The 57,671-nt window shown below is 37.9% G+C and carries 50 protein-coding genes (1 of these 50 running past the window's edge); 24 read left to right on the top strand and 26 right to left on the bottom strand.

Annotated elements, in window-relative coordinates; all coding sequences use genetic code 11:
* Together DO88_RS16875 and DO88_RS16880 are read right to left on the bottom strand one after the other, a co-directional pair.
* A protein-coding gene (locus DO88_RS16875) for a DEAD/DEAH box helicase (protein ID WP_007378970.1) crosses the window boundary here: on the bottom strand, positions 1 to 973 show its 5' portion. The gene continues 872 nt to the left of window position 1, outside the view; the window shows 973 of its 1,845 coding nt (coding positions 1–973); it begins with the start codon at positions 971 to 973; the stop codon falls past the left edge of the window.
* Positions 974 to 1,133: 160 nt separating this feature from the next.
* Positions 1,134 to 1,397, bottom strand: coding sequence for a GrxA family glutaredoxin (locus tag DO88_RS16880; protein ID WP_007585470.1), 264 nt, complete (start codon positions 1,395 to 1,397; stop codon positions 1,134 to 1,136).
* A 339-nt stretch (positions 1,398 to 1,736) separates the two neighbouring features.
* On the opposite strand from DO88_RS16880, the gene DO88_RS16885 reads away from it, so the two are divergent.
* On the top strand, positions 1,737 to 2,696 hold the full coding sequence (locus DO88_RS16885; protein ID WP_232224765.1) for a response regulator: 960 nt from the start codon (positions 1,737 to 1,739) through the stop codon (positions 2,694 to 2,696).
* 96 nt (positions 2,697 to 2,792) lie between these two features.
* Here the strand turns inward: DO88_RS16885 and DO88_RS16890 are convergent, their stop codons facing one another.
* Positions 2,793 to 4,028: a helix-turn-helix domain-containing protein gene (locus tag DO88_RS16890; RefSeq protein ID WP_033037855.1), complete on the bottom strand. Its 1,236-nt coding sequence runs from the start codon at positions 4,026 to 4,028 to the stop codon at positions 2,793 to 2,795.
* A gap of 199 nt (positions 4,029 to 4,227) precedes the next feature.
* Between DO88_RS16890 and DO88_RS16895 the strand changes: the two genes are divergently transcribed.
* Positions 4,228 to 4,788 (top strand): outer membrane beta-barrel protein, encoded by a 561-nt coding sequence (locus DO88_RS16895; protein ID WP_232224764.1) that lies wholly within the window; start codon positions 4,228 to 4,230, stop codon positions 4,786 to 4,788.
* 54 nt (positions 4,789 to 4,842) lie between these two features.
* On the opposite strand, the gene DO88_RS16900 is transcribed toward DO88_RS16895, so the two are convergent.
* Positions 4,843 to 6,258, bottom strand: coding sequence for a sugar porter family MFS transporter (locus DO88_RS16900; protein ID WP_033037853.1), 1,416 nt, complete (start codon positions 6,256 to 6,258; stop codon positions 4,843 to 4,845).
* Positions 6,259 to 6,705: 447 nt separating this feature from the next.
* Here DO88_RS16900 and DO88_RS16905 point away from each other — a divergent pair, with 447 nt between their 5' ends.
* From DO88_RS16905 to DO88_RS16915, 3 genes are all read left to right on the top strand, one after another.
* Positions 6,706 to 6,948, top strand: a complete 243-nt coding sequence (locus tag DO88_RS16905; RefSeq protein WP_024599791.1) for a hypothetical protein — start codon at positions 6,706 to 6,708, stop codon at positions 6,946 to 6,948.
* A gap of 109 nt (positions 6,949 to 7,057) precedes the next feature.
* Positions 7,058 to 7,444, top strand: coding sequence for a hypothetical protein (locus tag DO88_RS16910; protein ID WP_226929071.1), 387 nt, complete (start codon positions 7,058 to 7,060; stop codon positions 7,442 to 7,444).
* An 87-nt stretch (positions 7,445 to 7,531) separates the two neighbouring features.
* Complete coding sequence (locus tag DO88_RS16915) at positions 7,532 to 7,921, top strand: hypothetical protein (protein ID WP_157600354.1); 390 nt, start codon at positions 7,532 to 7,534, stop codon at positions 7,919 to 7,921.
* Positions 7,922 to 7,979: 58 nt separating this feature from the next.
* On the opposite strand, the gene DO88_RS16920 is transcribed toward DO88_RS16915, so the two are convergent.
* Complete coding sequence (locus tag DO88_RS16920; RefSeq protein WP_033037851.1) at positions 7,980 to 8,474, bottom strand: phosphatase domain-containing protein; 495 nt, start codon at positions 8,472 to 8,474, stop codon at positions 7,980 to 7,982.
* A gap of 89 nt (positions 8,475 to 8,563) precedes the next feature.
* On the opposite strand from DO88_RS16920, the gene DO88_RS16925 reads away from it, so the two are divergent.
* Entirely contained in the window at positions 8,564 to 10,762 is a 2,199-nt protein-coding gene (locus tag DO88_RS16925; RefSeq protein ID WP_033037850.1) for an exonuclease domain-containing protein, read from the top strand.
* Between the two features lie 53 nt (positions 10,763 to 10,815).
* Here the strand turns inward: DO88_RS16925 and DO88_RS16930 are convergent, their stop codons facing one another.
* The 8 genes from DO88_RS16930 to DO88_RS16960 all read right to left on the bottom strand — a co-directional run bounded on the left by DO88_RS16930 (position 10,816) and on the right by DO88_RS16960 (position 18,507).
* Positions 10,816 to 11,691 carry a DMT family transporter gene (locus DO88_RS16930; RefSeq protein ID WP_008138520.1) on the bottom strand — a complete coding sequence of 292 codons (876 nt, stop codon included), beginning with the start codon at positions 11,689 to 11,691 and terminating at the stop codon, positions 10,816 to 10,818.
* A 174-nt stretch (positions 11,692 to 11,865) separates the two neighbouring features.
* Positions 11,866 to 12,018, bottom strand: coding sequence for a DUF2496 domain-containing protein (locus tag DO88_RS18640; RefSeq protein ID WP_007378179.1), 153 nt, complete (start codon positions 12,016 to 12,018; stop codon positions 11,866 to 11,868).
* A complete protein-coding gene (locus DO88_RS16935; protein ID WP_008138519.1) occupies positions 12,002 to 12,283 on the bottom strand; it encodes a late competence development ComFB family protein in 282 nt (93 codons plus the stop codon). Before DO88_RS16935 ends, DO88_RS18640 begins: the two co-directional genes overlap by 17 nt.
* A gap of 51 nt (positions 12,284 to 12,334) precedes the next feature.
* Positions 12,335 to 13,228 (bottom strand): histone deacetylase family protein, encoded by an 894-nt coding sequence (locus DO88_RS16940; protein ID WP_033037849.1) that lies wholly within the window; start codon positions 13,226 to 13,228, stop codon positions 12,335 to 12,337.
* Positions 13,228 to 13,836: a primosomal replication protein gene (locus tag DO88_RS16945; RefSeq protein ID WP_008138518.1), complete on the bottom strand. Its 609-nt coding sequence runs from the start codon at positions 13,834 to 13,836 to the stop codon at positions 13,228 to 13,230. Before DO88_RS16945 ends, DO88_RS16940 begins: the two co-directional genes overlap by 1 nt.
* 1 nt (position 13,837) lies before the next feature.
* Positions 13,838 to 14,614, bottom strand: coding sequence for a sulfite exporter TauE/SafE family protein (locus tag DO88_RS16950; protein WP_033037848.1), 777 nt, complete (start codon positions 14,612 to 14,614; stop codon positions 13,838 to 13,840).
* Entirely contained in the window at positions 14,614 to 16,689 is a 2,076-nt protein-coding gene (gene dinG, locus DO88_RS16955; protein ID WP_033037847.1) for an ATP-dependent DNA helicase DinG, read from the bottom strand. The genes DO88_RS16950 and dinG overlap by 1 nt, the downstream gene beginning before the upstream one ends.
* 84 nt (positions 16,690 to 16,773) lie before the next feature.
* Positions 16,774 to 18,507, bottom strand: coding sequence for a tetratricopeptide repeat-containing sulfotransferase family protein (locus DO88_RS16960; protein ID WP_033037846.1), 1,734 nt, complete (start codon positions 18,505 to 18,507; stop codon positions 16,774 to 16,776).
* A gap of 108 nt (positions 18,508 to 18,615) precedes the next feature.
* On the opposite strand from DO88_RS16960, the gene DO88_RS16965 reads away from it, so the two are divergent.
* From DO88_RS16965 to DO88_RS16975, 3 genes are all read left to right on the top strand, one after another.
* Positions 18,616 to 20,955 carry a DNA polymerase II gene (locus DO88_RS16965; RefSeq protein ID WP_033037845.1) on the top strand — a complete coding sequence of 780 codons (2,340 nt, stop codon included), beginning with the start codon at positions 18,616 to 18,618 and terminating at the stop codon, positions 20,953 to 20,955.
* A gap of 277 nt (positions 20,956 to 21,232) precedes the next feature.
* Complete coding sequence (locus DO88_RS16970; protein ID WP_033037844.1) at positions 21,233 to 24,097, top strand: TonB-dependent receptor domain-containing protein; 2,865 nt, start codon at positions 21,233 to 21,235, stop codon at positions 24,095 to 24,097.
* Between the two features lie 58 nt (positions 24,098 to 24,155).
* Complete coding sequence (locus DO88_RS16975; protein ID WP_033037843.1) at positions 24,156 to 25,808, top strand: tetratricopeptide repeat-containing sulfotransferase family protein; 1,653 nt, start codon at positions 24,156 to 24,158, stop codon at positions 25,806 to 25,808.
* Positions 25,809 to 25,854: 46 nt separating this feature from the next.
* On the opposite strand, the gene DO88_RS18525 is transcribed toward DO88_RS16975, so the two are convergent.
* The 3 genes from DO88_RS18525 to DO88_RS16985 all read right to left on the bottom strand — a co-directional run bounded on the left by DO88_RS18525 (position 25,855) and on the right by DO88_RS16985 (position 30,077).
* Positions 25,855 to 27,048 (bottom strand): DUF547 domain-containing protein, encoded by a 1,194-nt coding sequence (locus tag DO88_RS18525; protein WP_157600353.1) that lies wholly within the window; start codon positions 27,046 to 27,048, stop codon positions 25,855 to 25,857.
* A 5-nt stretch (positions 27,049 to 27,053) separates the two neighbouring features.
* A complete protein-coding gene (locus DO88_RS16980) occupies positions 27,054 to 28,850 on the bottom strand; it encodes a 2OG-Fe(II) oxygenase family protein (RefSeq protein ID WP_033037842.1) in 1,797 nt (598 codons plus the stop codon).
* 63 nt (positions 28,851 to 28,913) lie between these two features.
* Entirely contained in the window at positions 28,914 to 30,077 is a 1,164-nt protein-coding gene (locus DO88_RS16985) for a DUF547 domain-containing protein (protein ID WP_033037841.1), read from the bottom strand.
* Between the two features lie 315 nt (positions 30,078 to 30,392).
* Here DO88_RS16985 and DO88_RS16990 point away from each other — a divergent pair, with 315 nt between their 5' ends.
* From DO88_RS16990 to DO88_RS17005, 4 genes are all read left to right on the top strand, one after another.
* The gene (locus DO88_RS16990) at positions 30,393 to 33,068 is read left to right on the top strand and encodes a TonB-dependent receptor plug domain-containing protein (RefSeq protein ID WP_033037840.1); all 2,676 of its coding nucleotides are present in this window, start codon (positions 30,393 to 30,395) and stop codon (positions 33,066 to 33,068) included.
* Between the two features lie 330 nt (positions 33,069 to 33,398).
* Entirely contained in the window at positions 33,399 to 34,268 is an 870-nt protein-coding gene (locus tag DO88_RS16995; RefSeq protein WP_033037839.1) for an IS30 family transposase, read from the top strand.
* A 353-nt stretch (positions 34,269 to 34,621) separates the two neighbouring features.
* On the top strand, positions 34,622 to 34,924 hold the full coding sequence (locus tag DO88_RS17000; protein ID WP_033037838.1) for an H-NS histone family protein: 303 nt from the start codon (positions 34,622 to 34,624) through the stop codon (positions 34,922 to 34,924).
* Between the two features lie 124 nt (positions 34,925 to 35,048).
* Positions 35,049 to 36,800, top strand: a complete 1,752-nt coding sequence (locus DO88_RS17005) for a DEAD/DEAH box helicase (RefSeq protein ID WP_033037837.1) — start codon at positions 35,049 to 35,051, stop codon at positions 36,798 to 36,800.
* A gap of 44 nt (positions 36,801 to 36,844) precedes the next feature.
* Here DO88_RS17005 and DO88_RS17010 read toward each other — a convergent pair whose 3' ends face one another.
* Entirely contained in the window at positions 36,845 to 37,180 is a 336-nt protein-coding gene (locus tag DO88_RS17010) for a ribonuclease E inhibitor RraB (protein ID WP_007586038.1), read from the bottom strand.
* Between the two features lie 214 nt (positions 37,181 to 37,394).
* On the opposite strand from DO88_RS17010, the gene DO88_RS17015 reads away from it, so the two are divergent.
* The 3 genes from DO88_RS17015 to DO88_RS17025 are packed head-to-tail and all read left to right on the top strand — an operon-like array spanning position 37,395 to position 43,749.
* On the top strand, positions 37,395 to 39,122 hold the full coding sequence (locus DO88_RS17015; RefSeq protein ID WP_007378193.1) for an autotransporter assembly complex protein TamA: 1,728 nt from the start codon (positions 37,395 to 37,397) through the stop codon (positions 39,120 to 39,122).
* Positions 39,122 to 42,811: an autotransporter assembly complex protein TamB gene (gene tamB / locus DO88_RS17020; protein WP_033037836.1), complete on the top strand. Its 3,690-nt coding sequence runs from the start codon at positions 39,122 to 39,124 to the stop codon at positions 42,809 to 42,811. Before DO88_RS17015 ends, tamB begins: the two co-directional genes overlap by 1 nt.
* A gap of 32 nt (positions 42,812 to 42,843) precedes the next feature.
* Positions 42,844 to 43,749: a peptidylprolyl isomerase gene (locus DO88_RS17025; RefSeq protein WP_033028271.1), complete on the top strand. Its 906-nt coding sequence runs from the start codon at positions 42,844 to 42,846 to the stop codon at positions 43,747 to 43,749.
* Between the two features lie 204 nt (positions 43,750 to 43,953).
* Here the strand turns inward: DO88_RS17025 and queF are convergent, their stop codons facing one another.
* Positions 43,954 to 44,799 (bottom strand): NADPH-dependent 7-cyano-7-deazaguanine reductase QueF, encoded by an 846-nt coding sequence (gene queF, locus DO88_RS17030; protein WP_007378196.1) that lies wholly within the window; start codon positions 44,797 to 44,799, stop codon positions 43,954 to 43,956.
* 59 nt (positions 44,800 to 44,858) lie between these two features.
* Between queF and syd the strand changes: the two genes are divergently transcribed.
* Positions 44,859 to 45,398, top strand: coding sequence for a SecY-interacting protein (gene syd, locus DO88_RS17035; RefSeq protein ID WP_007378197.1), 540 nt, complete (start codon positions 44,859 to 44,861; stop codon positions 45,396 to 45,398).
* A gap of 63 nt (positions 45,399 to 45,461) precedes the next feature.
* Here the strand turns inward: syd and DO88_RS17040 are convergent, their stop codons facing one another.
* The 3 genes from DO88_RS17040 to DO88_RS17050 all read right to left on the bottom strand — a co-directional run bounded on the left by DO88_RS17040 (position 45,462) and on the right by DO88_RS17050 (position 46,848).
* Positions 45,462 to 46,235 (bottom strand): Zn-ribbon-containing protein, encoded by a 774-nt coding sequence (locus DO88_RS17040; RefSeq protein ID WP_008138509.1) that lies wholly within the window; start codon positions 46,233 to 46,235, stop codon positions 45,462 to 45,464.
* A gap of 13 nt (positions 46,236 to 46,248) precedes the next feature.
* Complete coding sequence (locus tag DO88_RS17045; RefSeq protein ID WP_007378199.1) at positions 46,249 to 46,515, bottom strand: hypothetical protein; 267 nt, start codon at positions 46,513 to 46,515, stop codon at positions 46,249 to 46,251.
* Between the two features lie 96 nt (positions 46,516 to 46,611).
* Entirely contained in the window at positions 46,612 to 46,848 is a 237-nt protein-coding gene (locus DO88_RS17050; RefSeq protein ID WP_008138507.1) for a DUF2789 domain-containing protein, read from the bottom strand.
* Positions 46,849 to 47,001: 153 nt separating this feature from the next.
* On the opposite strand from DO88_RS17050, the gene DO88_RS17055 reads away from it, so the two are divergent.
* On the top strand, positions 47,002 to 47,655 hold the full coding sequence (locus tag DO88_RS17055; RefSeq protein ID WP_008138505.1) for a GNAT family N-acetyltransferase: 654 nt from the start codon (positions 47,002 to 47,004) through the stop codon (positions 47,653 to 47,655).
* A gap of 727 nt (positions 47,656 to 48,382) precedes the next feature.
* Here the strand turns inward: DO88_RS17055 and DO88_RS17060 are convergent.
* Positions 48,383 to 48,682, bottom strand: a complete 300-nt coding sequence (locus DO88_RS17060; RefSeq protein ID WP_007378202.1) for a DUF3301 domain-containing protein — start codon at positions 48,680 to 48,682, stop codon at positions 48,383 to 48,385.
* Positions 48,683 to 49,711 carry a DUF3549 family protein gene (locus DO88_RS17065; protein ID WP_033037835.1) on the bottom strand — a complete coding sequence of 343 codons (1,029 nt, stop codon included), beginning with the start codon at positions 49,709 to 49,711 and terminating at the stop codon, positions 48,683 to 48,685.
* Positions 49,712 to 49,815: 104 nt separating this feature from the next.
* Here DO88_RS17065 and DO88_RS17070 point away from each other — a divergent pair, with 104 nt between their 5' ends.
* The 3 genes from DO88_RS17070 to DO88_RS17080 are packed head-to-tail and all read left to right on the top strand — an operon-like array spanning position 49,816 to position 51,342.
* Positions 49,816 to 50,136 carry a YqcC family protein gene (locus DO88_RS17070; protein WP_008138501.1) on the top strand — a complete coding sequence of 107 codons (321 nt, stop codon included), beginning with the start codon at positions 49,816 to 49,818 and terminating at the stop codon, positions 50,134 to 50,136.
* On the top strand, positions 50,129 to 50,893 hold the full coding sequence (gene truC, locus DO88_RS17075) for a tRNA pseudouridine(65) synthase TruC (protein WP_033037834.1): 765 nt from the start codon (positions 50,129 to 50,131) through the stop codon (positions 50,891 to 50,893). Before DO88_RS17070 ends, truC begins: the two co-directional genes overlap by 8 nt.
* Positions 50,893 to 51,342 (top strand): flavodoxin, encoded by a 450-nt coding sequence (locus tag DO88_RS17080; RefSeq protein ID WP_007378206.1) that lies wholly within the window; start codon positions 50,893 to 50,895, stop codon positions 51,340 to 51,342. The genes truC and DO88_RS17080 overlap by 1 nt, the downstream gene beginning before the upstream one ends.
* 76 nt (positions 51,343 to 51,418) lie before the next feature.
* Here the strand turns inward: DO88_RS17080 and DO88_RS17085 are convergent, their stop codons facing one another.
* The gene (locus DO88_RS17085) at positions 51,419 to 52,999 is read right to left on the bottom strand and encodes a LysM peptidoglycan-binding domain-containing protein (RefSeq protein WP_033037833.1); all 1,581 of its coding nucleotides are present in this window, start codon (positions 52,997 to 52,999) and stop codon (positions 51,419 to 51,421) included.
* A 155-nt stretch (positions 53,000 to 53,154) separates the two neighbouring features.
* Positions 53,155 to 53,928 carry a hydroxyacylglutathione hydrolase gene (gene gloB / locus DO88_RS17090; protein WP_033037832.1) on the bottom strand — a complete coding sequence of 258 codons (774 nt, stop codon included), beginning with the start codon at positions 53,926 to 53,928 and terminating at the stop codon, positions 53,155 to 53,157.
* Positions 53,929 to 53,981: 53 nt separating this feature from the next.
* Here gloB and DO88_RS17095 point away from each other — a divergent pair, with 53 nt between their 5' ends.
* Entirely contained in the window at positions 53,982 to 54,767 is a 786-nt protein-coding gene (locus DO88_RS17095; protein ID WP_008138494.1) for a class I SAM-dependent methyltransferase, read from the top strand.
* A gap of 162 nt (positions 54,768 to 54,929) precedes the next feature.
* Here DO88_RS17095 and rnhA read toward each other — a convergent pair whose 3' ends face one another.
* Positions 54,930 to 55,394, bottom strand: coding sequence for a ribonuclease HI (gene rnhA / locus DO88_RS17100; RefSeq protein ID WP_007378210.1), 465 nt, complete (start codon positions 55,392 to 55,394; stop codon positions 54,930 to 54,932).
* Between the two features lie 68 nt (positions 55,395 to 55,462).
* Between rnhA and dnaQ the strand changes: the two genes are divergently transcribed.
* Positions 55,463 to 56,176 (top strand): DNA polymerase III subunit epsilon, encoded by a 714-nt coding sequence (gene dnaQ, locus DO88_RS17105; RefSeq protein ID WP_033037831.1) that lies wholly within the window; start codon positions 55,463 to 55,465, stop codon positions 56,174 to 56,176.
* Between the two features lie 9 nt (positions 56,177 to 56,185).
* The gene (locus tag DO88_RS17110) at positions 56,186 to 57,556 is read left to right on the top strand and encodes a TIGR03503 family protein (protein WP_007378212.1); all 1,371 of its coding nucleotides are present in this window, start codon (positions 56,186 to 56,188) and stop codon (positions 57,554 to 57,556) included.
* Positions 57,557 to 57,671 lie beyond the last annotated feature (115 nt).

The following is a 57,671-nucleotide window of genomic DNA, read 5'->3' as shown; positions in this document are numbered from 1 at the left end:
CAGAATCTTGTGGGATATCGTAGTTGATAACCAAGCTTAAACGGTCAACATCTAGACCACGTGCCGCTACATCTGTTGCAATAACAATGTTTAGCATGCCACTTTTTAAGCGATCTACAGTGCGTTCACGTGCTTGCTGGTTCATGTCACCGTTAAGTGGAGCAGCAGAGAAACCTTCGCGCTCTAATAACTCAGCAAGTTGTACTGTATCGTTACGTGTACGAACGAAAACAATAGCACCTTCATATTGCTCAGCTTCTAAGAAGCGAACAATTGCTTTATTTTTATGTACGCTTGCATTCCAAAACACTTGCTCAACAGATGATACTGTAGAGTTACGCGCAGAAATATGAACCTGTTCAGGATTGTTCATATATTTGCTGCTGATGTTTTGAATTTGCTTAGGCATAGTCGCAGAGAAAAGACATGTTTGCTTTTCGCGCGGTGTTTTTTCCATGATGTTTTCTACATCATCGATAAAGCCCATACGTAACATTTCATCGGCTTCATCAAGTACAAGTGCTTGTAGAGCATCAAACTTGATAGTGCCACGGTTAATGTGATCGATTAAACGACCTGGAGTTGCAACAATAACCTGAGCGCCACGACGAAGTGCGCTTAATTGGATACTGTAGCTTTGGCCACCATAGAGTGCCAATACTTCAATACCACGAACATGTTTAGCATATTGTTCGAATGCCTCAGCAACTTGGATCGCAAGCTCACGTGTTGGTGTGAGTACAAGGATCTGTGGCTGTTTCACAGACGGGTCAATATTATTTAGTAATGGCAGTGCAAATGCTGCGGTTTTACCTGTACCCGTTTGAGCTAGTCCCAGTACGTCCTTTCTTTCTAGCAATAACGGTATACATTGAGCTTGGATTTCAGATGGTGTCTTGTAACCCAACTCTTCAACTGCCTTCAAAATTGCAGGAGAAAGATTTAGAGATTCAAACGTGACTGGTTCTGACATTAATACGCCTCAACGAATTTAAAGAGGCGCGCATTATATAGGATTCGCGAGGCAAATGCTTGTATAAATTGAAACTAATTTCTATGTGTTTGATGTTGGTCGAAATTTAACCAGATCAATATTGGGTTTATTGATCTGGTTAACATATTTAATACAAAGCTTATTTATACAAGCCTAGGTTTTCTTTTGCGTAAGCTTCAAATTCTGTAAATCCACCAATGTGATTTTGATCCACAAAAATTTGCGGCACTGTTGGGCAAGGTTTGCCTGCTGACTTTTCAAGATCGGCCTTACTAATGCCTTCTTTAATTATATCGATGTAACGAAATTTAAAGTCATCACGTTCATTTGATAGTTGCTCCGCAACATCTTTTGCACGTACACAAAATGGGCAGCCTTCACGGCCAAAAATTACTGTTAGCATAATGCTCTCCTTTATTTGATTGATATCAGTTTAAATGATTAAAAAATATTTTAAAGCGCAAAAAATCGATTGGACTGTTCGAATAAAGCATAAATACAGGAAGTCACCCCAATATGCTTCGCATTATGATTTTTAAAATGCGAATACGGCTAAAGTGTTTTTAATATTAATTTTTAAGTTATTGAATATAGTCAATAAAGAATGTTTATAAATGTGGCATGTAACTTGATTTAAGCTAAGTATACAAAGTTACATAAGATATATATGAATACTCAAAGCCATATTTTAAAGATTATCCAAGGGGTAATAGGTAAATACTGCGAAACACAAGAGCGGTATATGTCAATTACTTTAATCAATGAGCTGCAATGCAGTTACGTATGTTTACATGCGCCTTATGAACACGTTTTAGCGCAATGCGAAAAATTTATTATTCCTGCTTTGAAGTCAGTAAATGATAATTTTGTGCTAAAAGTTAGAGCAAATACCTTAGGAGTTAATGTTTGCTATTGGATAGATGATGCTAACCAAGAAAATACATTTGATGTGCATGGTCTGTTAGTTACCAAACAACCTATTGATTTAGCACTTAAGCTTAATCAAAATGTTGGTGTTTTAACTGATTGCGAAACGTTATTTAAAAGCTGTTCAATAATGTCAGCGCACACTCATGAGCTGTATGCTTTTAATTTTAGATTATACGAAAATACTTGTAATGAATTTCTACAACTCGAGGACTTACGACACTTAAATAGTCATTCTTTAATGCGAAAGCTGGATACTAACTTTTTAAAAAACAGTATAAAACTTTATGCTATTGGTAAAGTTGATGAACTAAATAAAGACATAGAATTATCAGGCAATGTGCTTGGATGGCCCTTTTTTGATACAGACTTGGTCGCTATTCGAACTTCATTGTATGCCCAGAAACGCTTGTCTGTATTAGTTGCTGACGATAGCTTACCAAGTCAAGTAGCGACTAAAGTGATGCTTGAAATGCTCGGTTGTTCGGTAACATGTGCAGATAATGGTGCTAGTGCATTAACGCTAGCTTTAAATAATCAATTTGATTTACTGCTTTTAGATGAATGTATGCCAGAAATATTTGGCAGTGATGTAGCGCAGCAGTTAGTAAGCAAAAGTACTTTAAATACTGATACACCAAAAGCTATCTTGTCGGGTCTCACAGATGATGTTCAAATAGCAAAATTATTTAAAAAAGGCATTACGCATTATTTACAAAAACCAGTCACAAAAGCGGATCTGGAAAAATTTATTAAGCCTTGGCAGCTTAATTAAATTAGCTAGCTAATAAGTGAGTTTTTACAAATGAGTGCAATAAAACTACATAACCTGAACTCTGGTTAAAAGATTTACTAACATATTGAAAACATACTAGCTTAGCTTAGTTAACCATGGCTGCCAAAGCGGGAGTGAGAGCTGAGTTAGTGTGTTTTCAATATGTGTTAATTTTTCAGATGCCTTGTGCATCTCACCTTGCTCTATATTTATTAAATAAAGTTGATATATAGCAAAGGTGTTAGGGACTGTAGCGGTGTTACAAATTTTGTTTAGTGCGTTTAAAGAAACCGCGAATTTTGAACTGTTCCCAGTTTTTCGGTAAATAAATAATGAGATACACAACAAGCTCGGTAGTGCAATATCTTCGTCACTTACTAAGGCAATACTCTGGGCTATAAGTTGCTCTGCAAGTACATAGTTTGCGTTTGTGCAATGAATAGCGGCTAAGTATCCTTTTGATACCGCAACACAGCGATTATACCCAGATAGATTGGCTACGTTTAGTGATTCAGCGCAAAGTGTATACGCTAATTCAATATCGCCTTGTAACAAGTAACACGCGCCGAGCAGCTGTAAAGCGGTACTCTTAAATAGATTCTTTTCTATTGAATCGGTTGTTATATCACATTCGTTTAAGCATAAATTAGCTGATTGGATTGCAGCGTTTATATCACCAGAATATAAATAGAAAAGTGCATTTGTGCTGTAATAGTGAGCCTTTTCTTGGTTCGCGTGTTGTAATGTGGCATTACATATTACTAAATAATGGTGTGATCTTTTAAACTCACAAGAGAATAGTAAAGTAATTGCAGTGCCTAAATTAGCAGAAAACACTAACGGAAGATCATTCACTTTAATTGCTTTATTAAGGCCTTTATCAAAATATTGTAGTGCTTTTTCATATTGACGATGAATAAGCGCGGCATAACCAAGTTTAATATAGAAGTTGGCCACAATAGCGCTTGGTAATGCGGAGTGAAATGTTGATTTAATTAAAGAAATAGCGAGCTTAATTTTACTGCTCATCATTAGTTCATACAAAAGCCCATCGTTATGCAATTCATTTACTAAAATATCTCGGTTCTCTTCACTCGGGTAAATATCCACTTCTGAACGGGCGATCAAGCTTCCTTTTTCACAATTTAAAGCACTTGCAAGCTTATTTAAATTACTCAGACGTATTCTTGTAACTGAGCCATTAAGCCATCGAGTAAGGGTTTTTTCGCTTACACCTATTTGATTGGCAAGCCATAAATGTTTTATCGATTGCTCTATTATATATTGCTGTAATTGCCCTCGATTTAGAAAGGCAGTTTTTGAATTGTTCAATTTTCACTCTTGTAAGTCGGTATTAAATATTTTACGGCTTAGGAGGGATTTCAATTTTGACAAAAGGTTTCCTAACGCAATACTTAAAATGTCCGGTTATGTCCGTGGATTAATTAGGGTACGCTTAATATCATATATTGAACACACCCTTGGAGCAACAAAGTGTCGTTTTAAGGTCAACTCAATATTGGATAATAAAATGAAAAAAATAATCACACTTAGTGCATTCACATTGTTAATGAGTAGTTTTACTACACATGCCAATGAGGCTCAAATAAGAATGGGCGTTGAGCTTGGTACAGGAAAAATAAAAGTAGATAAAGATTTTGCAATTTTAAAAGAAGATTTTGACACCGACGGGTTTTCGCTTGGTTATATACTCGGTTATAAGTTTGAAAACAATGTAGTCACAGAGGCTAATTTAGCCTATACATCAAGTGATGTATTATTTGGTACTTTTGATAGTTACGAAACGTATGAATTTAAGGCAATGATAGGGTATTCATTTGATTTAGTAACACACTTTAGGGTTGTGCCAATGGTTGGGTTATCGCGCTGGGAATTAGACACTAAACAAGGGTTTTTTTTAAACCCAGGCCCTGAGGCAAAAGAGGAATTTTCAGGAACTGATTTTACTTATAAAGTAAGACTTGAAGTACCGCTGGGTGATCTGGTTTTACTTTCACTTTCGTATGCGAGTACTGAAGTTGAGTTCGGCCGCAATGAAACAACTCAATTGGGTGTATTATTTGAGTTTTAAAGCTCGTAGCTAAATGGCGAGTAGCCTCGCCATTACTGACTATGTAGATTGATATTACATAGATTCGAGCGTTTTACCGCGTGTTTCTTTTATGTATTTAACAACAAAAAATATACTTATAAATGCCGATAACGCATAAAAGCCATAAGCGCCAGCAAGGCCAATATTGGCCAGCATAATAGGGAATGTCATGGTAATTGCAAAGTTAGCAATCCACTGCGCACTAGCCGCAACAGCAAGCGCTGCCCCACGAATACGGTTATTAAACATTTCGCCTAATAATACCCACACAATTGGGCCCCAACTTAAGCCAAAAAATACCACAAATAAGTTAGCCATAATAAGCGCAAACGTACCCATGTTATCGCTAAGTGCAAGTTTGCCTGCTTCATCAAGGCCTGCACTGCCAAATATATAAGTAAGCGCGCTTAAGCTGATAAACATACCAATACTGCCTACTAATAGCAGTGGTTTACGGCCAATCTTGTCAACTAGGGCAATGGCAATAAAGGTTGATACAATATTAGTAGTGCCTGCGAGTATATTTATAAATAACGATTGCGACTCGTCAAACCCAGCGGCTTGCCAAAGCTCAGAGCCGTAATAAAATACCACGTTAATACCCACAAATTGCTGAAATACACTCAGCGCAACACCCACCCAAACAATTGGGTGTACTTTTTTACTGTTATCAATAAATAAATCACGAATACTTGGCTTTTTATCGCTATGCAAAGAGCCTTTAACATCGCTTATTTGCGCATCAAGGTTGTCGTTCGAAATTTTACTAAATACCGCTTTTGCATCATCCACTTTACCTTGCGCCACTAAATAACGAGGCGACTCCGGAATAAACAAAACACCCACTAAAAATAACACAGCAGGCACAAGCTCAGCCCAAAACATCCAGCGCCAAGCGGCTATATCAAGCATTAAAATATTTTGCGCACTACCTGCTGCATCAGCAATTAAGTAGTTACTTAAAAAAGCAGCAAATAAACCCAGTACAATAGCGAGTTGTTGTAGTGTAGCTAAACGACCACGAAGTGCTGGTGGCGCAACTTCTGCAATATAAGCTGGCGCTAATACTGATGCAGCCCCAATACCTAAACCACCAAATAAACGGTAAAAAATAAACTCCGCAGAGCTTTCGCTAATGCCCGAACCAAAAGCACTAATGGCAAAAATAATCGCAGTGATGATCATAATTGCACGGCGACCAAACTTATCAGCCAGCGGCCCCGCAGCAAGTGCACCTAGGGCGCACCCTAATAACACAGACGCTACATTAAAGCCCGTAGCCACACTGCTAGAATTAAATGCATTACCTAGCGCCGACACCGTGCCGTTAATAACGCCCGAGTCAAAACCAAACAAAAAGCCACCAATAGCAGCCACAGCCGATATAAATATTACGTAAAAAAGAGAGGTGTGTTCAGCTGTGTTGGAAGGCGGTGTGTGCGTTGTCATTATATGCCCTGAAAGTTAAATTAAATATAAAAGAGCATAATATCGTAAAGCGTTATGGTTGAATATGCTTGTGCGAGTATAAAGGGGTTGGTGAGTATAAATTGAGCCATTTTTAAAGGCTTTAATTTAAAGGTATTAGCTTAAAGGCGTTAGATTCAATACTTTGAAATTAAGTAGCGCCTTTTAAATAACACATGCTGAATTTTAATAAACAATGTGCTTTGTATGGGAAGTAGCTGTTTTGTCCAATATTACTGTTCTCACCCATTTGGGTGTGTTTTTGCAATTGCATAAACTGATATGAGGTTTAGTATTTGTTTACAGGTGGTTATTTGGTGGTTAAGGTAAATGCATTGAATATAGGAACATTGTCGGTCTATAAAACGACAAATATCGTCGATTAAGTTGTTATGTTTACTTCAAGCTCAGAGTGTTAATGGAATATTTATGCCAATAAAAAAATGGATTGTTCAATACGCTATAGCTCTACCAATTATTTTTTCTCTGTTGACAGGCGTTCAATACTTAAAAGGCAGAAGTCTAGAATACTCTATTGAATTCGGTATTTTGTGGGCCTTAGTATCGGTAACCATTTTTGCTATTAGGCGTTTCTACAATTATCGCAAAAATATTAATTGTGCTGTATGTAATGATATACCTAATAACAATCAAGATTCTGGTGGTAGGTAAACATAATAAGTAACAGTTGGCTACGTTTCGCTTCGCTACACAGTTTAGCCAACCATTACTTAGCCTGTTATCTAAGCGTTAGTTTTCAAATAAACTTATGGAGTCAATTTTGAGGTTATTTTGTCTTATTTTAATCATGTTCGTATCTGGATGTGCAAGTATTTATGGGATTACTGGTGCTGATGAAGGAAAAAGAGTCGGCAACTCCTTTAAGTACAATATTATCCATCCGGGCTTGGGTGTAACAATCATTGAACCATATAGTGAAAAATTAATTCCTATAGAAACTATTGGTAAAAGTTCTCCCTCTCCCTTAAACCATACGATAAAATTTGGGACTTCCGAAAATATGCATACGCTAAAGATCGTTGGGAAGTATGAGAAGGACTTGTATCTTGATGATGCATACTATGGTTCTATCTGGAATGGAGATGTACTTGTAAAAAATGGAGTACTATTTATTAATGGTAAAATTGCCGAAAAAATTGAAAACTAACAAGGCAAGTCATCGGAAAAACACTTGCTGGCTGCGCCAGAGCGCTCGCGTTTCCAGCTGCGTGGGACGTTATAAGCACGGATGGATATGAGAGCACTTTATCTACTTTTAATTTTAGTTTCTATAAATATAAGTGCTGATGCTTACTTTCCCAGCTGCTTTGAGTCCTCTACTTTTGAGAGATATGGGAAAAAGCTATTTATTACACCAGATGATTTGTTAAACCGTCCTAATTGGGACTTAGGTGATGGCGAACCACCAATATCAATTGGTAATGCAACAGAAAAAGTTATGTCATTTCTTCGTGATAAATACAGTGTTGAAGACGTGATATTTGCATTTGTTCACCTAAAGAGCCAAGTTTGTTTAATAGACCAGCAAATGCAAATAGTTTGGTTTTACGTTTTCGCTGCTGACACACCAATTAGTCTTGTTGGTATCTCAATGACTGGACGATTGATTGAGGCCGTAGAATGACATTTAAAAGAATATTTTTAGCACTATTTATAGTGCTAAACCCTCCCCAATTCCTTACTTACACCTCAAAGCTCTCAAAGTACTCTTTTTGCAATTCTATAGTAAGCGCTTTAGGGCGAATGCCTTGTACTAAGTTGTATACCTCTTCTTTTGTGTAACCTGCCGAATTTAAAATAAGCGCAGCGACCAAACCTGTACGTCCTGTACCGCCTTTGCAATGTATGGCAATGGTTTGTTTGTGTTGTATGGCCTGTAATATGTCGGTTTTGTGGGTGTTCCAGCTTGATGTAAAAGGCTGCTTGGGTGCTTCGTCGTCATTTATAGGTAAATGAAACCAGGTTATATCATGTTTTTTGCACTCGCTATTAATTGTTTCTACGTTGTTTTTTTCAAGTTCCTGTTGCGGCATAAATGAAAGCAGCATGTGAGTGCCAGCGGCTTTTAATGTATTGATTGAATCCGCTAGGTTTTGTGTTTTTGTGCCAGGGCAGGGCGTAAAAATAATATTTGCGCCGTTATTAAGTGATAAAACATCGTATGGGTGCGCGCTCATGGTAAGTCCTTTATTTTTAATGAATTTGCTTTAATAAGCTCACTATAGCGTGTTTTAGTTACAAGTTTAAGATTGAATAATAAGCATAAATGCTAGATACTGTTTTTATATACAGTTGTGGCGATATTATGAAAAAAGAATTACCAGCAAAATACTATTTAGCGCATTTTAGAGAGCTTATTGAGTTTGTAACTAGTAAATGTATGCATTTACTTGAGCCCAAACACAGCGAATTTATTAGTAAAATTAACCAGCTAGATGAGCAAAGCCAGTGCATGTTGGCGCGTGTGTATTCGCGAAAGCCTTATTTAGTGCAGGCGCAATCGCTTAATTATGAAGAAATAACCTCGCCGCATCAGGCTATTTATACGCTAAAAAAAGCGGGTATTTTATTTGAGCCAAACGAGCAGCATTATTCGCAGCTTTTAGCGCACTTAACCAAACCTTCTTTGGTTGAGTTGCTAAGTAATTACAGTGAGCAAATAAGCTTTAAAAAAAGCGCCGCTAAAGGCGCGCTGGTGGATATTGCGCATGAGTTTTTTAAAGCATGCCCACAAGAGCTTGCGCCACTTTATAGCCAGTACGTAATTAATAACCGCAGTGATTACTACGAGTATTTTGAGTTTTTATTTGCAGGTAAACTAAGCAGTGGTGATGTAAATCATCAAAACCGTTTTGTAATGCGAGACTTAGGCTTAACCGCTACGCGCGAAGGACACAGCGAGAGCTTGTCGCGCTTTGAAACACTAGACGAAGCACAATCAAACTATTTATTAAACCGTTACCGGTTAGCATTTAAAAATATTACAGATGAGAGCGACTATGTTGCTTTAGCGTCGCAGGTTTTAGTGCAAGCTGCACATGGTGCAATTGCCGTTGTATTAAAAAACAAACTATTAGTTAGGCTTTATAGACAGCTAAAAACAGTTGATAGCGAACTTGCTTTTAGTTTACTTGAAGGGTGCGTGGATGATAGCGAAGCACAAGAAATTCAAATAAGAGAGCAATACAGGCTTGGTAATAAAGAGTGGGTAAAAGCTCGATTAGAAGCCATTATCGAAAACCCGCTCACTGATGATTTACTTTATTTTGCTGACGATTTTTTAATGCGTAAGTTTAATAAAAAAACACGTTCGCGTTTAAGTGCCATGCTTGCCGACACTCAGTGCGTGCTAGAAATTGATGAACTGTACCGAGGTGAAGTAGAGCAGGGCGTAAACGATTATTATACTCGCCAAGGTATGCAGGTATTTAATACCGAAAACACGCTTTGGCAAAGTTTGTTTGGTTTAGTATTTTGGCACGAGTTATTTGTGGAGTCGCCTTATCCGCCATGCAATGAGTTTGATATTTATCCGCAAGTATTAAGGCTTGGTAATTTTTATGAAGCGCAGCAAACACAGATAAACGAGCGCTTAGCTCAGTGCAAAACGTCGCAAGCATTACTTAATTTAGTATGCAAAAATGCAGCGCAATACTTTGATCAGCCCAATGGCTTATTTAGATGGCGCAGCAATTTATTAGAGCCACTAGAAGCGCTTATTTTAAACAGCCCACTTGAGGCACTAATTGCGCACTTAACGGCTATGAGTAAACATTATTTACAGCTAAAAGACGGCTACCCCGACTTAATGGTTATTAATAATGGCCAAGTACATTTTGAAGAAGTAAAAGCCCCAGGCGATAAGCTTAGGCGCAACCAACTTACAACTATTGATAATTTAAAAAAAGTGGGCTTTACGGTACATATTGCTGCAGTTAAGTGGTTTGTAGATCCAAACCGTGTTTACAGCGTAGTTGATATAGAAACCACGGGCGGCTTAAAAGGCGGCAACCGAATTACCGAAATTGGCATTGTTAAAGTGCAGCACGGTAAAGTAATTGATACTTGGACAAGCTTAGTTAACCCCGAGCGCCATATACCTGGCTTTATTACGTCATTAACCGGTATTAGCGATAGCATGGTACGCAACGCGCCAGTATTTGCCGATATAGCCAAGCCGCTATTAGATAAACTCGCAGGCAGTATTTTTGTAGCCCATAACGTTAATTTTGACTATGGCTTTATTAAAAAAGAATGCGAGATGGCAGGGCACTTTTTTAAAATGCCAAAAATGTGCACCGTGGTTGAATCGCGCAAAGCGTTTAAAGGCTTAAAGTCGTATTCGCTTGGCAATCTCTCATCGCATTTTAATTTAAATTTAACGAGCCATCACCGCGCATTGGCCGATGCAACCGCTACTGCTGAGTTGTTATTGCTTATTCAGCAATCCCAAATTAGTGAATAAGCAGTAAATCTTGACGCAAGAAGTAGTATGCAATTTTAAGCACTTAGCTTACTTTAGCTAAGTGCTTTTTTTCGTGGTAAAAATCCAGTTACAAGCATCGTACCTATAATTACAAATAATGCGCCGAGTAACGTATTTGGCCCAATTTGCTCATCTAAAATTAAATGTCCCCAAAAAATGCCAAATAGTGGAATTAAAAACGTGACTGTTAACGCCGATGTAGGGCCTATATCGTCGATTAATTTAAAAAATAAAATATAAGCAAGTGCGGTACACACTACTCCTAATACGAGTACACCTAGCATAACGTTGGTGCTTGGTATTTCTCGTATTGGCATAAATAAGATAAGCGGTAATACCATAAAGCTTGAAGCCCACATTGAGCCATGGGCGTTATCAAATGGGGCCAGTTTAGGCGCATTTTTAGTGTAATGCGATGCAATGGCATAGCAAAGTGATGCGCTTAATGCTGCTACTATGGCTAAAATTGATTGGCTATTTAATACAAAATGATTTTGCCCAACAAGTATTGCAACACCAATCAAACCAAGCAGTAAACCAAGCACCATACTTTTTGTGGGCTTTGTTTTTGTCCATAAAATTCCAACTACAACACCCCATATTGGTGTTGTAGAATTTAAAATAGAGAGTGTGGATGCACTAATAGTTTGGGCTGCGTAAGCAAAAAATAAAAACGGCAGAGCAGAATTAAACGCGCCTATAATAAAAAAGTGTTTTTTATGCTGGATAAACGCTAAACGGCGTTTTAAATACAAAGCAACAATAAATAAAGTAATTGCAGCAAAGCCTACTCTAAACTCAATTAATACTGCAGGCCCCAAGCTGTTAGCTGCCATTCGCATAAATAAAAAAGAAGCGCCCCAAATAGCGGCCAAAAAAAACAATCGTAGTAAGCTTGCTAAAGTCATGATAGTACTTTAATTATACTGGTTAGCTTTTAGAGTAACAGGGTTTATAAATGGTGTAAGCCATATTCGGAACTGACACATAAAAATAATAAACCAAGGTTAATAAAGAAAAGTTAATTGTGAGAAATACGAAGAGACTGTAACTACCTATCCAATTGAGCATGCTAAATAAAGTTAACTTTCGGTTCGCTTCTTTTCAAAGTCGCTTTTAACTATTTCAAGTGCTTTTAGTACTTCTTCTGGAGCAACATCGTGTTGCTCTAATATCATAATTAAATCTACTGCAAGTTTAATATATGTTGGAGCTTGATCAAGTGGGTTGGTCATGGTGCTTTTTCTTTTTAGAAATTTGACTAATAGCCACATCAATCGCAGTTTGTACGCGTTCTTCCATATGTGTACGTTCGGCTTGTGGTAAGTAAAATGCCATGTCTACGTCATAGCGAATATATCTTGGTGGCAGTTGGTTTAGTACAGTACAGCAAAAGTCAGCCATTACATCTTCGTTGTATTGTCCATCAAGTTTTCTTTTAATTATTTCTTCTAGAACAATTTTTTCGTAAAAGTTGTGTATATCGTCATGTAATCGCATATTCCTATCACTCTTTGTTAATCCATTTAATTGAGTTTATACCAAGGCTTACTATAAATCGATAGCGGCTTTAAATAGTTGTTTATGTACATTAACTAATGAGGTTAAATTACGTTGATAACCACCGCCAAGGCTGCACATGAGTGGTATTTTCTGTTGTTTACAAAAATTGAGAACAAAAAAGTCACGTTTATATACGCCATTGAGCGATACATTTAATAACCCTAACTCATCTTTTTCGTAAATATCTGCGCCAGCATTATATAAAATAATATCGGGGTTATGAATACGCACGCAAAAATCGAGTGCTTGTTTTAATGTAGTGAGGTACTCAGCGTCGGTTGTTTTAGCGGGTAATGCAAAATCGTAAGTGGATTGCTGTTTATTACGAGGGAAATTTTGCTCACAATGAATTGAGCACGTAATAATTTGGTCATGATTTTGAGTGATTTGTGCTGTGCCATCGCCTTGGTGTACGTCGCAATCAAAAATTAAAACAGTGTCGGCTTGCTCTGTATTTATTAAATGTGCTGCTGCAATAGCTAGATCGTTAAAAATACAAAAACCGCTACCGTAATCACTGTATGCATGATGATAGCCACCACTTAAATTAGCCGAAAAACCATGTTTTAGCGCGTGTTCACTACTTTGGATGCTTGCCCCAACTGATAGTAATGTGCGCTTTACCAATTCATTTGAATAAGGAAAGCCCATTTTTTTTATGGCTTTATTGCTAAGCGTGCCGTTTAAAAAGTTATTTATATAAGTTTGATTATGGCACAGCGAAAGCTGAGCAGGCGTTGCTTTTATAGGTGAAGTAAAATTATTGGGAGTTAAGCCTAGTCCTTCAATTTCTGCTTTAAGCTTTTGGTATTTTTGTATTGGAAAACGATGGCGCTCAGGAAGCGTTAAAGCAGAATATAGCGGGTGGTAAAAAAGCTGCATTAGCGTAATTGTTGTTTTTCGACTTGTTGAATTTTATCTTCGGTGGCAGAAATTGCTTTTCTGCAGCGGCCTAATCGAGCGTGTGTGCTTAATATTTCAAGGTTAAGCTTTTGTGCTTTAGCAGGCGAGGCTTTATCCATTTGCATTTTTCGCTCTTCAATCATGAGCACTAAACGGCGTTCAAACTCATGGTTTTGTTTTAATTCGTCGTAAAGCTCATGCGACGATTGCATTATTTTTTGCACAGCTTGCTTGTAAACGGTTTGCTTAGGGCGAGGTTTATAATGGCTTTTATTTTCTTTAACCCAAATAGGCGTTGATTTAATAACGTTGAATACGGCTTGTACTTGAGCTGCAATACGTTCAAGTGCGTAGGTGTATGCATGACGATGTTCGCTTGGCGGTAACCTTGACACTTCGTCTTCTATTTCTATTACGTAATCGACTAGGTTCATGCTCTTTGTGCTAAAAACTGCGCGGTCAAACAAGCTAGGTTGTGCTTGCATGTAACGATTTTTAGAAAAAAGTTTAGCTTTATCAAATTGCTCAGCTTGTTGTTTTAGCGTTGCAACTTGTTGGCGTAGTTTATCTAAAGCTGTAGGGTGCATATTAAAAGTAAGCCTCGTAAATTAGTTTTAATGCTAAAAGTATAACCATAGTATTAAATACTGGGCGAATAAATTTGCTACCAAAACGGATTGCTGAATGCGCCCCAAGCCATGCGCCTAGCATAATAAAAAAGCCCATTGTTATGCCAAGTAAAAAGTTTACATGGCCGAGTGCAACAAAGGTGATGAGCGATATAAAGTTAGACACAAAGTTCATTGAACGCGCTAGGCCACAGTTGAGTAGCAGGTTCATTTTGTAAAGCATGCCATTGGAGGCTGTCCAAAAAGTACCCGTACCTGGGCCTGCTAAACCATCAAAAAAGCCTAATAATAAACCCTGTAACCACTGTTTTATTTTCATCGCTTTGTTTAGTTTAGGAAGTTTATTACCTTCGGTGGTACTTAAATTACCAAATAAACTATAAGCGGCAACCAAAATAATAATAATTGGAAGCAGTTTGTTTAAAAAGTCGATACTTAAATGATCAACAATAACAGTACCTATCAATGCACCTATTGCGGTAGCAATAATAGAGGCAGCCCAAAACTTAGGACTAAATAAGTTCTTTTTATAGTATGTATAGCTTGCCGTTAACGAGCCAAAACTTGCTGCTAGTTTATTGGTGCCTAATGTTAAATGTGGAGGCAAACCAGCAGTTAATAAAGCGGGTACAGTTAACATGCCACCGCCACCGGCGATAGCGTCTATAAAACCTGCGGCAAGTGCAACAGCACATAAAACAGCCCAGGTTGTTGGATCGAGTGCGAGTTCAAACATTAATAATCTATTTGTCTTTTAAAAGGTGGTAGGGTGTCGAGCATGGCTTTACCGTATCGCTTAGTAACTAAGCGCCTATCGAGAATAGTAATACAGCCTTCATCACTCTCTTTTCGCAGCAGTCTACCACAGCTTTGTACCAATTTCTTTGCGGCGTCTGGCACGGTAATCGTTAAAAACGGGTTACCACCTTTGCTTTGTACAAATTCTGCTTGCGCTTCTTCTATCGGCGAAGTAGGTACAGCAAACGGAATTTTAGTAATTATTAAGTTCTCTAAATATTTACCTGGTAAATCAAGACCTTCTGAAAGGCTTTGTGTTCCAAATAAAATACTGCCTTTGCCTTCGTCTACATTTTTGGTGTGTAATTTAAGTAACGCTTCTCGCGACATTTCACCTTGTACTAATAAGTTAAAACCTTTTGTTCTAAGAAACTTTGTTACGTGGTCCATTTGCCAGTAAGAAGCGAATAATACAAGGTTCGCTTTTTTATCATTTAGGTACTCTGGCAATGTTTTAGCTAAGTGGTCACTAAAGTCTTTATCGGTTGGCTCTACTTTAGATACAGGAATACGTAAAGTGGCTTGTTTTGGGTAATCAAAAGGAGAAGGTACTTTAATAAATTTAACGCCTTCTTCTTTAGCAAGCCCTGTTTCGTAAGCAAAGTGATCAAACGAGCCCAGTGCACTTAATGTAGCTGAGCACAAAACAGCGCCCGCGCATTCTCGCCACAATTTATCTTTTAAGTAGTAACCGACCTCGATAGGGCAGTCGCTTAATAAGTGGTCGTGATGGCTTTTATATTCAAGACGTTTTATCCACCGTGCATGGGGTGTACCTTCACCCTTTTTTGCGTAACTAAACCAAAGTTTGTTTAGTTGTTCTAACCGGTTTATGTATTGGCCACTTTCGCCTAGTATTGGGTCGGCAACGTAAGGTTTTATATCGCCGTCGCTTACATCTTGGGTAAGGGTGTCGTGCATTTTGTTTAAACAGCGCAGCGCATCTTGCGTGGCTTCGCTTATGTCTTTAGCTTTACTGTGCAGCGATTCTGGGATTTCACCGTGCTCAAAGCGGTAAGTATCGTCTTTTGAGTATTCAAAGTCGGCATTATCAAGAATATCGCGAACTACTTTTAAGTCTTTATTTGCATCGTTAATACTGTCGCAAAGTTTAAAGTTTTGCCCAATAGCTCTTTGCCCCACTAAGACCTTCGCCATTTTCCCGCTAAACTTAGTGAGCTTATCAAGCCATTCTATTGTACCTTTTATTGTGGCAGCAGCAGATGAAAAATCGCGTGTTATATGTGCTAAATGGTGCGCTTCATCAATAACGTAAATGGTGTTATCGGGTTCTGGTAAAATTTTACCGCCGCCTAAGTCTAAATCGGCAAGTAATAATGAGTGATTAATTACCAGTACGTCCATTTGCATTAATTGGTTACGAGCAAGCTGAAACGGACACGTTTGATGGGCCTTCATTTGGCGCTGACACGAATGTTTATCGCACGCTATTAAGTTCCACACTCTATCGGGTACAGTATCGGCCCAGCTGTCTCTATCGCCTTGCCACTTTTTATTCACATAGGCGTTATATAGCTCATTTAAACACTTGGTTTCCATTGCGCTCAATGGTGAAGTAAGCGATGGCATAAAATCCATTTGTGTTTGGCTATCGCCATTAACAGCATTGTGTAGTTTGTGAGCGCAAATATAACGATGACGACCTTTTACCAAATCAAATTTAAAGTCGAGGCCTGAATGCTTTTTAAAATACGGGAGCTCTTTTGCTATTAATTGTTCTTGCAGTGCAACGGTAGCAGTCGAAATAACCAGTTTCTTTTTTTGTGCCAAGGCCAGTGGTAATGCACCTAAACAATAGGCAAGAGACTTACCTGTACCGGTGCCTGCTTCAATAACACATATGCGTTGTTTTTTGTGATAGTCGCCTGCGAGTGTTTTTGCTATTTCGGCAACAAGGTAGTTTTGGCTACTTCGCGGGCGGTAATCAGTTAGGTTATTAGCCACATGCTGGTGTACTTGCCTAATTGTTTTTTTTAGTGAGTCAGAAAGCATGGGATGATTTACCTAAAGTATGTATATAATTACAGTGCTATGGATTTTAGAGTTATAAGAGTGTAACTACAAGCAGCTTGTTTACTAATTTAGCCTATTAAGCAGTGGAGTAAGATGATTTGCATATTTTTTCCAGTCAGTCAGCGCTTCTTTGTAAATGGGTTTACGTACTTGTTCTGAACTGGGAGTTAAAACAGGGCGTTGATTATTATAAAACTCATAACACGCTTGCTCTACTACTAAATCGCAATGTTCAAATAAATCATCAACCGTTTCAGTGAAGTTGTTTATTAAGCTTTCATAATTAACCGTATATATTTCGTCAGGATATACGGTATGCCAATGTGTCATTAGCTTATAATATTCATTCATGTAATGAGCTAAATCTTCCTGATCATAGCTATAACTATGGCCTTGTGAAAATGAGTGCTTATAAAGGCTCCATGCAGTTGCTTTTTTATCTCGTTGTACATCGATTATTTTTGCATTAGGAAATAAAGTTTTGATAAGAGCAATATGTTGAAAGTTGACTGGTTGTTTATCAATAAAGTAAGGCTTGTTATTGCGAAAAGGTTCAATGAATTTTAAATAGCGTTTGGCTAATTTTGCCAAGTGATCTTGTGTCAAACTATTTAGCTTATAAGGTACGTTGCTTTTTATCTGAAGGTTTTCTAATTCTACAGCAATAGAATTGATTTCTGATAATTCATAGCTAGCGTCAACATGGCTATGCGATGCCAGTATTTGCTCAATAAGTGTAGAGCCACTTCTAGGCAAGCTTACAATAAATATTAGCTGGGCTTCATTTTCGGTTGAGGAATGTACTGTATTGGCTACTTTTTTGGTTAGGTATTTTTTACAGCGCTCATTAAAGTCATTAGTAATGTAAGGGGTAAGTGACTTTTGTAAATCGTTACTTATTCTTAGCTGCAAAAAGGCATCTTCGTACCTGCTTTGTTGTTCATATGCTTTAGCTAAAGCAAAGTGAAGTTGTGCTCTATTTAATTTATTTGAGTCTATTGTTATCTGCTGTTCTAAATTAGCTATATTGAGCTGAGTGAAAGTATATGTTTTTAAGTTTGCTAAGTTCCAATAGGCTTCGCCGATATGAGGAGCTAGTTTTATTGTTTTGCAATAGTACGCAATAGCACTTTGGTTATTGCCAATTATCTTTTCTATGTTTCCAAGTCTTAAATTGCAATATGCTGGGTAATAATTTTTATTTAACAAAGATTGGTAATTTAGAGATGCATTTTTGAAGTCCATCATTTTTACATAGGCAGCAGCGAGTAGACTTTGGGATTGTGGTAGTAAAGTAACTAATTTGGTCGACCTATTATAAAAAGAGATTAGTTCTAAATATTGCTTTGTATTAAATAATGCTTCAATGTGCACATCATAAGCGGCTGATTTTGTGCTGTTTATATTTATATTATGAGAAGTAATAGCCAAATACGTTTTTAAGTCGTTTGCCTGAAAAGCTATTTTACTTAATAACACTAAAACACGGTATTCATTCGCTACAAGTTTGAGCAACTCATGGGCAATGTTTTCTGCTGGTTTTAATTCTTTGTTTAATAGATGCTGATTCGCTTTATCTAAACGTTGGTTAAACCAAGCAATCATCTCATATTGCTTATTGGCTTGTTGGTATTGCTCTTGCTCTTTTAACTGTCGATGTACTTGGGCTAATACTTGCCAAGCTTGATGGTGCTCTGGTGCAGTTTGAATTAAAGATAATATTATTTTTTTGGCTTGTTGAAGCTTGTTTTGTTGAAGTAGATTATTAGCGTGTTGGATAATTTCAGAAGGGCTCATTGAATGCTCATATTATTTTTTCTTAAGACTAACTTAGAAAGAAATAAAATATAACCTGCTTTACAAATTTTATTTTTGTCGTTTTTTATTACAAGGCTTATTTCATTAATGCACTTAGACTCGGGGTTTATTCTCTCTACAGAAACAGTTGATTCACCTTTGGGCGTAAGTTTTGTTATTTGGCTTTTAACTGAAAAAGGGCCATTAAAAACAATTAGCTTACCAGAGTCAGTTGTTTTTTTTATCAAGTTAAAGGATAAGGCGACGGTAGAAAAAGTACTGCGGCTCTCAGGTGTTTCTTTTGAAATTGTCCCTGTAGAACTAAAAAATTTCCAGCAAGGGAGCGTGGCTGGTTGCTACTTTAAATCACTTAAGCATTACTACAATGCGTTAAAAACTCTAAGCCCAGAGAGCATTGTGACATACGAAGATGACATACGGCCTATAGATCGCTTTTTAATGGAGCGATTTATTAAAGGCTCCACATGGGTGAGAGGAGATATTACACATAAAGACGGATATAGGCTGTTAACCAATTGCCAATTTAAAAATAACCCAGATGTAAATCCTAAGTTTAAAACAGTTTCTTTAGACATCGAATGCAATGGAGAAGGGGTATTATTCTCCATTGGTCTGGTCGGTCATGGCATTGATTGTGTATTAATGATTGGCAGTCCGATTAAATATGGTGATGCAATTGAAGTAATATGGTGTGTTGATGAAATCGATCTTTTACAAAAATTACAGCACTTTATAGCAAAAACAGATCCAGATCTTATTATTGGTTGGAACGTCATTGAGTTTGATTTTTCTGTTCTTCACTCCAGAGCTGAAACTCTAGGTATAGAATTGCGTCTTGGACGTAATAACGAAAAAATAAAATTACGAGTAGGCAATTATACTCGATTAACTATACCAGGAAGAGTTGTTATAGACGGTATAGACACGTTAAAAAATGCGACCTACCACTATGATAGCTTCAGCCTGTCAAATGTAGCTGCTAAGGAGCTTGGTGAGAAAAAGTTCATCAGTTCAAGTGACCAGCTAGCAGAAATTGAACGCCAATTTAATGATGATAAGTTATCCCTTGCGAAATACAATAGACAAGATTGCGTACTGGTGCTACGTATTTTTAACAAATTAAATTTACTTGATTTTGCTGTTGTTAGGAGTCAATTAACGGGGCTTGAACTTCATAGGATGGGAGGTTCAGTCGCTTCATTTGTTAACCTTTATCTGCCCTTACTTCACCGAGGTGGTTATGTAGCACCTAATTTAGGAGATCATGGCTTAAATTTTGATAGTCCTGGAGGGTATGTAATGTCTTCAAAACCGGGATTTTATAAAAATGTACTTGTGCTCGACTTTAAAAGCTTATATCCATCAATTATGCGTACTTTTTGTATAGATCCTCTTGGGTTAATTGAAGGGTTGCTCAATCCAAAAGATGCAATCCCAGGATATAATAATGCACTTTTTTCAAGACATAAAAATCATTTACCAGCCCTTATAAAAACTTTATCAATAACAAGGCAAGAAGCAAAAGATAGCCAAAAACCTATGTTATCGCAGGCTATAAAAATTATTATGAATAGCTTATATGGAGTGCTTGGTTCTCGGGGATGTCGTTTTTACGATCCACGTCTTTCAAGTTCAATCACACTACGTGGGCACGATATAATGCAAACCACAAAAAAATGGATAGAGGAGTGTGGGTACAATGTAATTTATGGCGATACAGATTCAATATTCATTACTTTGGATGACGGTTTGAATACGCTTCAATGCGATGAAATTGGTAAACAATTAGCTATTAATATCAATCAACAGTGGATACAAGAAATTAGTCAGAAGCACGACTTAGAGAGCTTTTTGGAGATTGAATTTGAAACCTTATACAGTCCTTTTTTTATGCCTACAATTAGGGGGAAAACGATGGGCTCTAAAAAACGATATGTAGGTCAAAAAATTAATAAAAATCACAATGAGCTAGTATTTAAAGGTGTTGAAGCAGTTCGAAGTGATTGGACTGAGTTCGCTCAAGAGTTTCAAGTAGAGTTGTTTGAAGCTTTGTTCAGTAGTGACTATAAAATAAGCCTTTTAGAGGAGTTAGTTAATTCTTACTCTAGGCGTTTACAAAATGGAGAATTTGACAATAAATTAATTTATAGAAAAAAATTAGGACAAAATTTAACTGAATATAAAAAGAATATTCCACCACATGTCCAAGCAGTTAAAAAATATAAAGCTCTGAACCCAAACTTTGAGGTTAAACGAGGGCAAGTTATAGAATATGTTTACACCTTTGATGGACCAGAGCTCAGTGATACAAATAAAAGACTGAATTATCCTTTGTATATAAGAAAACAATTAGACCCAATAGCCGAAATGATTTTTAGTGCTATGGAAGTGACGCTATCAAAGAGCACTCAAACCTCTCTCTTTTAAGTTACTGTAAGCTAAAAGTTAACCTTTGTGAATTCAATCCTCCCTTTTTATAATTGCTCCTAATGCAGTAATGGCGCTATTTAATAATGCCAATGTAAATTTTTTGACTCTAAATTGTAATTCTTTGGCTGTAAAAGCATTGCCAATTAACATTAGGTTAATTTTATGTTGACCACATTGTGTTGCTGGTATTATCATAGCGTATGATTACTATTTATTAACAAATGGTAATCAAGCAAAAAAATATAAAAAATATAAAGTATTCTGGGAGAATCAAATGTTAAATAATAAAGTTTCAAAGGCGGTTCGCTTAGCGATAGCTTTCGGTACGGCTTCAACAGCTGCGTTTTCAGCAAGTTCTTTTGCTGCTGATGAAGAAAAAGTTGATAAAGTTGAACGAATTGAAGTTACTGGTTCACGTATCAAGCGAACAGATATGGAAACAGCTAGCCCGGTACAAGTAACAACTGCAGAAGAAATTGCTGTTGCAGGTTTTACTCGTGTTGAAGACATGATGAATAGTTTGCCGCAACTAGAAGCGTCTAACACTTCTTTCCAATCAAATGGCGCTTCGGGCACTGCAACGCTTGATTTGCGTGGTATGGGCGCTCAGCGTACTCTTGTTCTTGTAAACGGTCGTCGTATGCAAGCTGGTGGTATCTACACACAATCAGCTGATATTAACCAAATTCCTGCTGCGCTAATTAAACGCGTAGATGTAATGACTGGTGGTGGTTCATCTACTTACGGTGCAGACGCTGTTGCTGGTGTTGTAAACTTTGTAATGAACGATCAGTTTGAGGGTTTTGAAGTTAATGTAGGTACAACTGCTTACCAACATAATAACGATAATGAATACATGCAAGGCCTAATGGATGATGCTGGCTTTGAGTATGAAGAAGGTAATACGGGTCTTGATGGCGCGTCATTTGATTTTGCAGCGACTCTAGGTGGTGCATTTGATAGTGGTAGGGGTCATGCAGTAGCTTACTTTACTTACAACAGACAAAATGAATTACGCCAAGGTGCACGTGATTACTCATCTTGTGCTCTAAATGCTGCTGGTACAGCTTGTGGTGGTTCAGGTAATGCTGTTAACCCTAACTTTTATATCTCAGCTCCTAACGCTGACGGTGTTGTAGATTTTGGTGAAGGCCAGTACGAATACTGGACTCTAGGTCAAGATAGCAGCTTCATTCCTTCAGTTGGTAATACATATAACTACGCGCCAATTAACCACTTTATGCGTCCTGATGAACGTCATACGTTAGGTATGTTTGCTAACTACGAAATCAATGATAGCTTCCGTCCGTTCATGGAAGCAATGTTTATGCGTAACCGCACTACAGCGCAGATTGCTGAGTCTGGTACGTTCTTTAATGATAATTACTCAATTGATTTTGATAGCCCATTATTAAATGATACACAACGTGCACAACTAACTGAGCGCTTTGGATTGACTTCTGGTGATCAGTTTGCAACTTATATTGGTAAGCGTAACGTTGAAGGTGGCCCTCGTGCAGACAGCCTTGAACATAACTCTTTCCGTTTAGTATTAGGTAGTAAAGGCGAAATTAACGACCTTTGGTCTTACGAAGCATTTGCTCAATACGGTTCAACTTCATCTTCTTCAGCATATGAAAATGATTTCTTTGGTCCGCGTATAATCACCGCTTTATCAGCAAATGGTGAAGATTGTAGCGCGACTTCTGGTTGTATTCCGTACGATGTTTTTCAGTTTGATGGTGTAACAGAAGAAGCTGCACAGTCACTTACTGGTACGGCAATTTTGAACGGTGTTACTGAGCAATTGATTGTAAGTGGTTTTGTTACTGGCGAATTCGACTTCGCACTTCCATCTTCAGAGTACCCTGTTGCTGCAGTATTTGGTGCAGAGTATCGTGAAGAAACATTCAGTAGAACAGCTGATGAAGTATATGCACAAGGTCTATTACTTGGCCAAGGTGGTACTACTAAGAGTTTAAATGGTGGTTATCAAGTACGTGAAGTGTTTGGTGAGCTTAGCCTACCAATCGTTGAAGATTTACCGTTAGTTGAAAGTTTGCTTGTTGAATTAGGCTACCGTTGGTCAGATTATAGCACTTCAGGTGCTGAGCCGACTTATAAAGTGGCAATGAACTGGGATGTAACAGGCGATTGGAAAATTCGTTCAAGCTACAACCGTGCAGTTCGTGCAGCAAACAATGGTGAGCTATTCGCTCAACAAAGCACTGGTTTATGGGCCGGTACTGATCCATGTGCTGGTACACCAAGCCTAACAGCTGCTGAGTGTGCAAATACAGGTGTTTCTGCAAGTCAGTACGGCAATGTAGGTAAGAGCCCTGCGGATCAATATAATGCTCTGTTTGGTGGTAATCCAGATTTATCTCCAGAAATCGCTGATACTATTACTTTAGGTGTTGTTGGTAACCCATTCGAAAACTTCAACTTCTCAATCGATTACTGGGATATTGAACTTGAAGACGCGATTGGTAATATTGACCCAGAAATTTTAGTTACACAATGTGGTAAAAGCGGCGCGGCTGTATTTTGTGATAACGTAGACCGTACACCTGGTAGTGGTAGCCTTTGGATAGGTTCTGGCCAAGTTGTTGCTACAAATACTAACTTAGGTAATATCCATTACGAAGGTATCGATTTAAGCGCAAACTACGATATGGAAATTGCTGAAGGTACATTAAAAACTAGTATCATTGGTACCTACATGTTAACTAAGGAATTTGATAATATTCCTGGTGTAAGTGAAGTATATGACTGTGTTGACTCATTAGATAACGGTTGTTTCCCTCAACCAGAATGGCGTCATGTTGTATCTGCTAGCTACGACACGGGCAGCTGGTGGAGAGCTACTGCTAAATGGCGTTTCTTCAGCGGTGTAAACGATTACACTGGTGCTGATACATTAGTACAAGACGACGGTATTAGCTCACAAAGCTATATTGACCTTAAAGGTACATTTACTATTAATGATTACACGTCTTTATTAGTAGGTGTTAACAACGTTATGGATAAAGAGGCACCTCTAGTTGGTGGTTCATTATCAACAAACGCAAATGCTATTGCTGGTTACTACGATTCGTTAGGTCGTTACTTCCATGCGAGCCTTTCATTAAAATTCTAATTTGAATTAATTAATGTATATTAAGCGAGCTTAGGCTCGCTTTTTTTATGGGGAAAAAATGAAATCGGTAAAAGAAAGTTTACTGTTTGCAATACAGCAATTGAATAGTGGAAAGATTGTGACAGGAAAAGCAACCCTAGAAGGTTTATGCGACAATCCTGAAGTTAATGAGCAAGCTTTAGCTGTATTGTTTAAAGTAGCTATGAATGAAGGAGATTTACTAAAAAGTAAGGAAGTTTGTAGAAGACTCATTTCAATAGCCCCCAAAAAATTCGATTATGTAAATACTCTTTGTCAGTTATATGCCGCCAGTAATGAATTCTCTTTAGCAATAGACTTACTTAAAAAATACACTGAAATAGTACCGGATAGCGCAATGTCGTATTTTCAATTGGGTGAAATGGCAAAAAAAGATGGCAAAGGTATTCTTGCAAGTACATCTTTCTTAGCAGCTATCGAGCTTGGTTACCACGACATATATACCGCTTATGTGGAGTTAGCATCCGTCTACTCTGAGCTTTTAATTGATTATGGGACTGCGACTAATTATTTACAGCAGGCAATTACAGTTGAACCAAATAAAATTAATGCCTATTTTAATCTTGCTAATATATATGAGCAGCTTGGTGATAAGCAAAACTGTTTAAAGAGCTTTAATCAGGTATTAAAGATAAATCCTTTATATGGTCTGGCGCATGCGAGAATTGCTGATATACAAACATTTAATAAAAAAGAAGCGTTAGAATACGAACTAAAAAGCCTATCTATTTTAGAAGCGACAGAAGATGATGTGTTAAAAGCTGATATGTATTATGCGCTTGGAAAAGCTTTTGACGATAGCAAAGATTATGAAAAATCATGGTCTTATTATACTAAAGCCAATAGTTTTAATCGAAAATATATCCCGCAATACAACAGGGTTGATATCGAACATCAAGTAAGTAACACACTAGCAAGAGAGCTTAGTAACGTAAAAAGTAAGACTGGCGATATTGTTCCAATTATTATTTGTGGCATGTTTAGGTCTGGTTCAACCTTAATAGAACAAATAATTTGCACTTCTGAGGTGATTAGCAATGGAGGAGAGATTGATTACTTGCATAAGCAACTATTCAATCTAATTGATAAGCCTAAAGTGCTGTCAAGCACGGTTAACTCAACATTATTTCAGCAAGGTTATGAGAAAGAATTAAAGTTAAGAGCGGAAAAAAGTAGTCTTGTTACTGATAAACGGCCTGAGAACTACTTATACATTGATATAATTAAAATGATGTACCCTGAAGCAAAAGTTATTTGGACACAGCGTGATATTAGAGATAACAGTTTATCAGCTTACTTTCAACATTTAGGCCCAAGTTTGAATTATGCGACCGCACTGAATGATACAGTGCACTATCATAAAGCGCAGCAGCGTGTTAAAGCACATTGGCTAAAAAAGTATCCTAATGATATTTTTACAGTCAATTATGATGAACTTGTTTCAAAGCCCGAGGGGGTATTATTGCCTCTGTTCGAATTTTTAGGCGTAAAATATCAAGGTGAAAGCGGTTTATTTCATCAACAAAAAAATATTGTAAGTACTGCTAGTGTTTGGCAGGTGAGAAAGCCTCTTTATACATCTTCATCGGGAAGATATAAAAATTTCAGTAGGTATATTAAAGAAAGCTTATCTATTTCTGATTTTGAAGAGTTTAATAATGTATTAGATTAATCACTGAGAGTATTCAGCACTCAATAGAGCGCTGAATACAATTTAATTATTTAGTGGGTAAGTCTTTTATTTTAACACTACTACTATTGATTTTTTTCTTGAGACGAAGCTTATTAATTTTGTCTAATACTGCAGGTGAAAAGCGAGATTGAGAGCTAACTTTAGAGGATAACATATCGCTTAGGAAGCTAAGGTTCATAGCGCCTGCACCAGGCACGTTACTATTGGCTGCTACGGCATTGAGTAAGGCCGCTTTGTTGGTGGCATTACCCTCACCAAATGAGCGCTCAGTGCCGTATATGTCGGTTACATTCCAGTCCTCAATAGCTAGAATTAATTCTTCCGAATCTTCTACTTGTGAGTTAATAGAAGAATTAGAATAGTTTAAAATATGCTTTAGTAGATCGTTCTCAAAGTCAGGAAATAAAACTTTTGCTTGATCATAAAAAATAGAAACGCTTAGACGATTTCTTTTAACTTGAACGCCTCGGTTGGAGTTTACAAACTCTTCAGCATTACCTGAAAGTTGTTTATATACCTTATCAGCTGTGTAAGCTTCGTTACGTAAATTCGGACTTCCGATTATCCCTTGATAGAAGCCATACATTACTATTTTCTTATTCCCAAATTTCTTAAAAACGATATCATGTTGAATATTATTAAGTGACAAGGTATGACCTGAAACATTTATAAATTTATCGTTTAGTATTGAGTTTTCACCTTCGAGTAATTTTTTTGCATTTCGAACTGGGTAATGTTCAATTAACTTTTCAATAATGGCTGTATTATATAAGTTTAGCCAATAAGCTAATTGCTCATCTAAGGTTAATGCGTTTAAAGGGACTTCTTCAGGTACTTTTTCTAGGCTTTGGCGAATTACTTTAAAACCTAGCTTAATATCCGATTTTACAACTTCTTCGAAATAAAAGCGGTTAGCCTCTAAAGCCGTATCTCTGTCTCTATTAGATCGTAACCTTGTGCCATTACCTACTATTGGTTTTAGAATAGTCCTATCAGATAAACCCATGTCAATAACGGTTAACTCTAGGAGTTGGTCTAGGTCTTCATAAGATATGCTTATATCCCTATTTAAGCCAAAATCTGAAAACTCTTCGGGTAAAGAGAATTCTTCAGCTTTCACTGGAATAAAAACAATAGCTATTATAAGTAGCAAGCATTTTATCATGATCAATCCTTTGTTTTTGTTTATTTTTATAGCACTAGTTTGAACTTCAATCAACTAGATTAACCAATTGGCATAATATCGCTAGGTATTGTTAAGCGAGGTCTATCGCTTTTAAGCTCATTTGTGCCATGCCAAATATAGCTAGGAAAAATGATAATTTGTCCACTTTCAGGGCATATCTCGCGATCTATTGATTCTCTTTTTCCTAGATCAAGACATGTTTCTCCTAACTTTAACCAGCCATTTTTAAGTGGATCATTTTTACTCATTTCATCAGGTATAGAAATATAGCCGGGTGCTGACAACCAACCGTGAGGATGAATATGATTGGCATGATATCCTCCATTTTCTAGTTTTACTGACCAGCTGCCTTTGGCAGTAAAGTTTAGGCTATTTCTTGCCGTTAATGGGTGCATACTATCTGCTGGTAAATCATTTAAGTAAGTAGATATACATGACTCCATTGACTGCTTAAATAATGAGAGTAACGTATTTGAGCGATAGAGTAAGTGTCCTTCAGTTTGACTTCCTCTTCGAACACTTTGATCAAGCGGGTCTTGTTCTTTAGTGTGTAAAGTAAGTAATAGTTCCTTGAGTTCCTTCCCAAAAGAGTCAAACGACTTGTAGCCTTTAGGCGTAGGTAGAGCCATTGTTTTAACAAACATATCGTAATTAGTTAACCAATGATATTTATCGTCTTTAGCTAAGCGCCAAGCTGTGGATAAATAAGCCCAGATTTCTTGATTAAAAGGGTTGTGTTTAACTGCAGTGTTTAAGTGCAATATTGCTTTTTTATATTCAAAATTTTCAATACAGTAGTTTGCCAAATCTACACTATATCTTGCTGATTGGGGAGCCTGTGATACAAGCTCATCTAATATAATGAATGCTTTATCACTTTGCCCATGCTTACCTAAAATGATGCCATGAGCATGTTTTATGTCTAAGTTATCAGGGAAGAGCCTAATTGCTTGTGAAGATACATCAAGGGCTTGATTAAAATCTTTAAAATGTAAAAGCTGAGCTAGTTGTGATTGAACTAGTTGTGGGTTTTTAGCATGATTTAAGAATGTACTATTGTAGGAGCTCATAAGGGCTGATTTGTTTGCACGATCCCAGTATAATTTATTTAAACACTCATGCGCAGGTATGTAGTTAGGAGCCTGTTCAAGACATCGTTTTAAATACTGCTCACAGAGCTCAAACTTTAGTAAATCATAGTAAGTACAGCCAATCAAAAAGTTAACCTCAGGGCTATACTTGTTCTGCTTATCGCTTAGCATTAAAAATATATCTAAAGCATTGTCGAATTTACCCATATTGCGAAAATTACAAGCACGTTTATATTTAAATAAAAATTGATTTTTTAAATCGGCAGGTAAAGAGAGGTAATAGCTTTCAACTAATTCTAAGTCACCCAAACGTTCTAGTAATTCAAGCTTTAACCAGTGATATCTCTCTTTTAAGGTTTCATCAGATATGGTTTTAGAAAGTTCCTTTTTTGCTTGTAACAACTGGTTGGTTTTGATCAAGCTTTCTATAAAATTCAGAGATACCTTTTTGCTTAATGCCAAATACCTTGTGTTTTTTAAAAAGTTTAAACATAACGAATGTTTAGCAGTTCTGCACAGCAAGTTTGTATAGTTTTCAATTAGAGGGAGGGATGAAGGAAACTTATTTACTGCGTAAGAATATGTTTGTTCGGCATTTTCATTTTGGTTAAGTGCGCTATATGTAGCGGCAAGTAAAATATACCAATCGACAGTTTTAATATCACATTTGTTTAAAAAAAGAATAGCTTGGTTATATTGGCGTGAATTATAAGCAGCGAGCGCAGAGTTAAGAAAGTTAGACATAAAACACCCTATTTTTCGTACCATGTTAACAGGGTGTTTTTTAAAGTTAAATAATAAAATTTATTAAAGGTCTTTTATTTTTACAGAGCCACTATTATCAGTTTCTTTTAGCTTGAGAGCTCTAATTTTTTCGAGCATTTCTGGAGAAAAGCGGCCAAAGTCCATCGTTTTCTCCGAAATAGAATTAGATAAAAAGCTTATGTTAACAGCACCTAGTCCTGAACCTGCGCCATCAGCTCCTATTGGTTTTGATGAGTTATTTGCAACAGCATTGAGCATGGCGGCAGGATTTGTTGACGCTGCGCCACCAAACTTTCGCTCTGTGCCATAAATATCAGTGATTCTCCAATCTTCAATACCTATTTTAAAGCTCTTAGCATATTTTATATCAGAGCTCATTGGCGGGTTTGCATAGTCTTTTAGGTGCTCTCGTAAATCTTTCTCGAAGTTTTCGAATAATGGTTTAACTTGCTCATAGTACTTAGAGGCATAAAGGCGATTTTTGCGCTTGATACTAGTTCCTCTATTTGAATTGACGAATTCTTCAGCGTTTTCAACTAATTGATGATAAACCTTGTTTCCTTTATATGCTTCGGCACGAATATTAGGACTTCCTATATTTCCTTGATAAAACCCATACATAACTATTGGTTTTTTTATACCAAACTTTTTAAAAACAATATTTTGTTGTATGTCGTTTAAAGAAAGTTTATGGCCAGCAACATTTAAAAACTCATCCTCTAAAATTGAATTGCTGCCAAAGAGTAAATCTTCTGTATCGCGAATAGGATAGTGTGTGATTAGTTTTTCTAACATGGCTGTATTGTAAAGGTTTAACCAATAAGCAAGTTGTTCATCAAGGCTGAGTTCGTTAAGTGAGATTTCATTTGGCAGACTTTCTAGGCTAACTCTGATCTTATAAAAACCGTCTTTAATCTCTGATTTTGTTACTTCTTCAAAGAAGAAACGATTTGCTTCTAATGCTGTGTCGTTATTTTTATGCGACTTCATTCTTGTACCGATGGAGGCTTGAGAATTTAGTTTGGAACGATCTGATGCTCCAGTATCGATTACAGTAAAACTTAGAAGAGTATCTAGGTCATCATATGAGACAGTAATATCTCTATTTAAACTAAAATCTGAAAATTCTTTCGGAAGCTCTTTTAAGTCAGCGAAAGCTGAACAAGAGGCAAGAAGTATAAATATAAATGCGGAGTAGGTTTTCATAGCAATTCCTTTGTTTGTTAGGAACACCATAATCTACAAATGTTAATTCACTTTCAAGTACTGTTTACATTTAATTTCATTTTATTAGCATTGACCATAAAGTGGAATATTGCACTTTGGTTAATGGTGATTATATGGCAACGTGTTATTTTTTTGTTGCTTTAATTTATTGTAAATAAAGGTGTTTTTTTGGTTAGCCAAGTGTTGACCTTTTGGTTCGATTCGGACTACTATTCAAATCGAAATAGGTACTGTGATTAATCGCAGGTCGTTTCGAAAACAAAATAATTAAAATAGTATTCTAGGGAGAATCAAATGTTAAATAATCAAGTAACAAAAGCTGTTCGCTTAGCGATTGCTTTTGGTGCAGCATCAACAGCTGCATTTTCAGCAAGTTCGATTGCAGCTGAAGAGGGTGTAAAAAAAGTAGAACGTATTCAAGTTACTGGTTCACGAATCACTCGAACAGACATTGAAGGAGCCTCGCCTGTAATAACAATTACAAACGAGCAGATGACAAATTTAGGTTTTCATAATGTACAGGATGTTCTTGAAAATATTACATCGGTTACAGGCGCACTTACTACACAAAGCATACATGGTTTCACTCCAGCGGCTTCTTCTGTAAGTTTACGTAATGCTGGCTCAAATAGAACTTTAACCCTCGTTAATGGTAAACGTTTAGTACAATACCCAAAAGCATCGGGCGGTACTTCTACTTTCCAAAATACTGGTAATTTACCAACTGAAGCAGTTGCACGTATTGATATTCTAACTGCTGGTGCTTCTGCTATCTACGGTGCAGACGCTGTTGGTGGTGTTATTAACATCATACTAAAAAATAACTTCGAAGGTGTTGCAGCTAAAGTTAAGTCAACTGGTTATACCGAAGGCGGTGGTTCAACTAACCAATTTTCTTTTTCTGCAGGCGCCAGCTCTGATAAAATGAACATATCGTTATTTTTAGAATATGAAGATAGCAAAGTTATAAAAGCAACCGATCGTGAGGAGTTTGGTGTTCACACAGATAAGGTTGCATCAACAGAGCGTTCAAATTATAGCTCTTACGGTGCAAGAATTGCTGGTCCTTTCAATTACACTTTACCAAAAGATGAATGTAATACGAATGGATTCTTCTTTGATGATGCAAATGCCCGTTGTGGTTTTGATCGCTCATCAATGCGTGATATCAAACCAGAAACAACGAAAGCCATAGCTCTTACTACATTTAACTACCAATTAAGTGACGAACATGAGTTATATGGTCGTGTTCAGTATAGCCGTGGTACTTCAGAACGCAGTATTGAGGCGATGGGAATCGATGATGTACAAGTAACGGTTGCAGGCGATAAAGCAACTCTGAAACTTGATTCAGATGAAAAAACATTTAACAAATCAACCTTTTGGGGCGGCCAGTTTGCGTCTTCTGATTTTGTAGATGGTGATTACACAGTTATACGTAGATTGCATGAATTTGGTCCTCGTGGAAACGAAACAACATCAGTAGAGCATGGCTTTAATCTTGGTCTACAAGGTGAATTAACTGGCGATATTTCTTACCAACTTGAATGGGCATTCAATAATGCCACGGTTGATGTATTATCTGAAACTTATGCAACTAGAAAGGGAATGTTTGAATTTTTATCTGCGGGTGCTAATGGCTTTAACTTATTAAAACCATTTTCTGATGCAGACGTAGAGTCTGTTGCTTATGTTCCGTTTGAAAAGAACAAATCGTCTCAAAATAACTTTTCATTTAATCTATCAGGTTCAGCAATGGATCTTCCAGCAGGTACATTAGACTACTCTGCAGGTATTGAATACACGAAACAAACCTTCGCTACTAATTCTGATACAGAAAGTAAAAAAGGTGCGATTTTGACAACCGGTGGTTCTTCTGGCGCAGGTGCGCGTGATTTCACTTCTTTATATACTGAGATGCGTGCTGATGTTACAGAAACATTAGTTCTTAATGCAGCTTTGCGTTTTGATGATTATAGTGATTTTGGAAGCAACCTTACACCTCAAGTTAGCCTTGAATATAGACCTAATGATGAGCTATTAGTTCGTGCTACATATGCTGATGTATTCCGTGCACCAGATATGCAACGAGTTTACGGTGACCCATCTAATGGTTTTGCTACAGTTATTGACTTTAAACGTTGTGAAGAGCTAGGTGGTGTACCTGGTACAGAGCTTGCTGGCTTTACAGAATGTCATGAACACCACATAGATTCTATTACTGGTGGTAATAAGGACCTTAAAGCTGAAACAGGCTACAGTGTTAACCTAGGTGTTGTTTATGGTACAGAAGCTTTCGATGCAACTATTGATGTATGGAAGTGGGAACTGGACGATATGGTGGACTCTGTTAGCTCTACTCGTATTGCTGAAGAGTATCAAACTTATGGTAATAATATTACCCGTGATGCAAATGGTTCTATCACATTGATAAATGCTACGGCTCAAAATCTTTCATTCTCAACAGTATCTGGAGTCGATTTTGATACAGGTTATCGTTTTGATATGAATGATTTAGGTATGATACGCGTAGGTTTACGTGGTACTTATTTACTTAAATCTGAATCAAAACTTGATGCGACTTCGCCTGTAAGAGATGAATTAAATGATTTCGGACTATTACCTGAGCTGAAATTAAATACTTCTATTGTATGGAATATGGAAGACATAAAAGTAAGTATATTTGGTCGCTATACCGACGGTGTTGGTGGGACTAATTATAATAGCTTAAAAGATTCCACGAATAATGCTGTAAATGGTGGAGACATTACTGTTGCATCTCATCTTGTATGGAACGCATCAGTAAAGTATAACTATAACGAGAACTTTGATATTTTAGTTGGTTCATCAAACATATTCAATAAAGGCCCTAATGGAGATCCATCGGATGCTTCATGGCCGCATTACCCAAGAGAATTGTATAATGCTAATGGACGTTCAGTTTACGCTCAATTTGATTTCAGATTTTAATTTGAAATAGATAATTTAGAGATAAATTAATATTGAAAGAGGCTAAAAAATTATATTTTTTAGCCTCTTTTTTAATGGCTCAATTTTACTATCCAATATGGTTAGATTATATCTATGGTATGCAGGTAAGATTTTATGCTTGTTTGTTGCATATTAATAATTTTATTTATTACTTTATGAATTGAAGTTTAAATGTCATAGAAGTAATTTACCAAAACCCTATTATTAAAAGCCCTAGATTCAAATTGTAAGTGCATAACTTGTTTTGACTAGATTAAGTGGTCAGTTGCTCATAAGCTAACTGCTTTTTCTCCGGCAAGAGATTTTACAATGAGACATTACAAACAACTGACCTATGAGCAAAGATGCCATATCGCTATTCTAAAGAAAAGCGGTTTTACGCAACAAAGTATTGCTGAGCTAACTAATTTATCGCAATCTATGATTTCAAGAGAGCTTTCTAGAAATACAGGCAAGCGAGGTTACAGATACAAACAAGCTCATGAGCGGGCTTTGTCTCGCCGAAGAAGTGCAAGAAAACCACTTAAGATGACACTTGAAATGATGGCTTTAATTACCCAGAAGCTTAATGAGAAGTGGAGTCCTGAACAAATAACGGGATGGTTGCGCAAGGAAAATAAACAATCTGTCAGTCATGGTAAGACAAACCGAGGACAAATAAAAAATCGCGTTAGCATTGAAGAACGTCCACAAATAGTTGATGAGAAAGGCCGTATCGGAGATTGGGAAATAGATACCGTCATAGGTAAAGGCCATCGAGGCGCCCTTGTTACCATTGTAGAGCGGGTCACCCAATTCACTGTATCAACTCAGGTGGCAGGAAAAACAGCACAAGCCGTCACTGCGGCGACGATAGAACTATTAAGGCCATATAGGTCAGCGCTTCATACCATCACGGCTGACAATGGAAAAGAGTTCGCTTATCATGAGCAAATCACAAAGGCATTAAGTGTTCCTGTTTATTTTGCTCACCCTTATCACTCATGGGAGCGCGGGTTGAATGAAAACACGAATGGATTACTACGCCAGTATTGGCCGAAGAGCACAGATTTTAAGGCGGTAACACCAGCGCAAGTTATACCAGTACTTGAGCAACTTAATAATCGTCCGAGAAAGACACTTGGATTTGAAACGCCTGCAAAATTGATGCAGGATCACTTGGCGGCTAAAGCCGCCTAAACGTTATGCACTTCAGATTTGAATCCGCGACCTATTTTTTCTCATTAGTTACAAACTATGGCCTCATCAGAGAAAAGCGGTGGAACGTATCGTTTACATTTTAGAGGAATTAATGATCCCGCAGTTATTGTATTACTATTTGCGCGGATCACCAAAGCATTGGCAATTGTTCAGGCAAGGGTATAAAAAATATTGATCCCTGCCACCACTTCTAGACCATTGTATTTTCTTAGACAATCATGGAATTATTTTTCATTCTTTATTTCTAGGTGAATAGTTTTCTTCACAGAATCCGCTTATACTAAAATAGAATATTAAAGTAAATCTAACCAAATAAATTTAGCGAGATATAGATGAAAGAAGTCCGATCTTTTATTAAAACAGCATCATTAACAGAGCTTGAAAAAGCTCAACAGCTTATCAATGATGCAATTTCAAAATATACCCAGCAACAAAAAGCAAAACAGGAAGTTTTGGAGCTTTTAAAAGAAAAAGGACTTACGCTAGAAGATTTACAAGATGGGGCATCTGACAAACGTACTAAAGTTAAGCCTAAGTACCGCATGGAACTTAATGGTGAGACTATTGAATGGACAGGCCGTGGCCGTCGTCCTAAAGCGTTTGAAGGTGTTGAGCTTGAGAAATTTTTAGCCTAAAGCTAAATATAAGAGAAGCTTCGGCTTCTCTTTTTTGTTTACTCCTCAATAAAATATAATTAAAGTTTAAAACTCCCAGCTATTATTTGCTAAAATCTCTTCACTCAAACCTATTTGTTTTCCCATGAGCTATAAACTAAGACCTTACCAGCAAGAAGCCGTAGAACGCACCGTTTTACACTTTAGAAAGAGTAATGATCCTGCCGTTATTGTGCTACCGACCGGTGCAGGTAAAAGCCTTGTTATTGCTGAACTTGCCCGTATTGCTAAGCAAAAAATATTAGTACTTGCTCATGTCAAAGAGTTGGTAGAGCAAAATTCGCAAAAATATAAAAGTTTTGGTTTAGAGGCGAGTATATTTTCAGCAGGTTTAAAAGAAAAGTCATTAAACCATCAAGTAACCTTTGCCAGTGTGCAATCACTTTCTCGTAATTTAAATAAATTAAATGAGCATTATTCGTTACTTATTATTGATGAATGCCACAGGGTAAATGGGGATAAAAAAAGCCAGTACGGAAAAGTAATAAGTAGTTTAAAAGAATATAACCCTCAGTTAAAAGTATTGGGTTTAACAGCAACACCTTATCGGCTAGGAACGGGGTGGATATACCATCATCATTATCATGGCTTTGTTAAAGGGACTAATGAAAGCCCGTTTAAAAGTTGTATTTTTGAATTACCACTCAGGTATATGATCAAACATAATTATTTAACGCCGCCAAACGAAGTTGATGCAGCGATTAGCCATTATGATTTTTCGTCTTTAGATAGCAATGCATTTGGGCAATATACGACTGATGATATGAATGCGCTTTTAAAAAACAGTGAGCGCGCAACGAAAGCGATATTACAGCAAGTAATTCAATACAGTGAAGAGCGTGAAGGTGTTATGGTTTTTGCAGCCACGGTAATGCATGCTCAGGAAATATTAAGCTACCTACCAGCTCATCAAAGTGCACTTATAACAGGTGATACGCCAAACACTGAGCGCGATAAAATCATTAAGCAATTTAAAGCTAAGCAATTAAAGTATCTAGTTAATATATCGGTACTAACAACCGGCTTTGATGCGCCACACGTCGACTTTATAGCTATTTTAAGACCTACAGAATCAGTTAGTTTATATCAACAAATTGTGGGGCGAGGTCTCAGGTTATCTGAATCAAAAACGGATTGCTTAGTAATAGATTATGCTGGCAATGGTTTTAATTTATTTCACCCAGAAGTAGGCGATAAAAAAGGCGATAGTGATAATGAACCTGTGCAGGTACTTTGTCCTGGCTGTGGTTTTGCGAATATATTTTGGGGTAAAACTGATTCTGCAGGAAAAGTAATAGAGCACTTTGGCAGGCGCTGTAAAGGGCTGTTAGAAGACGATGATGGGCATAAAGAGCAGTGCGATTATCGTTTTAGGTTTAAAGAGTGTGAGCAGTGCGGTGCCCAAAATGATATTGCTGCACGTAAATGCCATGATTGCGGCGCGGTAATGGCCGACCCTGATGATAAGTTACGTAATGCATTAAACTTAAAAGACGCACTTGTGCTTCGATGTAGTGGGTTATCGGTAACTCAAATTAAAGATGAGCTTATTAAAGTAACGTATTTTGATGAAGATGGTGCAAGTTGCGATGAAGTATATAATCTCGCAAATAAAGGCGGGCAATTTATATTTAATAAGCAATTTGGTCAACGTGTGGGGCTTGGGCAAACACCTATTAATTTTAAAACTGCAGAGCAAGTAGTAAACGCACAATTTGAATTAGTACCACCGGATTTTGTTATTGCACGAAAAAGCAAAAAATATGGTTGGAAAGTAGCTGATAAGCTATTTGACTATAAAGGGGGTTTTAGAAAGGCAAATCAGTTAAGCCGCTAAGCTTAACTGATAGAGTACATTGAACTAATACAATTAAAAGGCGATTAAGCCTCGTCACCGTCCATTAATCCCCAGCCATCACCGTATCCATTAAAGCTATTAGCAATACCTTCAATGTATTGCTCTGCTTGTCCTAGAAGGGTGTGCTCTGGCACCATTTGTACTTGAGTGATAACTTCCCAAACGCCAGTGTCTTTACATTTTTCAAGCTCAGCATTTTGAACTAATGCATCAGAGACTATTTCTTTAGCAAATTTTTCAGCATCGGCTTCTTGTTCAAATAAAATAAAAAAATCGACTTGGTGCATTTTATTTAAATCAATGCCAGCAGCGGCTATTTCGGCTAAAAGTTGGCCGTTATCATCATCAGGGAATTGCATTAAAAACTCATTTAAAATTAATTTTTTATTCGTAGGCACTATTGTAACTAAAATATTGCCTTAACGCGTACTAATTTTAATTATGCTGATATTTATTCAAAGTTAAATTTACGCGTTAGATTGTTATTAAGTTAATGTGTTGCTCATTATGGCTATGCTAATATGCGGGTAATTAACCAGTTTTTTGTAAGATATTAAAAGTAAGGATATTTACTTGTTTATTAAGTTTTTACGTTGCATGTGTGTTGTGAGCGCTTTAATTGCGACAAATAGCTATGCGGCAGAAAAAGTCATAGAAGATTACGAAATTGAAGGGTTAAGTGGCGATTTAGAAAATAACGTAGCTCTTTACCTCAAGCAGTTAATTGGCGAGAAGCCAACCCGTACACTTCGCCGTTATGCTCAAAAACAAGTACAAAATAGCATCAAAGCACTTGGCTATTATAGCCCGACCGTCGAGGTTATTTATGATAAAGACGACAGCGAACTAATTGTTAAAGTTGAACGGGGGCCTGCAACTCGCATAGAAGCAATTAATATTACGCTAAACGGTGATGGTCAAAGCGATACCCAATTACAGGCATTGATTAAAAGCAATCACTTAAAGCAAGGTGATGTTTTAAATCATGGTAAATATGACTCTGCTCATAAAAAAATAGAATCTATGCTACTAGAGCTAGGTTATTTTGATGCTAAGTGGCCAGCGCGCAAATTAGAAGTATCGCTTAAAAAAAATAGTGCTGTTATTACTTTCATAATTGATACCGGAGTTAGGTATCAGTTTGGCGATATACAAATTGCCAGTAGTACACCCGCTGAAAAATACATACGCTCTATAGCGCCTTTCTCGCAGGGCCAACCTTATAAATCAACACATATTGCTGACTATAACTTGGATTTATCAAGTACCCCTTATTTTGCCAGTGTACGTGTTTATGCTGACATTGCAGCGCGCAAAAACAGCCAAGTACCGATTAAAGTTGAAGTATTACCCAAGCCAGCTAACAGCTATGAAATTGGCGGTGGTTTTAGTACTGACCTAGGGCCCAAGGTGCGTTTTAAATGGAGTAAACCGTGGATCACAGAAGACGGCCATTACCTCGAAACTAATTTAAATGTGGCACAAAAGCAGCAAGATATTTCCATGGCTTATACAATACCGGTTGATGATCCTAATGATGATTTATGGCGATTCTCTGTCGGTTATAAATTAGAAGATGAACTCACAAACGACACTTACAGTGAAATATTAACAGGGCAAGTTCAGCGCCAATGGTTAACCGAAAATAAATGGGTGCGTACTGCATTTTTACGCCGCGACCAAGAAACCTACCGTATTGGTGATGAAGACGAAGAAAGTACCGAAATGTTAATGCCGGGCATTAGCTACGCGCGCAAAAAATCAAAAGGCGGCACGACTCCTTATTGGGGAGAGCAGTGGCTTATATCTGCTGAGTTTGGCTTAGATGATGTGCTTTCGAGTACTAATCTGATTAGGGTGCAAATGCAACATGCATGGCTACGCACTTATTTTGACCGCCACTTGGTGTTTTTAAAAGCGAATGTGGGAGCAATGCTTGTTGATGATATTAACAACGTGCCATTTTCACTTCGGTTTTACGCAGGTGGCGATCAAAGCGTTCGTGGTTTTGCGTACCAATCAATTTCGCCTGAGAACGATGACGGCGAGCTAATAGGTGGTAAGTATTTACTATCGGGCACGATGGAATATAACTACCAGTTTGCTAAAAATTGGCGAGCAGCTTTATTTGTTGATGGTGGTACTGCGACTAATGATTTTTCTGATGATTTTGAAGTAGGTGCTGGTTTTGGTTTTCGCTATTTAACACCCGTTGGCCCAGTGCGTATAGACCACGCTTGGGGATTAACAAAAGAAAGTAAAAGCACACGTTTAAGTATTACCATAGGGCCAGAAATTTAATGTCAGTATTAAAAAAGATAACAGCCGCCGTAAGTGCTATTTTTGTCACGTTAGTTGTTGCACTATTTTGTTTGTTATTTACCGCACCCGGTAATCAATTTATTGCTTATAGTGCAAACAAAGCGGTAGATGGACTACATATTGAAATTAAAGATGGTCGTTTTATTTATAATGATGCCTTTAATGTACGCTTTGCTAGCAACGGATTGGACTTTAATGCACAACAATTGAAAATTGATTTGTTTTGGTGGCAGTGCGATGGAATTTGTATAGATAACTTAAGTGCTAAATCTATAAATTTAACATTACCAAAAACTGCAGAGTCACAAGAAGAAGCCCCGACAGAGCCGCTTGAAAAAATCAGCTTACCTTTTAATATTGCTGTAAAAAACATTGCGATCAATAAATTTACGCTAGAGCATCCAAGTGCAAACGTAAGCGTTAATAATTTTAAACTCTCAGCAAAAGCAGAGGGTTCAAAGCTGACGGTTAAAAGCCTGAATATTCCCACCATACTTGTTGCCTTAAAAGAGCAAGAACAAGATGCGAAAACACAAATGGCGCAAAATACTCAAGCGCCTTTAACGCACCTACCCGCATTGCCTAATATAGAATTTACTTCGCCACTTGATTTAGTTGTTGAAGACTTTGAAATTGCTAAAATTACGATTGAGCAAAACGAAGCCCAACATGTTATTGAAAACATCTCGCTGCAATTAAGTGTGGAAGATGCGGTTATTAATTTAGAGTCATTCTCAGCAAAGTATGAACAGTGGCAGCTTAATACGCATCTTAACGCTGAGCTTGCAGGGAATTTGCCCGTGAAAGGGGATGTTGTTTTACAAAGTGATGAGCACCAAGCCAATTTACAGTTGAATGGTGACTTATCAAATCTAAACTTAAATTTAGAAACACAGGGGCAATATCCGCTTAGTTTAACGGCAACGGCAAATTTTAAGCAAAAAAACTATCCGTTTGAGTTAAATGGAAAAATTAAGCAATGGCTTATTGATGCACAAAGTAATGAGCTTAAAGTGCGAAATGTAAGCCTTAACGCACAAGGTAATGCCGACGATTATCAGCTTAGCCTACAGGGGAGTAGCCAATTAGGCGCGTACCCAGCTGTTGACTTAAATACCCAATTAAAAGGCAGTCTCACCAAAGCAACTTTACAAGCGCTAAGCATTAAAGCAAACGAAAGCAGTGCAACTATAAAAGCCAATGTTGATTGGCAAAAAGGCATACAGGCTAACTTTAATGGCACGCTTGCTAACTTAAAAGCGCAGTATTTAACTGATGCCGCTACCAGTGATATTTCAGGACAGTTTAAAGGCTCGTTTAATGCAGCTGACGACAAGTGGCAGCTACAAATGAATAATACAAAGCTAAACGGGTTACTTAACAATGTGCCACTAGAATTTGCCTCAAATTTTAAGCTCGACAACACGTTAAAAGCTAATATTGATAGCTTTTATTTAAGTAGCGGCACCAATAAATTAGCACTAAGCGGGCAAGTTGATGATACTTGGCAAGTTGATGGCAAAGTAACGCTAAAAAGTGATGAAAAAGCTAATATTCCATTTACTGCCAACGGCAACGCAAATTTAAAAGTGAGAGGGGAAAGGTTAACGCCCTCTGTTGATTTAGCACTAATACTAGATCGCTTTATTTTTGATGAAATAAATATTAATAAATTATCAGTAAAAGGGCAGTTAGATACCGCAGCCGATTGGCAAACCGATGTTTCGGTAAGTGTTGGTTCGGCGCTTGTAGCCGAACAGCAAATTAATAGCGTTAAAATTGATATTAGCGGCGACAAAACAGATCACCAACTTACGGCATCTATAGATGCCGAGCAAGGCAGTGTAGAGCTTGAAGTTAATGGCAAAATTAATAATACGACTTGGAATGGCGAGCTTAGTAATGTAACGCTCAGCAATAAAAAGCTTAGTTTTAGTAACACTAGAAATATTGCCATTATGGTTAATACGCAAAGTGGCGACTTTGATGTAAGTGCACATTGTTGGGCATCTAAGCAAAGTGAATTATGTATAGACACCTTAGCGCAATCAAAAAACCTCGGTCAGCTAAATGCTAAACTAAGCAACTTAGCACTTGAGGAGCTTAAGCACTTTTTACCTAATAGCATTCGTACTCGCGGTAATATAGCTGGCGATGTAGCACTTAATTGGCAAAGCGGTGCGCTTAAAACATTACGCGCAAATATCGATTCTAGCGACTTAGAAGCAGTGCTAACCTCGGAAGAAGATCGTTTTAAATTACCAATCGAAACTCTAACTATTAGTGCGTTTTCGGATTCTCAAATTGGCAAGCTTGAAGCTAATTTAGAATCAAGTGTGCTTGGTAAAATAAACACACACATTAATATCGATGATATACAAAATACGCAAGCGCTCAACGGCACTATTAATATTGATAAAATACTCCTTTCAGACTTACAACCATTTCTTGAAACCCTTGAGCAGTTAAAAGGTGATATTAGCGGAAAAGTCGCGTTAGCAGGTACGTTAAAAGATCCGTTATTAAATGGCGAGCTTAATGTGAGCGATATTAGTTTAGAGGGCGAGCAACTACCTATAGCGCTGCAAAAATCAAATATAAACGTATTGTTTGATAAAACAACGGCCACAATAAAAGGCAACTTAAACGACAATCAGGGCGGTAAAATAAATCTAACCGGTGACGTTGATTGGCAAGGTGCACAACCTGCTGTAAATGTTGCGGTAGTTGGTGAGCAGTTTTATGTACGCGCGCAGCAAGGGGTCACTTTTAAAGTATCGCCGGATTTAAAAATAGGCTTGGCTAATAATGCACTCAAGCTTGCTGGTGAGGTAGTTGTGCCTTACGGTCGTATAATGATTGAAGAGCTCCCAGAGGGCGCAGTGCAAGTTAGCGATGATGAAATTATTGTTGATCAAAAAACCGAGGCCACCGAAACAGTTCCATTTGATTACGACATAGATTTAAAAGTGATTGTTAAAAACGATGTAAAAGTAGAATCGTTTGGCTTGGAATCAAAAGTTGCGGGTGATTTAGCCATAAAAATGAGTCAAGGCGCACCAATTATAGCCACAGGTGAGCTTAACTTAATTGAAGGTACTTACTTAGCCTTTGGGCAAGATTTAATAATCAGCACCGGGCAAGTAGGTTTTAGCGGTTCAATTGAACAACCATTTTTAAATATTAAAGCAATACGTAACCCCGATACGACTGCAAATGGTGTCATTGCAGGGGTTACGCTCACGGGTAATGTTGAACAACCAACGCTCAAAATATTTTCTGAGCCTGCGATGGATCAAGCTCAAGCACTTGCATATTTACTTAATGGCCAACCTTTAGGCGATGGAGAAAGTTCGTCAAGCGATGCTATGCTCACACAGTTATTACTCTCTCAAGGTGTTAGCCGCAGCGAAGGAGTTGTTTCTAAGGTAGGTGAAACCTTTGGGCTGTCAGATGTAAGTTTAAGCTCATCAGGTAGTGGTGATAGCACCAAAGTAGAAATATCAGGTTACGTAGCACCCAGCTTACAAGTTAAATATAGCGTGGGTGTATTTGATTCGCTCAGTGAAGTGGCTGTGCGTTATCAGTTACTTTCACAGTTATACATAGAAATAACGAGCGGCCTATATCAAAATGTTGATGTGCTATATAAGTTTGATTGGGAATAACCAAAACTATAATAATTATAAGGATATAAGCGATGAAAAAAATTATATTGCCGACTCTGCTTAGTGTTTTATTAAGCGGTTGTGCTCAACAACTAGGTAATGGTGTTGCTAATCAAGAGCTACCTTTATTGAGCGCGAGTGAGGTAATTGCGAGTGCAACAGATAATGACTGGCGAGTAGTGAACGCTCAAAATATTTTAAAGGTAACGCTGCCAACGGGCGATGCGTATATTGAACTTAATGAACAGCTTGCCCCAAAGCACGCTCAAAACATTAAAAAGTTAGCGCGAGAAGGGTTTTATAAAAACACCAGCGTTTATCGGTTTGTTGAGGGTTTTGTAGCGCAAGGTGGCGACAGCTCGGGTAAAAAGCTAATTAAAACGGCAGATAAAACAGTCCCTGCTGAGTTTTATTTAACAACAAACAAACCACTTTTAATTACTGAGCTAAATGGCGACGGATATGCACCAGTTACCGGCTTTTTAAACGGCTTTGCAGTAGCTCAAAACTCAGCACATACGCAAACATGGCAAGTGCATTGTAGTGGCGTGTTTGCAATGGCGCGCGACAACGATATAAATAGTGCGAGCACGGAGTTTTTTGTAACAATAGGGCAAGGCCCGCGCTACCTTGATAAAAATATTACGGTGTTTGGTCGAGTGCTAGAAGGTATAGAGCATTTTAACCGTTTAGCGCGCACACCAACTGAAGGAAAAGCATTTAACCCAATTACTAATATACAAGTCCTTGGCGATGTACAAAGTGATAAAAGTATATTTAAAGTGATGAAAACAAACTCATCAGTGTTTAAAAACTTAATCAGTGCTCGTAAAAACCGTGTTGAACCATGGTTTGTTAAAGCACACAACTACGTTGATGTGTGTGGTATGGCCATACCCACTAAGCGCGAAGTTATACCAATTCCAATAAATAGCTGATCTATTTTACTTGCTAAAACAACCCATTTTTTTGTTGTAAATTTCGCAAAGGGAACAACCATTTACATCAATTTACGCCTAGAACTGAATTATTTTTTCGGCGTAAAATTTAGATCACATACTTAATGGAATTGGTATTAATTAAAGAATGTAAAAAAGGAGCCTAGGCTCCTTTTTAATACTCATATTCCAGTTTAAAATAACCTACTGACGATTAATTTTAACTGCAAATGGCGTATCGTTATAATGCGTAGAGCGATACGGGTTTATATCAAGCCCACCGCGACGAGTGTAACGCGCGTAAACCTCTAACTCTTTAATATTAAGTTGTGTTGTTAAATCGCTATAAATACGTTCAACACACTGCTCATGAAATTCGTTATGCGTTCTGAACGAAATTAAATAACGCAGTAACGATTCGCGGCATATTTGCTCGCCTGTGTATCGTATAATTACACTTGCCCAGTCAGGCTGGGAGGTAATTAAACAGTTTGATTTAAGTAAATGGCTGTAGAGCGTTTCTGTTACTACGTTATCATTCTTTGCTTTAAGTGAATTAGCATCAATATCGTAATTATTAATCTCAATATCTAAATCATCAATACATTCACCTGGCAGCGCTGTACACGGTAAGCAATTGTAATCATCAGGATTATATAAAGTCACTTTGACAGGGCTGTTAACTGCGTTTGATAAATCATCAATTAAATGCTGTTTTACTATATCAATGCTTTCAAATCGGGTTTGGTTAAAGCTATTTAAATAAAGTTTAAACGACTTTGACTCAATAATATGGCTGCTTTGGCATTCAAAGGTAAATAAGGCCACGGCAACTTGCGGTTTACCTTTATTGTTTAGCCATGAAAGCTCGTAACCTGTCCAAATGTCTTGGCCTTTAAATGGAAGCTCTGCTTCGTCAATATTTAAAGCATCACGATTTAGTTTGCGCGCAATAGGGAAAAGCAAGCTTGGCGTGTACACATCTACATACTCAGTAGATTGGCCTAATACGCTACCTTTAAGGTCTGGAGAATTGCTGTAATCTGTCATGTTTGCTCTTAAATAGTTACAATAGGGACATTATATCTAATTTAAATGAGTTTCACAGTATGTCTGTTGCATTGCTTATAGAACAACTTCATCAAACATTTAGCGAAAATACCCTTAAAAACACTACAAAGTACCCACTTATTGCGCACGACGAGCAATGGCCAAGCCCATGTGAAGTTGGTGAGGTTGACGAGCAAGGAAACATTCAATGGCAGGGCGCGCGTCAGCAACCTGCAGGTTCGCTTAATGATTTAGCCAGTGCACTAGAACTTGAGTTTCCAAAAGCGCTTAGCGAGCTATACGGGCATATGTACGGTGGAAGTATTTTAGCAAGTATTGATGGGCATCAGGTTGAATTACTACAAGCATGGAACGAAGAAGACTTTCATTTGCTACAGCAAAATATAACGGGCCATGTTTTAATGAAACGCAAGCTCAAGCAACCAGAAACAGTATTTATTGGTTTAACTGATCAAGATGATTTACTAGTAAGTGTATTGGTGCACACTGGTGAAGTATGTTTAGAGCACGTAGGCAAAAAAACACACCATGTACTTGCACCTAACATTAATGCTTTTTTAAAGGCATTAGAGGTTTAAAACGTGTTTAATAAATCAGCTTAGCGTCATCACTAAGCTGATTTTAAGCACTCATTAAAGTGGTTACTGAAAATCCCACGATATATTAGACACTAAGCCACATGGCTCACACCTAAAGTCGAATAACCCAAACCACGATTCAGGTAATTTCCAGTCGCCATGACAACTAGGGCATTTTCGTTCAAGTTCAGACGCTTTATCTACGCCGCCTACACGGTATAAATAATAATAGGTTGGCTTTTTAGTTAAAAAACTAATTCGCTTTGTTATGTCTTTTCCACGTCTATATAGGTCGCTTTGGACACTCGATATTTCTTCAAGTGCCGGAAACTCACAACGGGTTGCGCCATTAATTTGAATTTGATCGCAGGCTTGCCAATCTTCTTGCCATTTTATAAGCGTTTTATAGTCACCATTAGCAATTGCCGGAATACGAAATAGCGGCACAGGCAAAAAGTCATCACCACAATAAAGCGGGCTGCACGTATGCACATAGGTTGTATATAAAATATAACTTGATGGTTCTTTGCAGCAATCAGCGCCGTTGGAGTGAATATCTTGTCCAATTACTTTTACTTTTGGCGCAAGTAGCCCAGCACTATGTAACTTTTCGATACTGTGCTTAACAAACGGGCTGTTATTTAGCGGGTGCATTGCATCTTCAGTAGGGCACATTACGCGGGTAATAAAAAATCCATCTTTTAAAACGGTTGGAAATTCTTCCCCCATTATTTGACCATTAAAACGCAGTGCATTTACTAAGCGATTTATTGCTTGTTCGGCTTGTTCTAGGGTGGTGTCTTGGTAGCAATCAAAAGTTAAATCAACAACGAACATTTATAGTCTCAAATTATTTTTGTTCTAGCAGCGCAAGAAGTTTATCGAGTTTTTGCTCAATTCTATCTAATTGACTTGTTTTAAGCTCAGTATTATCTGACTGCTGTGGGTTTCTCATGAAGTTATTAATTGAATCAGGATTGTTTTTATATTGGCTTACTGCTGCAATAATCATCGGCATTGGAACCGGTTGCGCCAAACGGCTTTTAGTTAGTGCTACAGTAGGGGTTTTGCCTTCATCGAGAAGGGCTTTGATTGCATCAAATACAACTGAATTCATTAGATATATAACTCTTTAATAAAATAAATACGCAGCATATAAATGCTGCGCAAATGCTATGTTAGCAATAAATAAGGGAGGGTACATTAAATAAAATTACTTACTTTGACGAATGCGTACATCTAACTCGTCAATTACTTCACTCCAATCTCCATCTTCTGCAAGGGATTCAGCTAAAAAGTGTTGTTGTGCTTCATCCCAAAAAGAAGCTTCTTGGAGTCGTGTTGTGTCTTCTAATTCATGTGAGGCAATAAACGCATCTATTTGCTCATCACTATTTGGTAATCCAAGCTGTGCAAAAAGTGTGTTAATGTCGTGTTTTGTCGTATCCATGATATTGCTCCTTTAAATGAATGAAAACTCATACTAGTGCCTAACTGTACCTCTTGCTAGTTAAACTCTCGCTGAATTTACGGTTAATAATTTTAGGTATATAGTTAGGTTTAAAGTTAAACAGCCTATAGCTAAAATAATAAAGGAAATACAATGAGTGTAACCACACCAGCTGATACGTTCAGCGTACAGTATTTAGCTGCAGAAGATATTAGTACTGCAGCGAGCCTAATTTATCAGGCTTATCATGACGATCCTGTATTACTAAACATGCTTAGCTACAATGACGAAAATAAATCAGTTTACGAAAAAAAACTACGATCATTAATTCGCGAAGAACTCAGTAGTTTTTGGCAAGAAAAACAGCCACTAATTGGCCTATACCGCAACGATAAATTAAAAGCAGTAGCGTGTGTATTTGAATCTAATAGCCAATTACAAGCGCAGCGTTATTGGCACTGGCGTTTAAAATTAATGCTGAGTGCGGGCTACTTGCAAACAAATCAATTAATAGATAAAGAACAAACAATTAGAGACGCGCTTAAACAGAAAGGTAATTACTATTTTTTAGCTTTTATTGCCGTAGATCCGCATTTTCATGGGCAAGGATTTGGCCGTTACTTACTACGTGGGCTGGATGACTTAGTTAAATGTAACGCTGAGTCAACAGGGATGGCTGTATTTGTAACACGTAAGGAGCACATTGAATTTTTTAAAACTGAAAAGTTTGAAGCATTTAAACACCTTACTTTTAACCAAGTAGAGGGCGAATTACTGTTTAAATCAATAATTGAGCCAGCTATTTAAAATTATAATGTAAGCCAATGCGCCCAAACGGACATAAGGCCGTGAGACATCTCTTACATTGTTGTGAGCATAATCAGTTTAAGGCTACTATTAAGTGGCTTTTTTTAATTTAAGTTGCTGTTATTAAATGTTTATTTTGTTTTTTTTATTTTTGTGACGCTTATTTATTTAATGTTAAGTCCTATTACTCACACTCGTTTGCTTTAAACTTTACTTTGTCAAGAAGACATAGCTCAATGATTGAGTTACTGCCAAGGATATGGAATAGGCAACGTAGCGGACGCTAGCAGGAAGCAAAAAGGACAAGTTAACAAGGAAAGCAAGGACGAATAGGAAGTGCAAGGTGCGCTAAAGTAGCAGGAGCTACTTAAAGGATTACCACGGATGATGCTAAAGGATATAGCCAAGCGTTAGATTACGCATAGGCCAAGGTGGCGAGAGGACATAGCAGGATGCAAAAGTGGCAGGAGCTACTTCAAAGGATTACCAGGGATGATGCTACAGGATGTAGCTAAGCGTTAGTTTGCGTGGATTTGCCAAGATGGTTATGGATATTGCAGGATGCAATGTGAGGGTAGATAAGGCTGTTTACTCGTTCAGGGGATGATAATACGGATTAATAGATAACGGATATCTAGCAGGATGCAGTCCAATTGGGGCGTAACTTTAGTTACGCCTTAGTTTTTTGTGTTTGAGTAAATTTAATTTAGCCCTAAATTAAATCCATTTATATTTTATGGGGTGGAACAACCACACTTTTCAAAAACTCATTTTCCATAATTAACACACCTTGATAAGCATTTTCACCGTCACTTGAAAACTCAAATATAAATTCACTTTTAATGCCTGGCTTGCCGCTCTTTAAAAAACCAAAGCGGCGTTTTGTGCATGCAACACTCATTAACTGCACCTGCAGTTGCTCACTTTGACGTTTAGCATGAACGTTCGCCGCTTCAGCAACCTTTCGGTTAAGCCAAAATAAGTAAATTACACTACCAATAAGTATGAACGTCCATAAACTTGCCATTTAAGAGAATAACCTTCCAATTGCACGCGCGAGGGTTTCGCTACGATTTTCTTTACGTAATAAGCCTAATAAATGCGGGCGAATAGTCGGTATTGCAACTAAGTCAGCAAAAATACTTGGAAACAATTCTTCAATTTTTTGATGATGCGCGCAATTATCCATAAATACATGTAAGCGTTCAGGGTTTTCTAATTGCTTAAAACACCGCCCAGCTATTGTTAGTAACACGTCAGAGTCGTGCCTCACTGTTGAGCTTAGTACAGTGTCGACTAATTGAGCGCATAACCCTTGAGCTTGACCTTTTGAAATTGATCTTAGTGCTGCGGTTATAGCCACTGTGTCGTTGTCACTAATTGCACCCTGCGTGTAATCAACAAGTAACTCACTCATTGATGTTGGTATTTCAACGTGTTCAAGCATGGCACTGAGTGGCTGTAGTACTTCAATAGGTAAATGCGCCCATGCTTTTTGCAGATTACTTAAGTTTGTATCTCTGTCTAAGCGTAGTGCAAAATCGGCAATACCCTGTAGTGCAACACTTTGCCAATTATCAAAACCAATTTTACCGCTAAAGTAAAGCTGTGCATGCTCGTAATACTGCGACGCAGGCTGTTTTAATAGTACTTTTACTTGGGCGTTAAATGCCGCTAATTTATTTGCGTTTGGCGTAAAAACATAAGGATTATTATCAAGTTTTCCATCGGCTTGTTCGCCTGTAATTTCAGTGCCTAGCGCTTGAATAACCATATCAGCAAAGTGATCGCGGCTAGCACTTACCAGCATACTTTGCTCATCAAGTGGAAACTTTAAAAACCATACATAAGGTTCTTTACTGGCTTTAGTATCCCAAAATTGAATAGCGAGCCATGCATGACCAGCAAGTGGATAAGGGTAAGGCACTTGAGCTTGTTCAATAGCTAAAAATTGTTTTTTATCAAGCTTAGTAATGTGCCTGCCAATATCAAAAGCACGCCACTGAGTACCCGCACCATCTAAAAGCTGACCTAATGTAGCTATTTGATCACTCATTGTTTTCTCAACTGTTTTTACTGCAAAATTACATTAATTATACGTCATAGCCGCCTATGAGGGAACAGGGTATAATTGCATTACATATATAAAAGAGGGTGGTTATGTACCAGCAAACCCAAACTTATTTAGTGCAGCTAACGGCACTTTTACAAAAACACGCGCTTTGGCAAAGTGGGCCAATAGACGCTGAGGCACTGCTTTCAAATACTCCTTTTTGTCACGATACAATGGCATTTGAGCAGTGGTTACAGTTTGTATTTATTGAAAAAATACAGCAATTAATAACACATAGGCAACCACTGCCGCGTAACTTTGCTATTGCCCCTATGGCGCAAATGACACTTGTGAATAAAGCCGGAAGCGATGAAATAATTGAATTACTAACAGCCCTTGATACCTTTTTAGGAGAACCAAATGAGTGAGCGTCCAGCGCCTATTGAATATGGCGAGCTGACTATTTTGTATCAAGATGAAAACTATGTGGCTATAAATAAGCCTTCAGGTTTATTAGTGCATCGCTCGTTTTTAGATAAACACGAAACCCAGTTTGCTATGCAAATGTTGCGCGACCAGCTAGGGCAACATGTATTTCCAGTACATAGGCTCGATAGACCTACGTCGGGCGTATTACTGTTTGCATTGAGCTCGGAAGCTGCTCGCGATATGAACCAGCTATTTATTGAAGGTACCATTGCTAAGCGCTATTTAGCCTTAGTGCGCGGTTTTGCGCCAGAGTCAGTATTTTTAGATAAACCGCTTAAAGAAGAGCTGGATAAAATAGCCGATAAATTTGCAGATCAAGACAAAGCACCACAAGAAGCGCAAACCCAGTTTAATTGCTTGCACCAAGTTGCACTGCCTATTCCTATTGGTAAGTACCCAACAGTGCGTTACTCGTTAGTTGAGTGTTTTCCAAAAACAGGGCGCAAGCATCAAATTCGCAGGCACTTAAAGCACTTATCACTGCCTATCATTGGTGATGTAAATCACGGTGATAACCAGCATAATCAATTTTTTAGGGATCATTTTGAGCTAAGACGGTTAATGTTATTTGCAACAGAGCTTAGTTTTGTGCACCCTTATAGTAATGAATCAATAAAAATTAAAGCGCCACTAGGTGAAGACATGCTTAAAATATGTAAGCAGCTAGGTTGGCCAGAGCAAGAAAAGGATTATTAATGGCACATATTAGTATTTTTGTAGGCAGCGTTAATGGCGGTGCAGAGCGTTTAAGCGATGAAGTTGCAACCACAATAGAGCAAGCGGGTCATACTGCAACGCTAATTACTGAAGCATCACTTGATGATATAAAAAATGCATCGCATATTTTAATTGTTACCTCCACAACAGGCCAAGGTGATGTACCGAGTAATTTGGCAGGATTGTACTTTGCAATGAATAGCACTTTCCCAATGCTTACCGATAAACCGTTTGGTGTAATTGCAATGGGTGACAGATGCTACGGCGATACATTTTGTGGCGCAGGGCGTAGCTTTGACGAGTTACTACGCGATTTACAAGCAAAGCCTGTGGGCAACCGCCTAGAAATAGATGCATGTGAAGATTTTGAACCATGGCCAGTAACCGAGCCTTGGTTAAAAGTATGGCTAGAAAAACTACCTGTTTAATCCTTAACTTTAAGGTATTAAAAAAGGAGCGCATGCGCTCCTTTTTGCTTTTTTACTTTTAATATAGTTTTATAAATTAACTACTTCTGACATCTACTTTAAGTTTTAGCTTTTGGCCCGGTTGTAAGTATTTTTGACCGGCTAAATTATTCCACTTAATAATTTCGTTAACGCTTAGATTAAACTTAGACGCAATACGTGCAAGTGAGTCACCACGGCGTACTTTGTATGTAATAGTACGGTTGGTGCTTGCCGTTGCTTGTGGTTTATTAGCTGACTTATACACAGTTAGTTTTTGATTTAGGCGCAATACAGAGTTTTTCTTTAGTTTATTCCATTTAGCCAACTCATCCATAGTTACGTCATATTCGCGGCTAATATCCCATAACGTGTCGCCACTTTTAACTGTGTGCGAAAGCTTTGTGCGAGTTGCTTTATTAGCAGCTAAACGCATCTGCTTTGGTAAATGCTCGCTATTTATAGCGCCATCAGTAAGCGGGACTAATAACTCTTGGCCTACTTTAATCGTATTTGATTTGAGTTTATTAAGCGATCGGATTGCACTTGAGCTTGTTGTAAACTTTTTGGCAATTACCGATAAGCTGTCGCCTCGAGCCACAATATAACGCTGCCAGCGTAATCTATTTTTAACATCAGTGTTTGCTAGTTTTTGGCTAAATTCCTCTGCTTTATCAACAGGCAATAATAAAGAGTGAGGGCCATTAGGATCAGTTGCCCAGCGGTTAAAACCAGGGTTTAATCTGTATAGCTCAGTAAGCGTCATATCAGCCATATCAGCAGCAAGCGCTAAATCTATTTGCGAGCCAACATCAACCACTTCAACCACTTGTGCATTAATTACTGGTTGCCATGTAACATTAAAATCATCTGAGCGTTTTAATAAATCGGCAAGTGCTAATAACTTTGGTACGTAGGCTGTTGTTTCGCTAGGTAAATCAAGAGACCAAAAATCGGTAGGTAAATGCTTTTTACGATTCTTTTTAATCGCGCGCATCAAGCGCCCTTCACCTGAGTTGTAAGCAGCAATCGCATTTAGCCAATCGCCTTCAAGTGTTTTATGTAAATACGATAAGTAGTCAAGTGCTGCGCGAGTCGATTGCACTATGTCGCGACGACCGTCGTACCACCAGTTTTGTTTTAAATCGAATCGCTCACCGGTTGCAGGCATAAACTGCCAAATGCCCGATGCGCTGCGATTAGAATAACCAAACGGGTCAAATGCACTTTCTACAATAGGCAGTAGTGCAATTTCGATTGGCATTTCGCGCTTTTCTACTTCTTCAACTATAAAGTGTAAGTAAGGTTCTGCACGTTTAGAAATACGATCTAAATAGGCTTGGTGGCGAGCGTAATAATTACGTTCAGTAACAACAGGGCGGTTTTGCGGTATTTCGATAGAAAGTTGGTAGCGAATTCGCTCCCATACATCATCAAACACGGGAGCTTCTTGCTCATCAGGGTCAACTTGCTGATATTGTGCGTTTACCATCAATGCATTGTTAATGTCGTTAGGACTTGCGCCCTCGAGTTGTTGGTTTGCTTGCGTGGCGACTTGAGAGTCTGAGTCTAATGTTGTCATAGTCTGACAACCACTTAGCGCTAACGCCAAGGCTACTAATAGGGGAGATTTATTCATAAACACCAAAACATCGGGTAAAAAACTCGGCGAATACTACCTGTAATGAGTTAACATTGCCACTGAATGACTTTTTAAAACGCAGAAATAGAATCATCACTATATCTTAAGTTAATGATTCTAATAAAATAAATGTTAAAGTATTAGTTTGTGCATTAAAAATTGTCTTTGAACTGCCTCAGACTAGCAAAGTTCCCCCAAGGTTCATTGTTTTTTGTAACCGAGGTAAACTCTTCTGGCACTAACTCTGTAATGGTTGGCAAATCGCTACGCATAAATGGATTTATTTTTAGCTCTTGGCCAATAGAAGTGGGTAGGGAGATTTGGTTATTACTGCGTAATTCATCTACTTTTTTACTGTACGCAAGGAGTTCTGGGTTACGTGGTTCAACGGCTTTGGCAAAGGCAAGGTTAGCTTGCGTGTATTCGTGCGTGCAATACACACTGCAGCTTGCAGGCAGCTCTCTTAGTTTATTAAAAGACTCCCACATTTGCTCTGGCGTGCCTTCAAATAAGCGCCCACATCCACCGCTAAACAATGTATCGCCGGTAAAAGCAAGTTCATCATTTGTGTAACAAATATGATCAAGCGTGTGCCCAGGAGTTGCTAAAATAGTAAAGTTAATATTAAGCACACTGATGCTTTGTCCATCAGTGAGTGCGTGAGTGACGCCTTTAAATGGACTATTTGCAGGGCCATAAACCGATATATCTGGATAGGCGTCAACTAATTCAGCTACGCCATCGGTGTGGTCGTAGTGATGATGCGTAATTAAAATGCCACCAAGCGTTAGTTTATGCTCAGCTAAGTACGTTAATACGGGATGCGCTTGGCCTGGATCGACGACCCATGCTTGGTTACTGTTATCGGTAGTTAAACACCAAATGTAATTATCAGAAAAGGCTTTAATTGCTTTGACTTGCACCATGGTAAATTGCTCTATAAAGTGACACTTATCGCATAGTATAACGAGCTCAAAAAATGAAACCAGCCCTTAGTTTTCAAGAAGGACCCAAACCACTGTCGTGGCAGCAGTTTCCTCATGGGGATTATTTGCGTGCAGATATTGAACGCAAAATGGAGCAATGGCTGCCGCGTATGTTTGGCTATCATATGCTTAAGTTGGGTAATTTAAGTGGCGAATTAAACACAAGTATAAGTACGATTAAACATCAAGTGTGTGTTGCAGAGCCAGGACCTTACACCGGGGTAGTTGCTGACATAGATGAACTGCCATTTTACGAGCACAGTATTGATGCTTGCATACTAAGCCATTGCTTAGAGTATCATTCAGACCCGCATCATATTTTACGAGAAGCACATCGCACGCTTATTCCGGGCGGTTATATACTCGTGACTGGTTTTAATCCGTTTAGTTTGTGCGGGCTTGCACAAATGCTGCCTTTTAGTGGTCAGAAATTACCATGGACAGGGCGCTTTTTTACCCCTGCGAGGGTTAAAGATTGGCTAAATTTATTGGGTTTTGAAATTGTAAGTGACGAACGTTTTATTTATTCATCACTGGCAAGAGGTAACAGGTTATCAAGATTTGAGTTTTGGCGGACTTTTGCAAAACAGTATTTAAAACCAATGGGCAGTGTTTATATGCTGGTGGCACGAAAAAGAGTTGCGCCACTTACGCCGATAAAACCTAAGTGGCATGCAAGGCCGCAGTTTGCACCCGTAAAAGGGGCAGGGCTTAGACAAACCTCTAAGCAGCATTACAAAACGTGTGACCAAAAAAATAATACCAATTGCATTAAATAAGTGATCTATTATAGCGCTAAGAAAATAGCACATTAACAAGGCGAAAATTGTGACATATAGTTGTTCTATATGAATAATTTTTAACGCAGTTAGTGAGTTATTTAATGCGATAGAATGAACATGTTTTTAATAAATTGGTATAACAACTAGCTTAGAATAAATTTAAGGCTGGTAGCCTACATCTTCTAGTAAATCTTTACTGCCTGCGGCATCGCGCGCTAAATCGTCAACTATTTCGTTGTACTTATGGCCGCTATGCCCTTTAACCCATTTCCAGGTTACATTGTGCTCGCTACAGGCTTTATCTAGGCGTTTCCATAAATCGACGTTTTTAACCGGCTTTTTAGCTGATGTTAACCAGCCACGTTTTTTCCAGTTAGTGATCCACGATTCAATGCCTTGCTTAACATATTGGCTATCGGTTGTTAGGTTTACTTCGCATTCTCGAGTGAGTGATTCTAGGGCTACAATAGCCGCGAGCATTTCCATTCGGTTATTAGTTGTGAGTTTATAACCTTGGCTCATTTCTTTTTCGTGGCCGTTATAAATCATAAAAATACCATAACCGCCGGGGCCTGGATTGCCTAAACATGAGCCATCGGTGTAAATCTCTACGGTTTTTTGCACTGTTTTACCTTGATCTTATGTACAATAAAGTGATTATAGAAAGATACCAGAATCAGGCTAAATTCGATATGGCACGTAGACAAATAGTTTTAGATACAGAAACCACCGGCATCGACCCTAAACAAGGGCACCGTATTATAGAAATTGGGTGTGTGGAGTTAGTAAATCGCCGTTTAACAGGCAATAACTTTCACGTTTATGTAAACCCACAACGCCCAAGCGAAGAAGAAGCAATCGACGTTCACGGTATCACTAATGAATTTTTACGTGATAAACCGTTGTTTCATCAAATTGCCCAAGAGTTTTTCGACTATATTGAAGGGGCAGAGTTAGTTATTCATAACGCGCCGTTCGATATTGGCCACATGGATAACGAATTTGCGCTGCTTAATCAGGGTTATCCTAAAACGAGTACGTTTTGTGAAGTTCTTGACACGCTTAAAATGGCGCGTGACTTGCATCCAGGTCAAAAGAACAATCTTGATGCTTTATGTCGTCGTTACGATGTAGATAACGCCAAGCGAACGCTTCACGGTGCGTTACTGGATTCTGAGATTTTAGCTGATGTTTACCTTGCCATGACGGGCGGTCAAACAAAACTAAATTTGAATCAAAACAAAGATGACGGCAGCGAGCAGCGAAAGGGGGGTATAAAGCGTTTAAATAGTGACAGAGCCCCACTAGTTGTATTGCGTGCAAGCGATGCTGAGCAAAGCGCACACGAAGCCCGATTAGATCTTGTAAATAAAGAAGGCGGCCAATGTTTATGGCGCGCTGAATAAGGCCATAATATGAAAACGATGTGTTTTGTAACTGTGCTAATAGCGGTTAGCTGTTTTACAAATAATGCTTATAGCGCTAAGCAAGTGGAAGTACTTAAACGCGATGGCCAACAAAATGAAATACCTTTATTAGAAAATCGTTTTCGTATAGATAGTCAAATTGATGAAATAACGTTACTTTTTTTTAGAAAGGCAGGTACACCTGCTGTTATTTTAGTAAGGCCAGATGGCAGTAAATACTTTGCTCCCGACTCAGTTAAAGATCCTAACATTGAATGGTTTGATGAACTTAACTACGATCTCGTTACAATTAAAAAGCCAACGCCTGGGCCTTGGCAAGTTATAGGCAGCATATTACCAGATAGTCGAATCGTGGTATTAGGTGAGGTGTCGTTGCAGGCAGAGTCGTTACCATCGGTGTTATTTAGAGGCGAATCTGTAAAGGTTACGGGTAGAGTATTAAATGATGGCGAACCAATTAATGCTAACTTATTTAAAGATGTGGTTAGTTTACATGTCGATTTTGTCAGTACTAACAACGAGAGTTTTGCGAATTTCGGTGCTGGTATACAAGAAGTTGCTGAGTTTAAAGATGATGGTCGTGGGTTTGATGAACGACCAAAAGATGGTGTATTTACCGGTGAATTTAAATTAGATTTCCCTGCAGGAGAGTGGACACCAGAACTTTACATTGCGACTCCTTTGCTACAAAGGCGTATAACCCAAAAAGCACTTATTATTCATGAGCCGCCTTTTGAGTTTGATATAGCTTTAGCTAAAGAGGATTTTGATGATCATATTTTAGCTATAACTATTGATGCAAACATTGTTAAACCTGAAACCGTGATAATTCAGGGCAAAATATATTATCCCAATAATGAAGAACAAATGTTTACGATTGATGCAATGGCAAATGTATCACGCCAGCTTACGATAAAAAATTATGACTGGGGTCGGTATAGTGTTGAACTGTCTGTTTTTGGCACTAATATAAATGATCGTGAATTTATGGCAACGCTACCCACATATAAATTTGAGATAGAACGACCCATAGAAGCGGTGCCCGAAATTGACCCTGCAACGATTATTACGCCTGATGAAATGATTAAAAGCGATCCTGATGAAGGAAAAATGACCACATCAACAATAATTAGTTTGATTGTCGGCTGTAATATATTCATATTATTGGTTGGTTGGCTGTTAATTCGTATATTTGTTCAGAAAAAGTCGATTAAATTTAACGTCAGGCTGCCTTTTTTAAAGAAAAAGAAAGCAAGTGAAGATGACGTTACTGACTCAGAAAAAAATCAAGTCGGTAAAAATGGCTCAAAAAGTGACAAATCAGGTGAAATTTTAAACCTTTCGATGACAGATGACTAAAAAACCTATAAAAAAACAAAAAAGCCCTTGACGAAATAGGGGTTGGTTCGTATTATTCACGCCGCTGTCAGGGAGACCTAAACAGCAACGAAAATATGGAGTGGTAGTTCAGTTG

Origin of the sequence: Pseudoalteromonas sp. S3431 (genome assembly GCF_000690035.1) — a bacterium.
Classification (GTDB): domain Bacteria; phylum Pseudomonadota; class Gammaproteobacteria; order Enterobacterales; family Alteromonadaceae; genus Pseudoalteromonas; species Pseudoalteromonas fuliginea.
The sequence above is the reverse complement of the archived record's forward strand: the minus strand, read 5'-3'. Positions and strand labels throughout refer to the sequence as shown.

Coding starts and splice junctions, on each gene's coding strand:
- DO88_RS16880 (WP_007585470.1), bottom strand. CDS start 1,397: ATGCTAACAGTAATTTTTGGCCGTGAAGGCTGCCCATTTTGTGTACGT.
- DO88_RS16885 (WP_232224765.1), top strand. CDS start 1,737: ATGTCAATTACTTTAATCAATGAGCTGCAATGCAGTTACGTATGTTTA.
- DO88_RS16895 (WP_232224764.1), top strand. CDS start 4,228: ATGAAAAAAATAATCACACTTAGTGCATTCACATTGTTAATGAGTAGT.
- DO88_RS16900 (WP_033037853.1), bottom strand. CDS start 6,258: ATGACAACGCACACACCGCCTTCCAACACAGCTGAACACACCTCTCTT.
- DO88_RS16905 (WP_024599791.1), top strand. CDS start 6,706: ATGCCAATAAAAAAATGGATTGTTCAATACGCTATAGCTCTACCAATT.
- DO88_RS16915 (WP_157600354.1), top strand. CDS start 7,532: ATGAGAGCACTTTATCTACTTTTAATTTTAGTTTCTATAAATATAAGT.
- DO88_RS16920 (WP_033037851.1), bottom strand. CDS start 8,474: ATGAGCGCGCACCCATACGATGTTTTATCACTTAATAACGGCGCAAAT.
- DO88_RS16925 (WP_033037850.1), top strand. CDS start 8,564: ATGCTAGATACTGTTTTTATATACAGTTGTGGCGATATTATGAAAAAA.
- DO88_RS16930 (WP_008138520.1), bottom strand. CDS start 11,691: ATGACTTTAGCAAGCTTACTACGATTGTTTTTTTTGGCCGCTATTTGG.
- DO88_RS18640 (WP_007378179.1), bottom strand. CDS start 12,018: ATGACCAACCCACTTGATCAAGCTCCAACATATATTAAACTTGCAGTA.
- DO88_RS16935 (WP_008138519.1), bottom strand. CDS start 12,283: ATGCGATTACATGACGATATACACAACTTTTACGAAAAAATTGTTCTA.
- DO88_RS16940 (WP_033037849.1), bottom strand. CDS start 13,228: ATGCAGCTTTTTTACCACCCGCTATATTCTGCTTTAACGCTTCCTGAG.
- DO88_RS16945 (WP_008138518.1), bottom strand. CDS start 13,836: ATGCACCCTACAGCTTTAGATAAACTACGCCAACAAGTTGCAACGCTA.
- DO88_RS16950 (WP_033037848.1), bottom strand. CDS start 14,614: ATGTTTGAACTCGCACTCGATCCAACAACCTGGGCTGTTTTATGTGCT.
- dinG (WP_033037847.1), bottom strand. CDS start 16,689: ATGCTTTCTGACTCACTAAAAAAAACAATTAGGCAAGTACACCAGCAT.
- DO88_RS16960 (WP_033037846.1), bottom strand. CDS start 18,507: ATGAGCCCTTCTGAAATTATCCAACACGCTAATAATCTACTTCAACAA.
- DO88_RS16965 (WP_033037845.1), top strand. CDS start 18,616: ATGCACTTAGACTCGGGGTTTATTCTCTCTACAGAAACAGTTGATTCA.
- DO88_RS16970 (WP_033037844.1), top strand. CDS start 21,233: ATGTTAAATAATAAAGTTTCAAAGGCGGTTCGCTTAGCGATAGCTTTC.
- DO88_RS16975 (WP_033037843.1), top strand. CDS start 24,156: ATGAAATCGGTAAAAGAAAGTTTACTGTTTGCAATACAGCAATTGAAT.
- DO88_RS16980 (WP_033037842.1), bottom strand. CDS start 28,850: ATGTCTAACTTTCTTAACTCTGCGCTCGCTGCTTATAATTCACGCCAA.
- DO88_RS16985 (WP_033037841.1), bottom strand. CDS start 30,077: ATGAAAACCTACTCCGCATTTATATTTATACTTCTTGCCTCTTGTTCA.
- DO88_RS16990 (WP_033037840.1), top strand. CDS start 30,393: ATGTTAAATAATCAAGTAACAAAAGCTGTTCGCTTAGCGATTGCTTTT.
- DO88_RS16995 (WP_033037839.1), top strand. CDS start 33,399: ATGAGACATTACAAACAACTGACCTATGAGCAAAGATGCCATATCGCT.
- DO88_RS17000 (WP_033037838.1), top strand. CDS start 34,622: ATGAAAGAAGTCCGATCTTTTATTAAAACAGCATCATTAACAGAGCTT.
- DO88_RS17005 (WP_033037837.1), top strand. CDS start 35,049: ATGAGCTATAAACTAAGACCTTACCAGCAAGAAGCCGTAGAACGCACC.
- DO88_RS17010 (WP_007586038.1), bottom strand. CDS start 37,180: ATGCAATTCCCTGATGATGATAACGGCCAACTTTTAGCCGAAATAGCC.
- tamB (WP_033037836.1), top strand. CDS start 39,122: ATGTCAGTATTAAAAAAGATAACAGCCGCCGTAAGTGCTATTTTTGTC.
- DO88_RS17025 (WP_033028271.1), top strand. CDS start 42,844: ATGAAAAAAATTATATTGCCGACTCTGCTTAGTGTTTTATTAAGCGGT.
- queF (WP_007378196.1), bottom strand. CDS start 44,799: ATGACAGATTACAGCAATTCTCCAGACCTTAAAGGTAGCGTATTAGGC.
- syd (WP_007378197.1), top strand. CDS start 44,859: ATGTCTGTTGCATTGCTTATAGAACAACTTCATCAAACATTTAGCGAA.
- DO88_RS17040 (WP_008138509.1), bottom strand. CDS start 46,235: ATGTTCGTTGTTGATTTAACTTTTGATTGCTACCAAGACACCACCCTA.
- DO88_RS17045 (WP_007378199.1), bottom strand. CDS start 46,515: ATGAATTCAGTTGTATTTGATGCAATCAAAGCCCTTCTCGATGAAGGC.
- DO88_RS17050 (WP_008138507.1), bottom strand. CDS start 46,848: ATGGATACGACAAAACACGACATTAACACACTTTTTGCACAGCTTGGA.
- DO88_RS17055 (WP_008138505.1), top strand. CDS start 47,002: ATGAGTGTAACCACACCAGCTGATACGTTCAGCGTACAGTATTTAGCT.
- DO88_RS17060 (WP_007378202.1), bottom strand. CDS start 48,682: ATGGCAAGTTTATGGACGTTCATACTTATTGGTAGTGTAATTTACTTA.
- DO88_RS17065 (WP_033037835.1), bottom strand. CDS start 49,711: ATGAGTGATCAAATAGCTACATTAGGTCAGCTTTTAGATGGTGCGGGT.
- DO88_RS17070 (WP_008138501.1), top strand. CDS start 49,816: ATGTACCAGCAAACCCAAACTTATTTAGTGCAGCTAACGGCACTTTTA.
- truC (WP_033037834.1), top strand. CDS start 50,129: ATGAGTGAGCGTCCAGCGCCTATTGAATATGGCGAGCTGACTATTTTG.
- DO88_RS17080 (WP_007378206.1), top strand. CDS start 50,893: ATGGCACATATTAGTATTTTTGTAGGCAGCGTTAATGGCGGTGCAGAG.
- DO88_RS17085 (WP_033037833.1), bottom strand. CDS start 52,999: ATGAATAAATCTCCCCTATTAGTAGCCTTGGCGTTAGCGCTAAGTGGT.
- gloB (WP_033037832.1), bottom strand. CDS start 53,928: ATGGTGCAAGTCAAAGCAATTAAAGCCTTTTCTGATAATTACATTTGG.
- DO88_RS17095 (WP_008138494.1), top strand. CDS start 53,982: ATGAAACCAGCCCTTAGTTTTCAAGAAGGACCCAAACCACTGTCGTGG.
- dnaQ (WP_033037831.1), top strand. CDS start 55,463: ATGGCACGTAGACAAATAGTTTTAGATACAGAAACCACCGGCATCGAC.
- DO88_RS17110 (WP_007378212.1), top strand. CDS start 56,186: ATGAAAACGATGTGTTTTGTAACTGTGCTAATAGCGGTTAGCTGTTTT.